Raw genomic sequence first — 57,671 nt, forward strand, 5'->3', positions numbered from 1 at the left:
CTGAGCACCGACGACCTCAATGCGCTGACGGCCACACAGTTCAAGGCCATCAGTTCGGGCCAGATTGCCGCGCTGACGACCGAGCAGGTCAAGTCGCTTTCGACCGATGACTTCGCGGCCATCGGCACCGGCGGCCTGAAGGGTCTGACCGGCACCCAAGCCGCTGCCCTGACGACCGACCAAATCGTGGCACTGACCACGGCGCAAGCCGCCTCGCTGGGCAGCGCCCAAGTGACAGGCCTGCTGACCGATCAGATCGCAGCCTTGGTGTCCGATGACCTGCGCGCCCTCAACACCGGTGCCCTGCGTGGGCTGAGCACCGAGCAAATCGGTGCCTTCACCTCCGACCAAATCGGTAATTTGACGACGGTGCAAGTTAACGCTTTGACCGCCACGCAGATCCAGAACCTGAGCACGGACGACCTCAATGCGCTGACGGCCACACAGTTCAAGGCCATCAGTTCGGGCCAGATTGCCGCGCTGACGACCGAGCAGGTCAAGTCCTTGTCGACCGATGACTTCGCCGCCATCGGCACCGGCGGCCTGAAAGGGCTGACCGGCGCTCAAGCCGCCGCCCTCACGACCGATCAGATCGTGGCGATGACCACGGCGCAAGCCGGCTCGCTGGGGAGCGCTCAAGTGTCGGGTCTGCTGACAGATCAGATCGCCGCCTTGGCCACCGATGACTTGAGAGCCTTCAATACTTCGGCCTTGAGGAATCTGAGCACCGAACAATTCGGCGCTTTGACGACCGATCAAATCAATGTGCTCTCGACCTCACAACTGCAGTCACTCACGACCGGGCACTTGTCGACCTTCGGAACGGATGAAATTGCGTCGCTGGGTTCAAGGCAGATCGCTGCTTTCAGCTCGGTACAAGTGGGCAGCTTGAGCACTGAGCAATTCAGCGCCTTCGACTCGCAGGACATCAAAGCTTTTGTGACATCTCAGATGGCTGGGTTCACGACAGAGCAACTGCACAGCATCACCTCTGATCAAGTCAAGGGCTTTGACACCGAGGATCTTGCCAAGTTGAACATGAACCAGGTCGTTTCCTTCACGACCGAAGCCTTGAGCGCGATGACCGCCACCCAGCTTGACGGGCTCTACCTCGCAACGCCCATCATGTTGGATTTGAATGGCAATGGCATCCAGACCCTGTCCGCGGCGGATGGTGTCAATTTCGATCTGAACGGTACCGGAAAGACTCACAAATATGGATGGGCAAGCGGCGGCGACGGCTTGTTGGCGATAGACCGCAATGGCGACGGTGTGATCAATAACGGCTCTGAATTGTTCGGCACCGGGACGATACTGGCCTCGGGCAAACACGCAGCCAATGGCTATTTGGCCATGGCCGCGGAGGACAGCAACCACGACGGCAAACTCGATGCGCATGACGTCAATTTCAATAAGCTCAGGGTCTGGGTTGACGGAAACCACGACGGCAAGACGGACGCTGGCGAGCTGAAGACGCTCGCGGATCTGGGCATTACCGAACTGGATCTGCATGCCAAGTCAGGTACAGCCGTTGACAACGGCAACTTGGTGGGCTTGGTTTCTGGCTATAAAACGAGTGACGGGGCAACGCATCAAATGGCTGATGTCTGGTTTGCCAAAGACGTCAAGCCAGGTGAAAAGTCCGGCGAATCTTCACCCGCCTTGAATGATTTGCTGGCGGCCCCGAGCGAAAACCTGCTGGTTCACGAGGCAATCAACCAGACAGGCGCGTCAATGGGTGGCAAGCAGAGCGAGCTGCACCACGCCTTGCTGGAACGCAAGCTGATCGAAGATGAAGAGCACAACCGCTTGAACGGACCGTTGATCTAAGCAAAGAGGGCGCCTGCGAGCGCCCTCTTCTCCTCATTTTTTCAAAAAAATAATGGTGCTGCGGTCAAGCCCTTAACCAGGTAAGCGGGTTGAAGCGCCAAGCGACAGCTGTCGGTGCTTCTTGAAGCAAATGCCACGACAACACGATTCTTGTCGGTCGTTTAAAGGTTGCGAACAATTCTTGAGTGAATCGCAGTAAATCTATATGAGCTGGACTTCTGAAACTTCAAACACTGCTACGGCAAATATGGCGGCATGTCTGCCCCAAATTTGACGATTCATTCTCAGCCGAAGTTTCGGCGTTAAGCAAACAACTCACTGAGCGAGCTAAAAATGGCTTCATTCATCTCAAGTCTAAACACAGCACAGATAACCTTGCTGTCCTCAACCACCTTGGCAGGGTTAAGCTCCTCAGACTGGGCTGCGTTCTCAAGCGCACAAATACAGGCGCTGACGACCCAACAGGCCGCATCGCTTGGCCCAACTTCGGTGAACCTCATCAACACCGCACAGTTCTCGGTGTTCGAGACCCAGGACCTGTCGTCCCTTTCAACGCGTGCGATCGTCGCCTTGAAGACAGATCAACTCGCCGCCCTGGGCTCCGCGCAGATCGGTGCCTTGAGCAGCAACCAGGTGATCAGCCTGACCACGGGCCAGGTGGCCGGTCTGGGCAGTGATGATTTGAACGCCTTGACCAGCAGCCAGATCGGCGTGCTGACCGCTGCCCAAGTGGGCGCGATCGCCACCGCGTAGATCGCCAACATGACCAGCGAAGATGTGGTGGCGCTGGGCACACCGGGCATCCGGGCGGTTTCTGCGGCCCAACTGGGCGCGCTGAGCTCGGCCAATGTGCAGGCCCTGACCGCGGCCCAGGCCGGCGCGCTGAGTGCGACCCAGGTGACGGGTCTGGGCACGGCGCAGATGGCGGTGCTGGAGACGGCCGACCTTACGGCTTTTTCTACCTCTGCACTGGGAGCCTTAAGTTCCGGACAATTCTCTGCAATGACCTCACTGCAGATTGGCGCGATGACCAATGTTCAGTTTGGTGTGATCAGCAGTTCGCAAGTTGTGGGTATCGACACTGCTGACTTTGGTGGCATCGGCACCGAGGATTTCCGTGCACTGAGCATCTCAACCTTGCGGGCGCTCAGCAGTGATCAGATCCAAGCCATGAGCGCAAGCCAAGTGGGTGCTTTGAGTACCCAGCAGTTTGGCGCCTTGACGACGGTTCAGATGAAGGGACTTCAGACTGATGACATTGTGATTCTCAGCACAGGCCAGGTAGCGGCCATGACTACGGCGCAGTTGGGCGCGATATCGACGGCAAACTTCGTGCATCTGGGTTCGGCCGACATCACAGCCTTCACGACTTCACAAATTGCAGGTTTGACAACGGATCAACTGACCGCACTGACGACTGAACAGGTCGCGGGTTTTGAAGTGGCGGATATCGCTAAGCTGAATATGACTCAGTCCACTGCTTTGGTGGCCAACACCGCTGCGATGGGCGTGATGTCAGGTACGCAGCTTGACGCGCTGTTCCTGACTACTCCGATCATGTTGGATTTGAACGGCAATGGCATCCAGACCTTGTCCGCGGCCGAAGGTGTCAATTTCGACCTGAATGCCACCGGCATAGCGCACAAGTACGGTTGGGCAAGCGGCGGCGACGGCATGCTGGCGATGGACCGCAATGGCGATGGCGTGATCAATAGCGGCGCCGAGTTGTTCGGCTCCGGTACGCAACTGGGCCTGGGTAAACACGCGGCCAACGGCTACTTGGCGATGGCCGCCGAGGACAGCAACCATGACGGCAAGCTTGACGCGCATGACGCCAACTTCAACAAGCTCAGGGTCTGGGTTGACGCCAACCATGACGGCAAGACGGACGCTGGCGAGTTGAAGACGCTCGCGGATCTGGGCATTACCGAGTTGGATCTGCAGGCCAAGTCGAGTACGGCTGTTGACCACGGCAACCTGATCGGCTTGGTCTCAGGCTACAAGACGAGTGATGGGGCAACACATCAAATGGCCGACGTCTGGTTCGCCAAGGACGTCAAGCCAGGTGAAAAATCCGGTGAGCCTACACCTGCCTTGAATGACTTGCTGGCGGCTCCAAGCGAGCACTTGCTGGTTCAGAACGAGGCCAGCAAGACGGACACATCGGTGGTTGGAAAGCCGAGCGAGTTGCATCACGCCTTGCTCGAGCGCAAGCTGATCGAAGATGAGGAGAACAATCGGGCCAACGGTCCGCTGCTCTAAGCTGGTGTCGAGCAGCCAAAGCGGTGGTGAACCACTTTGGCTGCAAGACGGCCGAACGGCGAGAATCTGTCCCCGGACCTGGCCAAAAAGAAAGCCAGCCTGTTTAACACCAGGCTGGCTTTTTATTGCTCGAAATTTGGGAGTCAGTGCCTGAGGGGGCCTCAGCTGAAAAAATCAGTGATGACGGTCCTGATATCGCGACGCTTGATCAGCTCATAGCCTTGCAAGGCATAGGCAGCGCGCTTGGCGTCGTCCTCGACCAGGGCTTGGCATGCGGCTTGAATGTCAGCCGTCTTGACGAAGTTGAGTCCGCCTGCACGCAAATCGGGTTCTATTTCCAGCTCGTCGTTGTAATCACAGACGACCGCCTTTCGGTTGGCCATCAAGTAGGACACCCGGACAATCTCGAAAATATTGCCGCGTGAGAAATTGACCACAACTTTGGCCCGGGCAATGAATTCGTCACGTTGCTTGCCCCAGACATTGCACAGGGTCATCACTGACAAGCCGGTCAAATCTGGCCGTAGCCCGGCGATATTGTGCAAAGCATCAAAGCGGTCCGGCGTGATGTTGCCGTAGTAGAGCACGTCGATGTCTTGCTCTACTTCGCGCGGCAGCTTCTCCAGGTTGGGGGCATAGGCGGTCTTGGCGTAGTAAGCCGGAAACTTGGGGTTCAGCAAATTCCATGCATCCACATTCGCTTGGCTGTAGTCCCAAATTTGGAACTTGTTCGCCACATGATGGGCGCCGGTGCCGAACAAGGACTTGCCGGCGTAGCGCTCCATATTGAAGAAGATGGTGTTTTCAGGGAAGGTGTCGATCAGGCCGAGTTGCAAAGGAATTTGGAAGCCGAAGACGATATTCAAGGCCTCGGGATCGAAATGATTGACGCGCCGATCAACGCTGTGCCCCAGCGCCGCAAAGCCCCAGTGATAGGACTCCACCACCTCGTTATAGGCATCCAAGATACCGATCTTGGGGTAGAAGGGGTTGTATTGAACCAGGCAAATTTTCATGAATTGAAATCCTTGGGATCTGCGCCATCTCAGGCCGGGTTGGTCCAGGCTTAGGCCGGAGCAAGGTCTTGCGGATGCGGCCGAATCAGGTAGCGTTCGGCGCTTTGTACCAGGACCAATTGCGCGTTGACGTTTTTGCAGTATTGGAAATCCACCATCGTGTTCCAGACGAAGTGGACTTGGCCAAAATAGGCCGCCAGCAGGTCGGAGAAGCCCACGTCAAAGGAGTAGCTGTCCCCGAAAATCACCACCGAGGTCTGATATGGCGCATGCTCGTTTTGGAGCACATAGTGATTGCCGACATGGGCGCCTGTGGTGGCCATCAAGCGGTTGTCATAGACCACGCGGGCACGCCGAGCGATGCTGATGACGCTCTCGAAACAGGGCTCGTCGGTGTATTTCAACAGCAGGTCATGGCGCCACCAGCTGCGCGCCAGGGGCACATGCTCGAAGTCAAAGGCCAGTTCGGGGCAGACCGCCCGCATCAGCTCGCAAAAGCCGAACCAGGCGCCACTGGCACACCAATGGCTGTTGCCCCGCCAACACAACTCGGCGCGCCACGATTCGGACTGCAGGCGTTCCACCGGATAGACCAAGCCCGAAGGTATTTGCTCAAGCAACTGCAGCGCCGGCCGGGTCTGTGCCACCGTTTGGCTGCCCTGAGGCCAGCGTGCATGAGGAAGGATGGCCTGTTTCTCGGGCACGATCAAATGGGCGAAACGGGCATTGATGGATGCGCTGGCGGCTTGGCGACGCTCAACCGTCTGTTGCCAGGCCTGCAGCGTTTCTGCGCTCAGCAGTACCTGACCCAAATACTGTTGCTCCCACGCGTTATTGCCATTGGCAATGAATTGCCAGCCATCCAGCCCCGCAATGGCCACCTGATCCAGCGACAGTGTCTCAAATGCTTGGTCGTAATGCCGGGCCAGTCGGGCTCGATTGATGTGCGCGAGCTCACGCTCGACGGCCAAGAATTCGCTCAATCTACTCATGGCCTAACCGATCGCCAAACAGGCTGCGGCGGGCATTTCTTGCCGAGCTGAAGCGCCGCTGTACACCTGCCAAATCGGCATGAATTGCTCTTCCGCGCCGGCCTGCCCCGCCGCCAAGGCCGGCATCAACGCGCAAAGTTCGGCCATATCCGACTCATGGCCGTAGCGCTGCGCAATGATGGGGCAAAGACTTGCCAAGTTTGCTGCAGCCTGAGTGGCTTGCAGTTTGCCAAGCCTTCGTCCAGCCAGCGTCAAAGCGATATAGGCCAGATGCGCCAGCTTCATGGGCCGTCCCATCGGGTTGGCTGAGTGCTGTTCGGCGCTGGTACGGAAATAGCCGAGATGTTCGTTGATAAAGCCCAGTTTCGAGCTCAAGGAGGCCTTTAAAAAAGCGCCCAAATCTTCCAAACCGGTGAAGCAAATTCCGTCCATGCTGGGGTCATCCAACTCTGACGCCATGGCCGATGAAAAGGTGGCATTGGAAAATTCTCCCAACCAATTGCTGCTGACTCCGGCCGTCTGCGCGAACAAAAGTTCACTGCCCAGAACCAACATGCGTTGGGCATGTTGGGCAATTGCCGGGGGCACCGGTAGGTCACGCATGGGCTGGCCCGACTCCAGCGCCGTCCAGCGCCGACTCACCACGCAGTTCAAAGCGCCCTGCCCATGGGCGTGCAAATGACGTTCGTAGAAGCTTGGGTAGGGGATATCGTCATCCAGCAGCAAATGGAACAACTCGGTCGGACCACCGCTTTGATCTCGAAACAAGCGCAGGAGCTGGCGGAAGTTGTTGTAGGCCCCGCTGCGCGGGCCGGCCACCACCTCGATATTGAGATCCGCCACCGCACTCTTGATCGGCTCGGAGTTCAGCAGGTTCACAAAAGCCTGATCGGGACTGTCATCCGAAAAGATGACCTTGGCGGGCTTGACGGTCTGATGCCGTAACGCTGTCAAGAGCTCGACCAAGTACTTGGGCTTGTAGGCAGGGACAAGCGTCGTAATTTGCATAGTTGACATTTCAACGCAAGGCAGTTTTGACGACATCAGCAATGCGGCTGACCTCTTGCTCAGTCATATAGGGAGCGATAGGCAGGCTCAACAATTGCCCCTGTAGGCGCTCGGCAATGGGCAAGTCCGGCCAGGTTTGGTGGGCATAGGCCTGCTGGGCGTGGCAGGCGATCGGGTAATGCACCATGTGCCCGATTTCAGCTCGACTCAAAGCGGCTTGCAAATCAGCGCGCCTGTCGGTGCGCACAACCATCAAATGCCAAACCGATTCCGCACCTGCGACAGCTTTGGGTAGAAGCACAGGCGCGTCTTGCAGCGCTTCGAAATAAGCTGCGGCGAGGCGGCGGCGTGCGGCGTTTTCAGCATCCAGGGCGGGCAGCTTGGCACGCAAAACGGCCGCCTGAATTTCATCCAAGCGCGAATTCACGCCGGCCACCTCGTGGTGATACTTGATGCTGGAGCCGTAATTGCGCAGCATGCGCAGGCGCGCCGCCAGCGCATCGTCATTGGTGGTGATGGCGCCGCCATCTCCCAGCGCGCCAAGATTCTTGCCAGGATAGAAACTGAATCCTGCTGCGTCACCCAAACCGCCGGTGCGCCGGCCCAGGTATCTGGCGCCATGCGCTTGTGCGGCATCCTCGATCACCTTCAGGCCATGTCGGCGGGCGATCTCCAGAATCGGCGCCATGTCGGCCGGCTGACCGTATAAATGCACCGGCATGATGGCCTTGGTACGTGCCGTGATCGCTGCTTCAATGCAGGCAGGATCAAGGTTATGCGTCGCCTCATCGGGTTCGACCGGCACCGGCTGGGCGCCGGCTTGGCTGACCGCCAACCAGGTCGCGATGAAGGTGTTCGAAGGCACAATCACTTCGTCGCCATCACCGATACCGTAGGCGCGCAGGATCAGATGCAAAGCGTCCAGACCGTCGGCGACACCAATGCAATGCTTGACCTCGCAATAGGCGGCGAACTCTTGCTCGAAGCAGCTGACCTCGTTTCCCAAGATGTACCAACCGGAGTCAAGTACGCGCGAGATCGCGGCGCGAATGCTCGCGTCATGTGCGGCATTGACCCGCTTCAGGTCCAGGAAAGGAATCGCTTGTTGCGTCGTCACCATATCGCTCACTTGACCCACCTCGCGCGCATGAACTCCGCGTAGTCTCGGTGGTAGTCGTCTTCAGCGAACTTGGTCGAAGCCAGCACCATGCAGACGGCGCCGGATGAGAAGTTGTCCAACTCACGCCACATCATGGGGCAGACATACAGCCCTTGATAGGAACGGTTGAGGTGAACCCGCTTCTTGTCCTTGCCATCATCCAATATCACGTCAAAGCTGCCCGACATGGCGACGATGAACTGGTGCAATTGTTTGTGGGCATGCCCACCCCGCTCGGAACCGCCGGGTACGTCGTACAGGTAATAGACACGCTGGATGTCGAAGGGGACATGAACCCCACCCTCGATAAACGTTAGGTTTCCGCGTGGATCGTGAATTTTTGGTAGATCAAGGATCTGGCAGCGATCAATGGACATGGACACACCCTGTAGCTTGTGCTGAGGATTGTGCATCCAGCCACGAGCGTGTCGGCGCGAAAAAGGGCCAGGAAAAAGGTCAGATCAACGCCGCATCTTCTTGAAGCGGGCGGAGTAGATCTCCTGATCCAACAACTCGACCTTGGCCGGAACCTTGAACGCCGCCAGCTTGGCCAAACAGGCCTTGCGTACGCGCAGCCTAAGCTCTGCCAGCGGCTCGGCTTCATGCAATGCCACCTTGGCCACAACGATCTGGCCGAGCAAGGCGTGCTTTTCACCGACGACGACGACATCGTCCACATTGTTCAAAGCAAGGATGACGTCCTCGACCTCGGCCGGATAGACTTTTTGCCCGCCGACATTGATCAGGTCGGTGACGCGCCCCAGTATGCGGAAATAGTCGCCATCAACTTCAACCCGGTCCTGTGTATTGAACCATCCCTCGGCGTCGAAGCCTGAAGGTGCGTTCAAGTAACCCAGCATTCGATAGTCCGAGCGGATCCAGAGAATGCCGTCCCGGACCTCCGTTTCGAAACCCGACCCGCCAATACGCACCCACAGCGAGCCGTCCGGGCGCGACTGTGAGCGCAGCACACCGACCTCGGAGAGCCCATAGGTCTGCTGCAACTCAACGCCCGCAAACTTGGCCCGGATGCGGTCCAGCGTTGACTGCGGCATGGTCTCGGTGCCATAGGTGATGCGCTTGAGGGAGCTCAAGTCATAACGCTGCGCCAGATCGGTGGCGGCCAGCAGGGTCAGGAAGGACGGCGTGGTCGGCAGCAATTCGACCTTGTGATCTTGTATCGCTTCACAAATTGTGGCGATGGCGCGATTCTCGGCAGTCACCACCGTACCCAAGCTGGCCGTGATCGCCAAAATTGTGTTGATGCCGCCGAAGTGATCCAGCATCAAGAACGGAATCGCCACCACCGGTGCTCGGGCGACGCGAAACTTGTCCATGACCCGCTCAAAATCATGCAGCATGCCCTTGGGCTTGCCGGTGGAGCCGGAGGAAAACAAGACCAAACCCGAACGGCCGGTGGCGCGAAACTCGTCCAACAAACTATTGGAAACCGACACCTCATGGGGCTTGATCGTCCAACTCAGCCCATCTTGCGCAAATTCAATCGCGTGGTCACAACCCGAAATCGCCAGAGCTTCAGTCTCCTCGATGACAGACCCCCGCGTCATCGGCACCACCATCGCCTTCAACGACGCCAAAGCCAAAATGACGCAAAAGACGTCCGGCGCATAGTCGGCCAACACCACCACGGTCTGCCCGGCTCGCACGCCCTGAGCGCTCAACTGTTGGGTGTACTTGGCAATGTCAGCCGAGACTTGCCCGTAGTTGCAAACCTGCCCCTTGTGGATAAAGGCGGCCAGGCTCGGCTCGGCATTGGCAAAACGGTCGAGCAGCCACTGCATGGTCAGGCCGCGAGTTGTTCGTTCAGCACGAGGGCAATCAATTTGTAGGACGTGGCGTTGGCGGCGTCCTCATCCGGAATCGAGACGCCAAAACTCTCTTCCAAGGCCAAGATCAGGTTCATCTGGCGCAAAGAATCCCAGCCAGGAACGTTGTCCATGCTGGAGTCCATATCTAGCGTGACGGCATCAACTTCCAAGACTGAGGCCATGACGTTTTTCAACAAAACTTGATCAAGCATTGCGTAACTCCACCCATTCACTGTCGGCCAGTTGCGCACCGGCCAAATCTATCTCATAGGAGCGACTACCGTCACTCGCCTGTGCCAGCTGGGTCAAACCCAGGCGGTCATAGAAGTCTGCCACTTGGGCATTCTTGGCGGTCGGATGATAAGCGGCCCGCAGACGGCGTTTTCCCCGCGCCAGTGCGTCCGCGCAGACCGCGCGCCAGACCGCGAACTCGATGCCCCGCCCGATCACCCGGCAACTCATCAAAAAACTGTGCACGACGACATCCTCGCCTTCGTCCTCGGTGATCAGAACACCCGTCAGGCCATGATCGGCCAGGCGGTCGCTGACCGCCAAGGAGTACACGGTCACGTCGGCGCGCTGCATCAGCCCAAGTACTTCGCCGGCCAGCAATCGGCGGGTGCTCAAATTGAACTGATTGGACTTGCCCATCAGCTCGGTAATCCGCGCCACTTGATCCAGGCAATCACGCTTCAGATCGACCTTCAACTCGAGTGAGCGCAGATAGTCTTGCTGAGTGCCGAAACCGGCTTGCAATTCATTCGCTTGCGCCAATGCCCGGTACTGCTGTGTCTTGGCTCGGCTCTGTGCATTGACGCCGCCGGCGATGAACAGCGGAGCGATCTCGCGGCGAACCAGGGCCGGGTAGTCTTGCAAGGCCTTGGGCACTTGAAACACGCGCACTTGGGGCAATTGTTCCCGCACGGCCTCGATTTCGAAGGCCGAGTCATCGACAAAAACAAAGCTCTCCAGACCGAGATTCAACTGCTCGGCCAAGGCACGCAGATTGCTCGGTTTGTCCATCCAGTTGACTTTCTTGACCAAGACCTGCGCATCGCGCAAGACCATGTCAGGATGGGAGTTCAAGACCTCATCAACATCCGCGGGGTTGTTCTTGCTGTTCAGGCACAGCAGAACGCCTTGTTGCTCAAGCGCTTTGAATTGCTGTTGAACGGTCCAAAATACGTTGCCGGGGAAGCTGTAGCGGTCCAACTTGAGGCCGGCCATGCCATCTTCGCCGACGATGCCGCCCCACAAGGTGTTGTCACAGTCGAGCACCAAAACCTTGTAGAAATGGCTGCCAAAGCTGCGCGTGGCTTGCGCGACTTTGCCGGCCAGCAGATCGATGAAGCCCGCGCTATAGGGTGCCTTGCCACGAAAATAGAAACGCGCATCGAAGGCATGCCGCGCGCCAAACTCAGCCAGGGCTCCGGCGGTCTCGATCAGCTTGACTTGGGCATGCTGAGCGGCCAAGGTAGCCAAGCCTTGATTGAAGGCATAGAGTGCCAACTGCTGCGGGCTGTCGGCCGACGCCTGCGGATCGAGCAAATGCGCGCCGAAGAGCAAGACCTGACCGATCGACTGAGTGCCCTGCAAGGCCAAGCCCAGACGGTTCAAATAGTCGGCCTGCGCGGGGGCCCAAGCCCCCTCCTCCAAGCCGCCCAGTTGCGCCTCCCACGAAGCTTGCAGATTGTCAAAGAACGGCAAAATCAACAGCAAGTCCACGCCGGCGTGAACTTGTACGTCGCCGAGAAGATCGTCGTAACTACCCTTGGCCACCTGCAGCCGTACACCAGCCAAATAAGCATGCCGACGCAAGTAGGTGGCCAGCAAATCAACGGTGATGTTGGCCGCAATTCCCAGCTTCAGGCTACGAAATTCAGCATCGCTTTGGTCGAGCAACTTGAGCGCCGCCATCACCTCAAACTGCGCGGCATCGGCGCGCTGCAGCACGGCCAGGGCGGATTGCTCCTCGGCCCTCACGATTGTCACCATGCCATGGACCCGCCGCCATTGACGCGCAGGTTCTGCCCGGTGATGTAGGCCGCCTGCTCCGAAGCCAAGAAGGCCACCGCTGCGGCCGCATCTTCGGGCTCGGCCAGGCGGCGCAAGGGCGTTTGCCGCGCCACCATCAACTGCTGCTTCTCCGAAACCCCGGAAATAAAGCCGGTGTTGGTCATGCCAGGTGACACCAAATTGGCGGTGATGCCAAGCGGGCCCAACTCCGCAGCCAAATAGCGCGTCAAGGTGGAGAGGGCTCCTTTGGCGATCGCGTAAGCGGTCCAACCGGCTACCGGCACACCGTCCCAGGACTGTGAGCCCAGGGAAATGACGCGCCCTCCGCCGGCCGCCTGCATCGAGGGCTTGCAAGCCTGAACCATCAGCAAAGCGCTCTTCAGCTGCACGTCGAGATGTTGCTGCACTTCATCCCAAGCCAGCTCTTCAATTTGACGCGCCACGATGCGCGGCGAGGCCGCGTTGACCAAGACCGTGACACCGCCGAAATGATCAATGGCCGCCTTCACCAACTTGGCCGCGCCCGTCTGCGTTGACACATCGGCTTGCACCGCCACCGCTGCGGCGCCACCGTCCTTCAACTTGGCCACCAACTTGAGGGCCTTGTCTTGACTGGCGCTGTAATTGACCACGACAGCGAAGCCTTCGGCCGCCAGCTTTTCACAGATAGCCCGGCCGATGCCGCCAGCACCTCCGGTCACGATGGCAACCTTGAGTCTTGCCACGGCGGCAGCCAGCTTGGGGCGCGGCGGCTCCAACAACTTGACCTTGCCGCCGCCACTGAGCACCACCTGTCCATGCTGATTGCAGATGCGGGTGTCGAGCTCCAACAGGCGCTCGCGTGGGTGTTTCTTGAGCACCGTGCATGTCACGGTCAGGGTGTCACCCAGACGCACCGGCAAATTGAATTCCATGGACTGCGACACCCATAGAGCACCGGGTCCGGGCAGCTTGGTTCCGATCACGGTGGAGATGAAGGATGCACCCAGCATGCCGTGGACGACGATCTCCTTGAAAGAAGTCTCGCTGGCGTATTCCGGGTCTACGTGCAGAGGATTGTCGTCGCCGGTCAACTCGACAAAGCGGCGGATATCGGCTTCGGTGATCGGTTTGACCAGCGACTGCTGATCGCCCACATTGACCGCTTCGAAGTCTGCAAAAATGCTCATCGTGCAGCCCCCAGCGACCAGCGCCAGACACTGGCCGCAAAATTGAAACCGGCACCGACGCCCGCCAAGGCCACCATGTCGCCGTTCTTGATATGGCCACCACGGACAGCCTCGCTCAAGGCAATCGCCAGCGACGCAGAGCCGCTATTGCCGATTTGCGCGACATTGGTATAGGTCTTTTCCATGCTCAATCCCATCTTGCGCACCAAATACTCGATCAAGCGCAGATTGGCTTGGTGAAAGACCATGAAATCCAGTGCCTTCACATCCACTTCGGCCTTGGCACAAGCGCGTCGTATGGTCGGTGGTAAATGGGTAATGGCCTGCTTCCAGGTGGCGATGCCGTTCATTTCCATCAAATCCACGGCAGCCTCAAACGGTCGGCCGTTGTTGGCGAAAGAGGCACCTCCGCCGCGCAAACGCACGGCCTCGTAGTTCGAGGCATCGGTGTGAAAGGCCGAGGCCTGAATACCCTCGCCGGCAAGGGCCGGGCCGAGCACGGCGGCGCCGGCGCCGTCGCTCAGATAGATCGCGGTGTTGGCGTCCTTGCGGTCGATATAGCGGCTGCACATCTCCACCCCGATGACCAGCGCGTAGCCGACGCTGGGGTCAACCCGCATCCGGTCACTGGCGCTGGTCAAGCCCGCCACGAAACCCGAACAGTTGGCTTGCAGGTCGAAAATTTGTGCTTGCGCGGCACCGAGTTGCTGAGCCACCTTGGCCGACAGGGGCGGAAACTGGTAGTCGCCCGAGAAGGTGCAACAGATAATCATGCCGAGTTGAGTCGGCGTTATGCCCGCCATTTCCAAGGCCTGCGTAGCTGCGGCCACCGAATAGCCCCAGGCGGTGTCTTCGGTGGCGGCGATATAGCGGCGCTCAATGCCGGTCTTCTCGATGATCCAGTCCGGCGTCACGTCCAGATGCTGGCACAGCGTCTCGTTATCCTCAAACTGAGCGGGCAGATGGTGGCCTACGCCGATGATGGAAACCGCAGGAAGATGAGAATTCAAAACTGTCATTGGAGGCTGTGTCAAGCAGGATGGGTGGCGGACATAAAGGCTCGCAGCTCTTCGTTGTGCGCATGAATTTCATCGATGGTGGCGCTGCCGCCATGGCCGGGCAGCACCAAGACGTCGCCGGCGATCCAAGCGAACAGATCCCGCAGCGAGCGACGCAGTTGTTCATGGTCCTCGCCCGGCAATTTGGATAGCGCGGTGCGGCGCGCATAGAGCGAGTCCCCTGAGAACATCAGGCCGTCGACCAGAATGGCCGCGCTGCCCGGCGTATGGCCCGGCAGCGGATGAAAACTGAAGTGCCGCCCAATCAGCGCAAGCGCGGCATCCCCGTCTTGCACCAGACTGAACTCTGGCAAGGCGATGCGGGCCTTGAGCTTGAAGGCGGCCATCAAGAAGTTGGACAGCTTGGCTTGTTTGAGGTCGGCTGCGCTCAAGTAAACCGGCAGACCATAGGCTTGTTGCAGCCAGGCGGTGCCGCCGACATGGTCAAAATGCCCATGCGTGCAAAGCACCGCAACCGGCCGCCAGCCGCTGGCCGCGATGGCCGCTTCGAGGCCGGCGCGGTCCAAACCCGGATCAACGATTACACAGTCAAGGCCCTGGCCAGGCGGTACATGGGCACTGGCGAGCAAATAGGTGTTGGAATGAAAGTCCGCATTGGTGATGCGCAGCAAGGCACCATTCAACAAGGTTTCAAGCGCAGCGGCCATGTCAGTTGACTCCGCCGAGATAAACCGTTTGGGCGGTGATATAGGCACTGCGTTCGGATGCGAAAAAGTCCACGACATTGAAGATGTCGTCCGGCGATGCATAGCGCGGCAGTGGCAGGCCGGCCACCACTTGGTCGATCTTGTCTTTGGGCAGCTGTGCCAGCATATCCGTGTCTATGGCCGTGATGGCCAGCGTGTTGCAGGTCACGTTGAAGGCGGCGAACTCGCGTGCCATGACATTCGCCAAGGTCGAGATCGCGGCCTTGCTGGCAGCGTAGACCGAGTCACCCATGGGCTCTAGGCTGCTGGCCATGGAACCGATATTGATGATGCGGCCCCATTTGGGCTTGCGCATCAGCTTGGCCGCCTCGCGTGAGACCAAGAAGGTACCGAGCACATTGACCTCCAACATGGTCTTGGCCGCAGCAGCCGGCATGATCATCGCGTATTGCGAAACCAGTTGAGCGGCGTTGTTGATGACGATATCAAGCTGGCCGAATTCCTGGCGTATGCGCGCAAAACCCTGCGCCACAGAGTCAGGATCGGCGATGTCCACAGCCATCCCGGTGTAGCCGGGCAGCAATTCTTCGTCCGCGTGCCGATTGAAGCCGATCACCCTTGCCTGGCCGGCCAGAAAATGCTCGGTCAACAAGCGACCCACGCCACGCCGGGCGCCGGTGATCAACACAATCTTGCCGGCATAGCTCATCATTCAGGCCAGCAATTCGAGGATGTAAGCCTGCAGTGCCGACACATCGCTGAAGGGGACCGGGTCGCGGCTCATGGCCTTGTCGTCGGTCAAACTGATGGCGCGGCCGAATTTGTCGCTGACCAAGGTCTCCAGGTCGACGATGACCGAGACCAGGGAGAGTGAGTCCAACTCGGAGCCCTCGCCGAACAGGCTGGTTGCGGCGCCAATCTCGATCTGCTCATCGGCCGCGCGTTCCTCGTTCAAGGCACGCAGAGCTTGGTAAATCAGATCCAAAACCTGTGTTGCGGTGTCATTCGTTGCCATCTGCGTCACTCCATTCATTGATTCTAAAAATTCAGCTCGGGCTGTTGGATCTGCTGCGACCCGCCATGATCAAGGCATTCATGCGCGGCAGCGCGGCGGCCCGGTATTCGGCCTCCAGCATGCCGAAGCACAAGGCGTCCTGGAAATGTCCATTGATGAAGTAATGGCGGCGCAAACGGCCCTCTTCTTTCATGCCCAGAAACTTTTGCCATTTGACCATCAGCAAATTGTCGGACGCGATCGTACCGAAGACGCGTTCCAACTGGAGTTGCTCAAAAACCAATTGATAGATCAGCTTCATCGCCTCAACAGCTGCCGGTATGCCGCGCACCGCATCCGGCTCGCCGATCAGAAATCGACCTGGCTCGGCGTGCCGGTTCACGGTGTCTATCGCGCTGATAGCGACCATGCCAACCGGCCGGCCGTCTTTCAGGCAAATCAGGAAGTTGTACTCTGTTGCGGGCCGAGCGCCAATCCAAGCCGCTTGTTGCTCCACCGTGGCCGCGCCCCGATTCAGATTGGTGGCTCGCTCGCTTTGACGCCAAGCGAATGTCAGCGCTGCGTGGGAAGGCGTGAGCGGAATGAGGTCGACGAATTCGCCTTGCAAAGTCACTGCTGGCATGGCTCAGACCTTGGGGCTCAGTACCATCGCCAAGGCGCTGGGAACCGGCAAGCCGGGCTTGGCGGGGGCGTAGGCATTGGCAAAAAAACAATGCTCCATGTGCAGCCCGGCCGCTTCAACCTGCGCCCAAACCTCTTGGGGCTGTCGATAGAGAAAAATGTGATCGGCATGCGCAGCATTGAGCGCAGCCGTGACAAAAAGCTTGCCGTCGCTGGTACAGAGTTGCTTGAGCCCCTTCAGCAAAGCAACGGGGTCCTCGAGGTGCTCAAGCACTTCGACGCAAAGCACCGCGCGAAACCGCTGTTCACTGGGCTGCTCGATGATGTTCTGTTGACGGGTCTGATACCGCGCGGCAAAGCCGAAACTCCCCACATGGGCAGCGGTGAACTCCAATGAGAGCGGGCTGATATCAAAACCGACGCCTCGCAAGTCACTCCGGTGCTGCAGAGCCAGACGCGAATAGATGCCTGTGCCTACGCCAACTTCGGCGAACTCTGTCACCTGTTGGGCCTGCATCCAAGGCAGGAAATAGCTCTTGAAATATTCGATTTGCTGGTAATGATGGGGCCACAGATAGTGCGAGAGCAAGAGCCCGGGCAAGTATTGGCGCCGCATATAGTCATCGTTGTAATAGACCTCCGCTGCGGCCTCGGCATAGGTTTTGGCTGGATAACACAGCTCTTGCTCGAAACGCTTTTGGCGCCGCATCGAGTCCATGACAAAGGCGGCGTAGCCCTTCACCGCATCGAGCAGCGCGGCATCACTGGGGTAAAAATTCCCGAGCATGGCCGAAAAGTCCGCACCCCAAGTCGACCCGAATTCTGCGGAGGCACGGTGCACGCTCTCCCGGGCAAAGCGAGCGGAACCTTCCATCAGGCTCAGGAGCTTGGCGATCGGCGCTGTTTCGGGGCGGGTGCTGTTAGCAATCGTGGGCATGCGCTTGTCTCAAAAATGTTGGTGAACCGCGGTTGAAGTAGACCGCAATGGGGCTCAGCACAAACGGCCGAGCACAGGCCGCGCGACAGTCTACTTCTTCGCTAGCCCGGAGAAGTAGTTCGTCAGCGCAGCGGTGTCATAACGCCACGCCCCATCGACCACATCAGTGCCACCAGTTGCTGCGCGTCGAATAAGGCATTCACATGGGCGACTCGCATCGAATAGTAGTCACCCTCGGCAGCCATCACATCGAACAACGAGCGGCGGCCCAGTTGCTGCCATTGCTGCAGCGTGGAGGCCCGCACTCTGTCGCTATTGCGCAGAATTTCCACCACACGCCGCGCCCGGTCCAAGGCAGAGGTGGCGGTCTCAAAGGTCTCCAATAGGCGGTATTGTTTGACTTCAACTGTTTCATCACGCTGCAAGTTGGCCGCTTGATAGCGGTTCTTGGCGGCCTCCAAAGTGGCATCGGCCCCGGGTTGTAGCAAAGGAATATTGACCGTCACGCCGCCAATCCAGTCGTTTGAACGGCCCACCCCGGCCACCGTCGATCCGTTCACTAGAAGACTGACGCTGGGACGTTGGCCGGCCAACACCGACTCGGCATAACTGCGCTGGGCACGGGCTTGCGCCGAAGCCTGCGCCACATCCGGGGCTTGCAAGATGTCGGCTTGCATCTCGACCAAGTCGGGCAGTTGCGCCAACACCGAGCTCAGGCTGGCACTGACGGGCAGTTGATCACCAACCAGGCGGCGCATCCTGATCTCGGTCTGACGCATCGCAGACAAGGTCTGCTCATATTGCAGATCGGCCTGCTGCAGACTCTTTTGCGCCTGCACCAGCTCGCTGGCCCTGCCTTTGTCGGCCTTGGTGATGACCTCCAGCGAGTCCACCAGACAGGCCATCTTGCGTACATATTGGCTGTAGACCTGCGCTTGCAAGGTGTAGCGCCCACGGTCCAAGGCCAAGCTGACGGTCTGCAAGGCCAATTGTTCCTCGGCGCTGCTTTGACCATACTTGGCCGCACTGGCCAGTTGCGTGCGCCATTCCGTCAACTTGGTGATGCGCCCGGCGTCATACAGAGGTGCAGTGACACTGAGGGTGGCACTGCTTTGCGAGCCCGTGAGCGTGTTGGCTCCGGGCACTGCATGGCCTATGTAGCCGGCTCTGCCGAGCAAGTTCACCTGGGGGATGCGAGAGGCCTTGGTTTCGGCCACATCTGCCTCGGCGGCTTGGCTCAATAATTTCAAGGCGCCAATCGAGCGGCTGCGCTGCAAGGCCAAGCCGACCAGTTCCTGCAATTGAGCGCGGGGGTCCGTGGCACTGGTTTCGACCATGGTGGCGTCGCGCCCTGCCCGTGACGGGCCTGCTTCGTCCTCGCCGCAACGACTCTGACTCTGACTCTGACTCTGACTTTGACTTTGACTCTTGGCCTGAGCTGGCGCAGGCGCGGCCCTAGCGCATAGGCTCAGAGCCATTAGCAAAGACAGCACAAGTGGTTTGGACATGATGAAAAAGTCACGACAAAGAGGGTGATCCCCGATACCGCTACTACATCACGTTTGGACTCGCACCGAAGTCTCGATTAGGGGCCCTTGCCGCCCCTTTATGAGGGCGTGGACGAATTTTGCTAGCGCTCGCGCAAGGCTTCTTGCGACTTCATCATTGGGCGCACCAGGTAGCTCAAGACGCTGCGCTCACCGGTTCTGATCTCGACCGTTGCGGTCATGCCGGGAATCACAGGCAGGGTCTTGCCTTTGAAACGCAGATTGTTGCGCTCGGCGGCAACAGTGGCGCGGTAGTAGCCGCCTTCAGCGCTCTTTTCGGTCTCGCCCATGGCATCGGGGCTGATGTACTCGATGCGGCCGGTGAGGCCGCCGTAGACGTTGTAGTCATAGCCCGAGAGTTTGACCTGGGCAAGCTGGCCGACACGCACGAAGCCAATATCGCGAGGCTTGACACGCGCCTCGATCAGCACTCGCGGGCCTATGGGCGAAATCTCCATGATGGGCGCCCCGGCAGTGACAATTCCACCCACCGTGCTGACGCGAATATTCTTGACCACACCGTGCACAGGTGACTTGAACGTCGTGCGGCTCATCGCATCCTCCCGCACCACCATCTGCTCATCGAGCTGGGAAAGCTCGTTTTGTACCCGCACCAACTCACCGCTGGCCTCTTGCCTGAAGCGGCTGATGCGTTCAGCACGTTGCTGCTGAAGCTCATTGACTTGACGGCTCAGGCGCATCACCTCGACGTCGGACATCAGCCCTTTGGCGGCCATGTCCTGCGCCATCTTCTGTTCGCGCGCCAGCAAGCCGCTGCTGCGTGCAATGCTGCTGACTGCCTCGTCCATCACGCGTCGCCGGGCTTCATAGGCCTCCATTTCGGCCTCGGCGATGCGCGGCACGGCCAGCACCTCGCGTGGAAACACGAGCGGTTTGGCGCTGGCCTCAGCGCTCAGCCGGGCCGCTTGAGCCTTCAGCGCAATGCGTTTGGCCTGGCCCTCGTTTTGCTGCGCCTCGACCCTGGTCGGGTCAAGTCGCGCCAACTCCTGACCTAGCGCGACTTCCTCGCCCTCGCGAACAAATAACTCGCGCAGGATGCCACTTTCCAGACTGGCGATGACTTGCTCGCGCCCGTCGGGCACGATGCGTCCATCACTGCGGGTGACTTCGTCCACGGTGGCCAGTGCTGACCATGTGAGAGCGACCACGACGGCGATCAACATCAGGTAGATCGCCCACATGGCATGGGGCAATGGTTCCTCGATCTGAGCATGATTCAAGCCGGTGACGAACATGCCCTCTTCACGGCTCAGGGCCATGCCGCCGGCCTTGCTTTTGATACTCATGGCTTATACCGAGGCTGAGCGTTGCACCGGCTGGGCCGATGGGTGCATATGCAAATTGGCGCCAGCTCCGTTGGCCGCGGCTTCTGCAGTTGCCGCGCTGGGCCGCACGCCCGACAAGGCGGCCAAGACCTGGTCACGCGGACCATCCAGCACCACGCGGCCGTTGTCCACCACCACGATGCGGGCCACCAACTCCAGCACCGCCGGTCGGTGGGTCACGACCACCAGGGTGCAGGTACCGGCGGCATCGCGCAATTGGCGCAAGAAAGCCATTTCGGACTGTGCATCCATGGAGCTCGTTGGTTCATCCATCAGCAATATTTGCGGCTTGGTGACCAAGCTGCGAGCCAGCGCCACCAGTTGACGCTGGCCACCCGACAGCAGCCCGCCCATTTCGCCCACGGGCAGGTCCCAGCCCTTGGGGTGGCCGGCGACCACGCGGTCCAAGCCTGTCAGCCGGGCGACCTCGACCAGTCGCCCCGCGTCCAAATGGGCGCGACCCATCAAGACGTTGTCCCGCAGCGTGCCATGGAAGAGCCGCGGCTCTTGGGACACAAAGCCCACCTTGGCGCGGAACTCGGCCGGGTCAACCTGGCGCAAATCAATACCATCCACATCCACCATGCCTTCGGTGGGCTGATACAGGCCGGCCAGCAGGCGCAAAATTGTCGACTTGCCGCTGCCGATACGGCCCAGCACGGCGACTCGCTCGCCTGCCTGCAGGCGCAGATTGACGGCTTTCAAGATCTTTGGCGCTTCGCCCTGACCCACCATGGGGTAGGAGAACCCCACATCGTGAAGCCCGAGCTTGCCACTGACCTGGGTCAAAGGTACATAGTTGCGACTGCCGTCGCGCTCGGTCGGCGAGTTCATCATCCGGTCCAGCGACAGCATCGCAGCGCGTGCGCCTTGATAGCGCGTCGCCAAACTCACGAGACTGCCCAGCGGCATGATGGCGCGCCCTGCAAACATCACGGCGCCGATCAATGCGCCGGCCGTAATCAAGCCATCTTGGATCAGATAAACGCCCCAGACCAGCATGATCAAATTGATGGACTGCTGCAGCGTCATGGTGATGTTGCTGCTCCAACTCGACATATTTCGCGCCCGCAGCGAGGACTCGGCGGCGATAGAGGTGCTGGTTTCATAGCGGCGCAAAAACCTGCCTTCGGCACCCGAAGTCTTGAGATCCTCCAGGCCCTCAATGGCTTCGACCAGCGTGCCTTGCAGATCGGCTGTCTCGGCCATATTGGTCCGCATGGCCTTGCGCAAATGGCCTTGAATCGCATAGGTCAAAGCAAGAATCAAGGGAATCGTGAGCACCAGCACCCAGCCCAGCGGGCCGCCGATCACAAAGGTCATGCCGACGAACAGCACAATGAAGGGCAAATCGGTCAAGGCCGACATCGTCGCCGAGGTGAAAAACTCGCGCACGACCTCAATCTGAGCCAAGTAATGCGCATAGGAGCCGGCCGACTCGGGCTTGTGCTCCATGCGCACGCCCAGGGTCTGGCGGAACAACTTGGCACCGATGATCATGTCGGCCTTGCGGCCAGCCAGATCAATCAAATGACTGCGCAACTGGCGCGCGAACATATCGAATATCAAGGCCACGCCCGCGCCCACCGCCAGCGTCCAAAGTGTCACCAGCGCTTGATTCGGAATCACCTTGTCGTAGATCACCGAAGTAACCAAGCCCGAAACCAGCATCAAGACGTTGCTCAGCAGCGCTGCCAACATGGCCGAGCGGTAGTAGGGAATGAAGCGCTTCAAAGTGCCCCAGAGCCAATGCTCGCCGGCCACCTTCAGCAGCGGCTCATCGCGGGTGTTGCGGGTGTGAGCTTGGGACTGCTCTTGCGGCGACGAGACCAGCACAAAGCCACTGTACTCGGGCTCCAGTTCCGAAGTGAAGGCGGTACAACTGGCCGCTTCCGGCCCTGGGAACACCACTTCATAGCGGCCGCCGGTCGCTTCTGTGCCGTCGTCCAGGCGCTTGACCAACACGCAGGCGTCGCCCTCGTTGAGCAACAGCACCGCCGGCATCAGCAAGGGATTGATGTCGTCGATCGATTTGCGCAGCAGGCCGGCGTTATAGCCCGCCTCACGCATCACTCGCAAGGCCTGATCAGGCGCCAGCGGCCCTTCAACCGGAGCGCCGGCGCGCAGTGACTCGGCCGAGCGTGGCCGGCCATGATGACGGGTCACCCAAGCGAGCGCGCTCAGCAGTGGGTCACCAATGGGCTGCTCCGCCAAACCTTGCAGCGGATCGGGCATCACAGGCTCGCTGGCAACCGAGCTATCGGCGGCCAGGCGCAAGCCCTTAGCCGCCTTGGAGACGCTGCCATCAAAGAAGGAATCGTGACGCTGCGACACACTAAGCCTTGGTCTGAAAGGTGTAAAAGGTGTGAGAGCTGAAAAAACCGACCGAATTCAGCTTCCTCATGCGCCTGCTTGATCGCCCCGTCGTTGCGCCAAGGCCATGCGCTCGAATTCATGCTCAAGATCGCGCACAACAGCGGGAATGTCAAACAGTGCCGAGCTGCGCCCCTGCTCGCGCAGATAACGTTTATAGGATTCAATTCTTGCCGGGTTTTGCCCCAACTGCACCGCCCTGCCCTCGTATTCGGCCAAGCTGAAAGTAATTAAGTCAGGTAAACCAACGGCGCTCAGCAAACTGCCCGCCATGCGCGAGATATAGCTGCGGCCCGAGCGGGTCAGGATAGGCGTGCCCATCCACAAACAGTCACTCGCGGTGGTGCCGGCGTTATAGGGGAAGGTATCCAAGAAGAGGTCCGCCAAGGCAAAGCGCGCCAGGTAGTCCGGCGGCGCCGCGCGCGGGGCAAAGATAAGCCGCTCTTCAAGCACGTTATGCTCGGCCGCCACACGCAGCATATTGGCCTTGGCCCATTCGTTATCAGCCAATAGCCACATCACGCTGCCGGGCACTTGCTCCAGGATGCGCATCCAACTGCTGAACACCTCTTCATTGAATTTGTGGTTATTGTTGAACGAGCAATAGACGAAGGCGTTCTCGGGCAGCCCGTACTGCTCGCGGCAAGGTGCCGGGCCCACTTCGCGCTGGCGGTCGCTGACTTGGTAGCAATTGGGCAGGTAGATCGGACGCTCGGTGCAATAAGGCAGGTACTCGGGCGGCATCACGAAGCGGTCGGCAATGATCCAGTCCACGCCCGGCAAAGCGGATGTGCCGGGCAGGCCCAGATAGCTGACCTGGATCGGCGCCGGGCGATAGGCCAGAATGTTTGGCCGAGCGCCGCTGGTCAAGCCCTGCAAGTCGACCAGGATGTCAATGCCTGCTTCGGCGATCAAGCGCGCGGCCGTCAGGTCATCCACACCTGCGAGGCGCACATGGTGGTCCATCGCCTTCAAGATGCGTGCACGCTGCGCGGTTCCGTCCTCTCGGCTCCAGCAAAAGGCATACACCTCAAAGCGGTCACGGTCATGTAATTCGAACAATTCGGGCGTCAACAGTCCGACCGCATGCATGCACAAGTCGCCGGACAAATAGCCAATCTTGATGCGCCCTTTGCGAGGCTGGCGTGCCGTGGCCAGTTCGTGCAAAGGCCTGTCTTTGTAAACCAGCACTTTCTCATGCACAAATCGCTGCGCCGCCATCAGCTGAAGGGCGGGATCATCACTGGCGCTCAACATGGCCAGCAGCGATGTGCCCACCAGCAATTGGTTGTGTGTCACGTCGCCGACGGCTTGGTAAACCGGCCAATCGCACTGTTTCTGACGGATGTGCACATAGTGCTGAATGACATCGCCCTGGCGGGCCTTGAGCGTCAGGCTTTGTCGCATCAAGGCCTGCGATTCTGCCAAGCGGCGCTGCGTCTCCAGCAGCCGAGCCGAATTGTTCAGGGCATGCAAAACCAGCTCCAACACCGCAGGGTTGGCGCGGTCCAAAGACGGGTCTTCGAACACCGTTCTCCACTCGCCGAGGGCTTCTTCGATTCGACCCAAATGTTCCAACTGATGGCCCAAATTCAAGCGGGCCTGGGTAAAGGTAGGGCTCAAAGCCAAGGCCGTCGCGTAAATTTGCTCGGCTTCGGCGTGTCTGTTCCTCGACCCCAGCAGCGTGCCTAAGTTGTAGCAAGCCACATGCAAGAGGACAGATTTGGTATGGGTCGTCCAATTTTGATAAAGCACGATCGCGGCATCGACCAAACCCTCCCGCTGCAGCTTGTCGGCCTTTTCCATCAACACGCTGAGCTCCATCGCACCGGAGCGCGCCAGATCTAGCATTTGCTCAAGCTCCGGGTTGCTGGCGAGCGAGTCTTTAGTAGCAGGAGTGGTTTTATCCATGGCGATAGGTCCGCAAATACGGCTCGTGAAGGCTTAAGCGATGTTAGACGGCGACCCCAGTTTGGGCGCGCCGATTAGGACTGGAAATTGAGCGCAGTTCCCATCCAAGGCGAGCGCAATCGCTTGGTAGATACCCTTGACAGAGGCGAACAAGGCTGTCATGGCGGCCCTATTTGTGGCTTTAGTTTGCGGCCGCGCTGACGAAAATTCAGGCAAGCCCTCTGGAGGGGGAAACGGCCGATCCCGGTCGCTACAAATAGAGCTAAAAATGCTGAATGCAATTCTGACTCGATGGGCCAGGACTCGCGGAGCGTCCTCGCCTTCAAGGTCTGCGGGCTCATCGCGGTTCTCCACCCTGGGCCGTAGCACCCAAAGCCCACCTGGCCGGCAATCTGGCCAATCGGCTGACTCCATATGGCAATCGCTGCTGCGTTTGATGCCCAGCGAGGCTGATCCTTGGGGCGCAACTTTGCCCTGTCAAAGTGTCTTGCTGCACAACGTGCCGAACGCACGCGCTGCTTTCGAGGCCTGCTTGAATGGTTTGCACAGCAGCGATATTGAAGAGTTGCAGCGCAGCATTCAACGCAGCCGCAGCCTGCGAGATTTGTGGCATCTGCGGACTTGGCTCTATACCGAAGTGGCGCGAGCCTTTTCTCAGGCCGAGGCGGAATTACGGCTGAGTCGGCTGAACGCGCATTTCCAATTTGGCGCCAGTTTTGGCTTCAGCGGCCAGACGCAAAGTGCTCCCGTCCAATCTCGCCTGGCCAAGCACTGATGAATTTGCATTTGACCTTGCGCGATATTCCGCGCTTTCCACCACCGTGGTCCTATGCCTGCGCGGGTCGCCCCGATGAGCGGCGTGGTCGCATCGCGCTGCGCCGGGCCTTTGTCGAACTCAAGCTGAGCTTCTTGCGCGCTGCGGCCGACGTGCCCGGAGAAATAGGCAGCCATTTGCAAACGCTGGTTCGCCAGGCCAGCGAGCCGATCGAATTGTGGTTGCTGCACACCAGCCTGCTCGCAGCCATGCCCTGTGAGCTCGACCATGAACTGGGCCGAGCACAGCAGCACCGACATTCATTGTCGACCGCCTTGGCAGTCAACTGCCCTGACAGCAAGCCCCTTGACAGCCCAAGCGCTCGCCGCTGAGGGCGCGCAAGTCAGCGGGTTCTAGCCTCATTTTGTGACACTTGCTGCGGGCAAGGCAGAATGCGGCTCAAGTATGAATATCATCATCCTCGACGACTACCAAGACGCGGTGCGCAAACTTCGTTGCGCGGCCAAGCTGGAGCACCTCAATGCCAAGGTCTTCACCAATACGGTCAAGGGCATTGGCCAGTTATCGGTACGCCTGCGTGATGCCGAAGTGCTGGTGTTGATACGCGAGCGAACGCAGTTCAACCGGCAACTGCTGGAGAAGCTGCCCAAGCTCAAGCTGATCGCTCAGACCGGCCGTGTCGGGGCCCATATCGACGTTGAGGCCTGCACCAAGCTTGGCATTGCGGTCAGTGAGGGCGTCGGCGCGCCGACCGCTCCGGCCGAGTTGACCTGGGCCTTGATCATGGCGGCGATGCGTCGGCTGCCCCAGTACATCGGCAATTTGAAGCATGGCGTCTGGCAGCAATCGGGCTTGAAAGCGGCCTCGATGCCGCCGAATTTTGGTCTGGGTATGGTCTTGCGTGGCAAGACCCTGGGGATTTGGGGTTACGGCAATATCGGTCAGATCGTCGCCGGCTATGGGCGCGCTTTCGGTATGCAGGTACAGGTTTGGGGCAGCGAGGCTGCGCGTTTGCGCGCCGAAGCGGACGGGTATGTCGCGGTGACCAGTCGCGCGGCCTTGTTCGAGACCAGTGATGTGCTGACGGTGCATCTGCGGCTGAGCGAGCAAACCCGGGGTTTGATTGGCCCCGAGGATCTGGCGCGTATGCAGCCAACGGCCTTGTTCGTCAACACATCAAGAGCGGAGTTGCTGACCGAAGGCGCGTTGGTCTCGGCCTTGAATCGTGGCCGGCCCGGCATGGCCGCGATCGATGTGTTCGAGAGTGAGCCGATTTTGCAGGGCCATCCCTTGCTGCGCCTGGAAAACGCTGTTTGCACGCCGCATATTGGCTATGTTGAACAAGACAGCTACGAGCTCTACTTGAACGCGGCCTTCGACAATGTGTTGAATTTCATCAAGTCCGAGCCGACGAACATCGTCAACCCGGAGGCCTTGCGGGTCTTGCGATGAATGCACGCGCCGCACCGGCATCACTCAGCGAGCTGTTTTGGGCCTTCAATAGGCTCGCTTTGCAAGGCTTTGGCGGCGTGCTGGCGGTCACCCAAAGAGAGCTCGTGGAGCGACTGGGCTGGCTCAGCCGCGAAGAGTTTTTGGATGCCTTCGCGATTGCGCAGGTTTTGCCCGGGCCAAATATCGTCAACCTGGCTTTGATGTTGGGGGACCGTTTCTTTGGCAGCCGCGGCGCCTTTGCAGCGCTGGCCGGCATGCTCTTGTTCCCATCCTTGATTGTCATCGGTATGGCGGCCTTGTACGGTCAGTTTGCCGTGCTGCCCATCGTCAGCAATGCCTTGCGTGGGATGGGCGCCGTCGCGGCCGGCTTGATCATGGCTACCGGCCTGAAGCTGCTGCCTTCGCTGAAGAAGAGCCCTTTGGGCCGTACAGCGGCCATGATTTTGACGCTCGCGACCGTTGCGGCGGCCGTCTATTGGCGGCTGCCCCTGCCGCAGTTGCTGCTCAGCCTGGGCAGCATAGGGGTAGCACTTGCCTGGTGGGGTTTGCGGCGCCAAGCCCGGAGTTCGCAAGCATGAGTGGCGCGCCGCCCGATCTCTGGGCCTTGTTCTTGCATTTCTTGACCCTGTCTTTGTTGTCGATTGGCGGCGCGATCACCACGGCGCCTGAAATGCACCGTTACTTGGTCGGAGAGCAGCATTGGCTCAGCGACACGCAGTTCACCACCTCGATTGCTCTTGCGCAGGCCGCCCCTGGCCCAAACGTCTTGTTCGTGGCGGTGTTGGGCTGGAACGTGGCTGGCCTGTCGGGCGCCGTGGCCGCAATGGCTGGCATCCTGCTGCCTTCCACGACCTTGGTGCTGGCGGCCACCCGCTGGGCGCGCAATAACCGCGACAGCATTGGCGTACGCGCCTTCACCGCAGGCATGGCGCCGATCACCTTGGGTTTGCTGCTGGCGACCGGCTGGCTCTTGGCTCAGCCTTTCTTGACGGCGCCCGAGCATAGAGCCGGCACTCTGGCACTGATCGCCACCACCTTGGTCTTGACCCTCAGAACCAAGCTGAGCCTGGTCTGGCTGGTACTGGGCGGCGGCGTGCTGGGGGCGCTGGGCTGGGTCTAGCCCTCTTTTGTTCCAAATATTTTGTCGCCTGCATCCCCCAAGCCCGGGATGATGTAGCCCTGCTCATTCAGATGGCTGTCGATCGCAGCTGTCCAGCAGCGCACATCGGGGTGCGCTGCGGTCAGCGCAGCAACGCCTTCGGGGGCCGCCACCAGCACCAAGGCGCGAATATCCTTGCAGCCGCGTTTTTTGAGCAGGTCGATGGTCGCGATCATCGAGCCGCCGGTCGCCAGCATCGGGTCCACGATCAGCGCCGTGCGCTCCTCCAACTGGCCGACAAAACGCTCGAAATAATGCACCGGTTGCAGGGTCTCATGGTCGCGAGCGAGGCCGACGACGCTGATCTTGGCGTTGGGGATCATGTCCAGCACACCGTCCATCATGCCTAAGCCAGCGCGCAGGATGGGCACCACGGTGACTTTGCGGCCCGCGATTTGGTCGACCTCGGTCGGGCCGCTCCAGCATTCAATCGTGGTTTTCTCGAGCGGGAAGTCAGCCGTCGCCTCGTAGGCGAGCAAGCGCCCGACTTCGCCGGTCAACTCACGAAACTTCTTGGTCGAGATATCGGCCTCGCGCATCAGGCCGATCTTGTGTTTGACCAGGGGGTGTTGAACTTCGATGACGGTCATGGTTTTGACTCTTGGTTTGTGATGGGATGCGCTCAGGCAGGCTTGACGGTTCGCTGACGCAAGGCCTCGAACAGACACACGCCTGCCGCCACCGACACGTTCAAGCTCTCTACCGAACCTTGCATCGGGATGCGCACCAACTCGTCACAGGTCTTGGCGGTCAGCTGACGCAGACCGTCTCCTTCGGCGCCCAGCACAAAAGCGATCGGGCGATTCAGGTCCAAGTCATAGATCGACTTCTCGGCCTGATCCGAGGTGCCGACGACCCAAATGTCGTACTCTTTCAGCTCCTTCAGTGAGCGCGCCAGATTGGTCACCATCAAATACGGCACGGTCTCGGCCGCACCGCTGGCCACCTTGGCCACCGTGGCGTTGAGGCCGACTGCGTGGTCTTTGGGTGCCAGCACCGCGTGCGCACCGGCGCCATCGGCCACCCGCAGGCAGGCACCAAGATTGTGTGGGTCAGTGACGCCGTCCAAGACCAGCACCAAGGGCATGCCCTCGATGGTCTCGATCACATCGTCCAGGAACTGTGGCATCGCCAGCGCCTGCACCTTGGCCACCACGCCCTGGTGGCGGGTGGTACCGGCAATCTTGGCCAGGCGTTCGTCATCGCTTTCGATCAGCTTGGCGCCACCGTCGCGGGCGCGGTCGACAAAAGCACGCATGCGCTGGTCGCGCCGCGTGGTGTCGTAGTGGATTTCGCTGATCGAAGTGGGGTGCGTTTTCAGGCGCACCGTGACGGCATGGAAGCCGAAAAGAATTTTGTTGGAGCTCATCCTCGCATCGTAGCGGCAAGGCTGAGCATTCCGATCAAAAACGGCTGGTGCAGCATATAGAAAGTCAGTGACCAACGCCCCAGCAAGGCCAGCGGTGACAGGATTCTGGGCAATTCAGCACTCAATATGTCGGCGCGACTCGCCAACAGCCAGCGCCCCAGCGCAAAGCCCCACAACATGACCCCCAGCCAAGGCAAGATCGGCACATAGTCTTCCGCGATGGGCTTGTGGGTGACGAGGCCCAACCAATTGCTCCAGCGCGAGTCAAAGAAGGGATGCGAGCAAACCTGGGGTGCCAGCCAAGCGGCCAGCCCGAGCGGCCAACAAGCCCAGACCGGCAAGCGGGGCGCGGCAAAGCGCAGGAGCAAGAGCATCACGGCCATGCCGTGCAGCACGCCAAAGCTGATGAAGCTGCGCGGGTACATCAGGTAGGAGCCGATAGACACCGCCACCGCACAAGCCGCCACCTGAACCCAGCGCCGCCAAAAACGCGGCCAGCTCAGGCCTTGCTGCAGCGCCAAGGCCTGCCCAATGCCAGCGCAGAGCAAGAACAGGCTGACGATCAACGTTCGTTGAACGGTCCAAACGGGGTCGCGGTAGAAGTCTTGGCTGATCCAGCCAAAATGGTTCAAATCAAAGGCGAAATGAAAGCCGGCCATCCAGACGATGGCGGCGCCACGCAACGCGTCAAGCCGGAGGTAGCGCAGATTTCCAGCGACTGATGGTGGCAATGAAGATGGAGACGAATGCACGAGCGGAAGAGTTCTAGGTGGCGAGCAAGTGCAAAGTCTAAGCGGCACGGGTCGCCGAGCTCAGCAAGAATTTCGCAGTTATGCATTCAAGCCAGGGCCGCAGACCCTGTGTTACCGTCAGCAGTGCACTAACTCTGAATGGGCAAACAGGCGCAAAGCATGAGCCAAAGCCAAGTTTCAACGCAAGCCAGCCAGATGGAAGCATTCAGATATGCGCGGCTTCGGCACTGGCTGGCCTATTGGCCGGCCATATTGACTGCCTTGGGCGCTATCTGCTTGTCATTTGTGTTGCTGTGGGCGCGCGAGTCACAAAATTTGGCCAGTGAGCAGGCCCAGATCAATCATGAATTGAGTGCCATTCGCACCCGGCTGGAAGCAGTAGCTCAGGCCACCTTCAGCCCCACGGTCGGCCTTGAGGCCATGATCCAACTGGACGGTGGCATCTCCAGCGCTCGTTTCGATGCTCTCAGCCGGCGCGTCGTCAATTTGCTGCCTCAAGTGCGCAGCATCGTCGCTGCGCCCGATGACATAGCTCGTTATGTCTTCCCACTCGAGGGCAACGAGGCGGTTCAGAACTTGCGCTATGTCGACATCCCGGCCCAGTACGCCCAAGTTCAGCGAGCCCGCGCGCTGGGCCAGCCTGTGCTTGTCGGCCCGGTCAAATTGGTGCAAGGCGGGCAAGGCATCATCCAGCGCACGCCGGTGTTCTTGCCGGCAACGTCCGCTCCGGCAATTGGCTCCGCCGGCAAGGCCCAAACCGGTGGTCGCTATTGGGGCGTGATCTCGGTCGTGGCCGATATGGAACTGTTCATGCGAGCGGCTGGCTTGACTGACCATCCGAGCATGCGGCTGGCCGTCTTTCAATTGCAGGCAGATCGGCAAACGATTCACGCGCCGATCTGGGGCGATCCGGCTCTAGCGACACTGGCGACAGCCGTGCATCAATCGGTTCAATTGCCTGGCGCCACTTGGTCTATCGCTGCGGCGCCTGGCGCCGCACAGGCTTGGCGCAGCAATGCCTATGGCGCCGAGTTCTTTGCCAGCCTGATGGGCAGCGCCGCATTGGGCGGCCTGGCCGCCCTGGCGGTATACCGACGTCGCCTGTTGCTGCACAAAAATCGCCTGCTGGCGCAGCAAATCGAACAAAGCCTGCGCACACAAGCCGATTTGGAAGCCGCTCAGTCGCGCTTCAAAAGCCTGACCGAGCTGTCGGCGGACTGGGTTTGGGAGCAGGACGAGAACTTTCTTTTCACCTTCACCTCGCGCTCCACAGAGGAAGCAACTCAAGTCAGCGGCCCTCAGTTGCTCGGGTTCAAGCGCTGGGAGTCGCCGGCCCTGGCGCCCGGCACCGACTGGGCCGCGCATATTGCCTCGGTTGAACGCCATCAGCCGTTTCGGAACTTCGAATATGCCCAGTACGCGGAGGACGGCTCGCTGCGCTATGTGAGCATCTCGGGCCGGGCGTTTTTCGATGCACAGGGGCATTTCAAAGGCTACCGTGGCACCGGGCGCAATATCACCGAAAGCAAAATGGCGGAGCGTGATTTGCGTGAATCCAAGGCCGCGCTAACGCTGGCACTCGACCGTCTGCAAGCCGTGCTGGACGCCGCACAGGAGTTCTCCATCATTGCCACCGATTTGGCAGGCCGGGTCAGTTTGTTCAACCGTGGCGCAGAGCAGATGCTGGGCTACGCGCAAGCCGAGATGGTGGGGCAATCACCGGCGTTTTTGCATCTCGCCAGCGAGGTCGAGGCGCGCAGCGCCGAACTCAGCGAAAGCTATGGGCGGCCGATCAAGGGTTTTGACGTCTTTGTCGAAGTCCCGCGCGCCAGCGGCAGCGAAACGCGCGTATGGACCTATGTGAGGCGCGATGGCAGTCATCTGGAAGTGTCCTTGACGGTGAGCCTGGTGCGTTCTCAAAGTGGCGAGCCGAGCGGCTATCTGGGCATCGCACGCGACATCACCGCGCAAAGGCTGGCCCAGCGCCAATTGGCCGATCTGAATGCGGATTTGGAGTCCCGGGTGGAAAGCCGCACGGCCGAGCTCAAGCAAGCCCAGTCCGTGCTCAGTCAAGCAAAAGAGGAATTGCTGCGCTCGGAAAAGATGGCGGCTTTAGGCTCCTTGGTCGCCGGCATTGCGCACGAGCTGAACACACCGTTGGGCAATTGTTTGACCACGGCGTCCACGCTGGAAGAATTGACGCTGCAAATACGGCGCAGCTTCGAAGGCGGGCAGATGCGCCGCTCGGTGCTTGAGGCCTATTTGAACGATGCCCACACGGCCAGCAGCATCATGCTGCGCAGCATGGCCACGGCCAATGAATTGGTCGCGCATTTCAAGCAAATTTCTGTGGATCAGACCTCGGCGCAACGGCGCAGCTTCGCCTTGCAATCGGTCATAGACGATGTGTTGAGCCTGCTGCGCAACCAATTGCGCAAGGCCAGCATCGAAGTCAGGGTCGAGGTAACCATGGCGCAGGACCTCGACAGTTTCCCCGGTCCGCTGGGTCAGGTCTTGACCAATCTGATCCTCAACGCCAGCCTGCATGCATTCGAGGCCAAGCCAGCGGATGCGCGCATCTCCATCCATGCAAGGGCGGAGGATGAACGCTTTTTCAGCTTGACCGTAGAAGACAACGGCTGCGGCATGAAGGCCGAAGTGCGCCGGCGCGCCTTCGACCCCTTTTTCACCACCAAGATGGGCGCAGGCGGCACCGGCTTGGGCCTGAACATCGTCTACAACATCGTCACCGGCATTCTGGGCGGTCAGATCGAGCTGCACAGCGAGCCAGGAATGGGCAGCCACTTTGTGATGCGGCTGCCTTTTGTGGCGCCGCTTGTGGTGCCCTGACCCTGCAGCCTTTAGCCGACCCAGCGGCGCGCATTGCGGAACATGCGCATCCAGGGGCTCAGCTCATTGACGTCGCCGGAAGTCCAGCTCATCTGCACATTGCGGAACACCCGCTCCGGGTGCGGCATCAAGACGGTGAATCGTCCGTCGGCGGTAGTTACCGAAGTAAGCCCGTCCGGGCTGCCATTGGGGTTGAGCGGATAGGTCTCGGTGGGCTGGCCATGGTGGTCCACATAGCGCATGGCGCGTGCGACCTTGTTTGTGTCGCCTCGCTGCGAGAAGTCGGCAAAACCTTCGCCATGCGCCACGGCGATCGGCAGGCGCGAGCCTTCCATGCCCTTGAAGAACAGGCTGGGGCTGTCCAGAACCTCAACCATGGCCAAGCGGGCCTCGAACTGCTCGCTCTTGTTGCGCGTGAACTTGGGCCAATCTTGCGCGCCGGGGATGATGGGCGACAAGGCCGCCATCATCTGGCAGCCATTGCAAACGCCCAGTGCAAAGCTGTCCCCGCGGGCAAAGAAGGCCTTGAACTGCTCGGCCAAAATCGGATTGAACATGACCGAGCGGGCCCAGCCTTCGCCGGCGCCCAAGGTGTCACCGTAGCTGAAGCCGCCGCAGGCAACAAAGCCCTTAAACTGCTCCAAGGTTACGGCGCCAGACTGCAGATCACTCATGTGAACGTCGTAGGTGTCAAAGCCGGCCTTGGCCATCGCATAACTCATCTCGACATGCGAATTGACGCCCTGCTCCCGCAAGATGGCCATTTTGGGCTTGGTGCCGATGTTGATGAATGGCGCTGCCACGTCGTCTTGCGGATCAAAGCTCAGATGCACGTGGCGGCCGGGGTCGCCAGCCACACCGGTCTGACCATGTTCGCTGTCGGCGCAAGCCGGGTTGTCGCGCAGCTGGGCAATCCGCCAGGAGACTTGATCCCATTCCTTGTGCAATGTTTCGAGCGGCGCGCTGAAGACCTTTTTGGCGTCGCGCCAAACTTCCATGCAGGCATTGCCATTGGGCTTGCCGATCACATGGCTGAGCTTGGACAGGCCATGTGCGCGCAAGACCTGCAAAGCTGAGTCACGGTCCGCTGTGCGCACCTGCAAGACGACGCCCAACTCCTCATTGAAAAGGGCCTTGAGCGTCAATTCCTCGCGGCGAGCACCGACCTGCCCCGCCCAGTTCTTGGCGTCGCCGGTATCGGCGCGGCTGTCGCTGACGCCGTCACCCTCGGTGATCAGCATGTCCACGTTCAGGCTGACGCCGACATGGCCGGCGAATGCCATCTCGCAGGCGATCGCCCACAGGCCGCCGTCGCCACGGTCGTGATAGGCCAGCAATTTATCGGCAGCACGCAACTCATTGACAGCGCTGACCAAACTCTTCAACTGCGCAGCGTCATCGAGATCGGGCACTGGACCGCCGAACTGATTCAGCGCCTGCGCCAGGATCGAGCCGCCCATGCGGTGCTGTCCGTCGCCCAGATCGACCAGAATCAGGCTGGTGTCACCAGCATCGGTGCGCAATTGCGGGGTCAGCGTGCCGCGCACATCGGCGATGGTCGCAAACGATGAAATGATCAAGGACACCGGCGCGGTGACCTGCTGGACTGCACCGTTAGCACCCGTCCAGCGCGTGCGCATCGACAGCGAATCCTTGCCGACCGGGATCGAGATGCCCAACTCCGGGCACAGCTCCATGCCAACCGCCTTGACGGTGTCGAACAGCGCGGCGTCTTCGCCGGGCTCGCCGCAAGCAGCCATCCAGTTGGCCGACAGCTTGACGCGCGGCAACTCAATCGGCGCGGCGAGCAGATTGGTGATGCTCTCGGCCACCGCCATGCGGCCCGATGCGGCGGCATTGATCGCCGCCAACGGTGTGCGCTCGCCCATCGCGAACGCTTCGCCGGCAAAGCCCTTGAAGTCGGCCAGCGTGACGGCGCAATCCGCCACCGGCACCTGCCAAGGGCCGACCATCTGGTCGCGTGAATTCAGGCCACCGACGGTGCGGTCACCGATGGTGATCAAGAAACGTTTTGATGCAACGGTCGGGTGACGCAGCACGTCCAGAGCCACCGTCGCCAGATCCACGCCGGTCAGCGCCAACACGCCGCAGTCGCGCTCGACGCGGGTGACATCGCGGTGCACCTTGGGCGGCTTGCCCAAGAGCACTTCCATCGGCATATCGATGGCGCGCTCGCCACCCTCGCCGTCTTCCAGAATCAGCTCGCGCGCCTCGGTCGTCACGCCAACCACGCCAAACGGGCAGCGCTCGCGCTCGCACATGCTGCGGAACAGCTCCAGGCTGCCGGGCGCAATCGCCAGCACATAGCGTTCCTGGCTCTCGTTGCACCAGATTTCCTTCGGCGCCAGGCCGGATTCTTCCAACGGAACTTTGCTCAAGTCGAAGCGTGCGCCACGGGCCGCGTCGTTGACCAGTTCCGGAAAGGCGTTCGAGATACCGCCGGCGCCGACGTCGTGGATCGCCAGAATCGGGTTCTTTTCGGCCAGACCCCAGCAATGGTTGATGACCTCTTGCACACGCCGCTCGATCTCGGGGTTACCGCGCTGGACCGAATCGAAGTCCAGGTCGGCCATGTTGGTACCGGCCGCCATCGAGCTGGCCGCGCTGCCGCCCATGCCGATGCGCATGCCGGGGCCGCCGAGCTGAATCAACAGCGAGCCGGCCGGGAATTCGATCTTGTGGGTCTGGTCGCTGCGAATCGCGCCCAGGCCACCGGCAATCATGATGGGCTTGTGATAGCCGCGCTGCACGCCGTCGACTTCCTGCTCATAGACGCGGAAGTAGCCAGCCAGAGCCGGGCGGCCGAACTCGTTATTGAAGGCGGCGCCACCGAGCGGCCCTTCGATCATGATTTGCAAGGCGCTGGCGATATGCGCCGGCTTGCCGACATTGGCCTGCTCCCAGGGCTCATTCAAGCCCGGAAGGCGCAAATTCGAGACCGAGAAGCCGGTCAGGCCGGCCTTGGGCTTGGCGCCGCGGCCGGTCGCACCTTCGTCGCGGATTTCGCCACCGGCGCCGGTCGAGGCGCCCGGGAACGGCGAAATGGCGGTCGGGTGGTTGTGCGTCTCGACCTTCATCAAGACATGGGCGGTTTCTTCACGCGCTTGGTACTGCGGCGCGCGCGCGTCACCGGCCGGCATCCAGCGCTCGATCACATGGCCTTCCATGATGGACGAGTTGTCGGAATAAGCAACGACAGTGTGCTGCGGGCTCAGCTTCTCGGTATTGCGGATCATGCCGAACAGGCTGAGAGGCTGATCGACGCCGTCAACGGTGAACTTGGCGTTGAAAATCTTGTGGCGGCAATGCTCGGAATTGGCCTGCGCAAACATCATCAGCTCGACATCGCTGGGGTTGCGCCCCAAAGTCTTGAAGGCCGCTTCCAGATAGTCGATCTCGTCCACCGACAGCGCCAGGCCAAAAGTGGTGTTGGCCGACTCCAATGCCGCCCTGCCCTGGCCCAGCACGTCCACATGTTCGAGTGGCTGCGCTTGGCGTTCATCAAACAGATGCGCCGCGTCTTCGCGGGCCAAGAGCACGCTCTCGGTCATGCGGTCGTGCAGCAATTCGGCGCAGGCCTGCAACTCGGCCGCCGTCAGCGTTTTGACGCCGCCGAGCAATCCGGATTTCAGAGTGATGCGGAACTCGGTCACGCGCTCGACCCGGTGCAGTTGCAAGCCGCAGTTGTGCGCGATATCGGTGGCCTTGGAGGCCCAGGGACTGACGGTACCCAGGCGAGGTGCCACCAGCACCAACTGACCCTCATTGCCCCCCACATAAGCATCGCCATAGTTCAACAGCGCGGCCAGCTTGACTTGATCGTCGGCACTCAGCGCAGCATCACTCCAAACCCAATGCACATGGCGGGCATACACAGCGTTGATGCGCTCGTTGACGTTTTGCAGCTGCGGCAACAAGGCCTGGGCACGGAATGCTGAGAGTGCGTTGCCGCCTTCAAAAGAAAGCAGTTGCTTGGAGGTGGCCATGGAGTCCCGGAGCGTCGGCGCGCTGCGCGCGGCGTCGGCCGCTTACAGCGCTGGATTTGCGAATTGCTGGCGCGAACCGACAAGGTCCCGCCAAGAAAGCCGGCATTTTACCGATCTACAGAGCTCGACCGACGATGCGCCCAAAACTACCGTTCAGTCAATTGCCCGTCCGATCGTGACAAAGCGCACAGCATGACCAGGGCCGCAGCAACATCTCGAAACAGTTTGCCGACACAACGCGAGGTGGACTGCCTACAGTCGCCCCATGGCAAGAGCCATGCCTCAAAGCAGTTTCCTGTCCTTCCCCGCAGTAAAAAGGTCCCCCTCATGAACAAGCACTCAATCGCAAGTTGGCAGCAAGGCCTAGGCCTAGGGCTTTGCATCCTCAGCGCCGCAGCCCTGATAGCCTGTGGTGGTGGTGGTGGCGGTGGCGCCGCCACCCCGGACGTCACGCCGGCCGCGCCGCCCCCAACGGCACCCAATTCGTCCACGCTGACCCTGATTGAAGGCACGATTACCGGCTTCGGCAGCGTGGTGATCGACGGCGTTCGCTACTCGGATGCGGGCACCAAGGTCGAAATCGGCGACAACCCGGAACTGAAGAAATTGGCCACCCTGGGTGACTTGCGCACTGGCATGCGGGTGCAGGGCGAGATCAACAAGGACGGCGTGCTGCAAAACCTGCTGGTCAACTTCGCTTTGGTCGGCACCGTGTCGGCCATCGACCTTGATGGCGGCAGCATCACGGTCTTCGGCCAAACCATCAAGATCACCAGTGGTGGGCAATTGCCGACCGTGTTGGACGGGTTCAACAGCCTGAGTCAATTGCAGGTCGGCGACTTGCTCAAGGTGGCCGGCTCGGTCGCGGCCGACGGCGGCATCACGGCCACCCGCATCGAGCGCAAGCTCAAGGAAGGTGGTGAGCTCTATCGCTTGAGTGGCCCTGTACAGACTTTGGACGCGAGCGCCAAGCGCTTTGCGCTCGGCGGCAATAGCAGTGTGACCGTTGATTACGCCAAGGCCAAGGTTCTGCCTGACGGTGCGGTGATCGAAAACGGCAAGCTGGTCAGCGTGGTCGCCACCGCCGCCCCGGTAACAAGCGGCGGCCAGACGGTGCTGACGGCCAGTGCGGTCGAGGTCAAGTCGCGTCAAACGCCCGATGCCAAGGAACTCAGCATTGGCGGGCAGATCAATGATTTCAAGAGCCTGGCTTCGCTGCGCATCGGCGATGTGCTGGTGGACGCCAGCAGTGCGGAGTTGAAGGAAGGCACCGTGCTCGCCGACCTCGTCAACGGTGCCCAGGCCTATGCCAAGGGCAGTTTGACGGCCGGCGTTTTGAAGGCTGCGAGCCTGAAGGTCTTCAAGCCCGAAACCGCCTTGAAGGCCATGCTGATCGGCCAGGTAACGGACTTTGTGTCGATCGCCAACTTCAAGCTGCGCGGCACCGATGTGGACGCCTCACAGGCGACCTTTAGCAAGGGCAAGGCGGCCGACTTGGCCACCGGCGCCTGGGTCAGCATCAGTGGCCAGTTGACGGCCAGCGGCGTGCTGGCCAAAACGGTCGAGATCCAGCCTCCACCGGCCGACAAGCCCGCAAGGCTGGAAGGCGCCATCAGCGGCGTTGATTTGGCAAGCAAACGTTTCAGCCTGCTGGGCACCACGGTGCAATGGAGCGACACCACCAAGCTCAACCCCAGCAATAGTTCGCTGGCCAACCTGGCCAATGGCGTGGTGCTGGTGGCCGAGGGAAGCTACTCAGACGCAAGTGGTGTGTTCACGGCGACCAGTATCAAGGTCAACAGCAGCACCGGCGTGGTCAAGACGGTGGGCTTCTCGGGCATTGCTTTTGATGTGACGGACACCGGCTTCAAGGTCGGCAGCAATAGCGTCGTGTTGGGTCAAAACATCAAGTTCGAGCCGACGGGCACCACCGTGGCCGACCTGAAGAACGGCGCCAAGATCAGCGTGCAAGCGACACTGACCAATGTGGACGGCAAGGCCACGCTGACCGCGACCAAGATTGAGGTGCAAAAGCCCGAGAAGGACAGCGAGGGTGTCGAGTATGTCTACCTGAGCGGATTGATCGCGGACTTCGTCAGCAGCGCCGACTTCAAGATCGGCAGCCAGAAAGTCAATGCCAGCGGCAGCGGCGTGGAATTCATTGACGGCGATGCCGCCAAGTTGGCAAGCGGCCTGAAGGTCGAGATCAAGGGTAGCGTCGGCAAGGACGGCACTTTGATCGCCAAACGCGTTCATTTCATGCCAGGCTGATCGGCTAGGCTCTGAACAAAAAGGGCCATGCCGCGAGGCATGGCCCTTTTCTATTTCAAGGCGGGCAGCTTTACAGGCCGGCCTTCATCTGCCCCACGATATGTTCGATGCGGTCCAACAGGGCGGTTTGATCAAGCGTGGTCAAGACCCGACCCTTGAGCACTTGGCGGCCCCCAACCCAGACATCGGACACATGCTCGCGCCCGGCTACGTAAACCAGTTGCGCCTCGGGGTTGTAGACCGGCCGGCACTCCAAGGCGTCCAGCGACACCGCCACCACGTCGGCCAGCTTGCCCACTTCGAGCGAGCCCAGATCGGCAGCGCGGCCCATCGCCTTGGCTGCCCTGATCGTCGCCATCTCCAGCGCGGTGCGGGCCGACACGGTGGTCGAGTTGCAGGTCGAGCCCTTGGCCAACAAGGCGGCAGCGCGAATCTCGCCGAACATGTCCTGGCGGTTGTTCGAGGCCGCACCATCGGTGCCCAGAATCACGTTGACGCCGGCGGCCTCCAGGGCCGTGACCGGGCACACACCCGAGGCCAGCTTCATATTCGAGTTCGGGTTGTGAACCAGATGCACTTTTTGCGCGGCCAGCATGGCGATCTCGGCCTCGTTCAGATGCACCATGTGCACGGCCATCATCTTCTCGTTCAAGACGCCCAGCTTGTTCAGGCGCTCGAGCGGGCGCATGCCATGCTGCTGCACGCTGGAATCGACCTCGAACTGGGTTTCGTGGATATGGCAATGCATCTGCATGTCATATTTCTCGGACAACTCGCGCAAGGCGACAAAGGTCTCGTCCGACACCGTGTAGGGCGCGTGCGGGGCCGAGGTCCAGTCCAGCGAAGCCTCGCCCTTGAACTGCTCATAAGCGGCCAGACCGTTGGCAATGTATTCGGCCGCGTTGGCCGCATAGCCGGTCGGGAAGTCGATCACATTGATGGAAACACCGGCGCGGATGCCGCTGTCCAGCGCCGCCCGCGCCATCGCGGCGGGGAAGAAATACATATCGTTCAGATAGGTGACGCCGCCGCGCAGCGCCTCGGCAGCAGACAGCATCGAACCCTGGTAGGTCCAGTCGTCGCTGACCCATTTTTTCTCCAGCGGCCAGATATGGTTTTGCAACCAATCCATCAAGGGCACATCATCGGCGACGCCGCGCAGCAGCGACATTGCCGAATGGGTGTGGCCGTTGATCAGCCCGGGGATCAGCACATGCTGACCCAGTTCGACCCGCTCGGCATCCGGGTACTGCGCCTCGGCCTGGTCCCAAGGCAGGATAGCGGCAATGCGCTCGCCGCTGATAACCAAGGCGTGGTCGTTCAATACCCCACTGCCGGGTGCCATGCTCAGCAGCCAACGGGCCTTCAAAATGGTGGTCTTGGTGGTCATCGAATTCTCCAAATGGGGTGGCCCTTGCGGCCCTGACTTTAGCTGTGACTATAGTTTTACGGCGTGTCGAATGCTTGGTCGAACAGTGCCAGCACGCGCTCGGCCTGTACCCCGATGCAAACCTGCTGCGCAGGGCAGCCGCTCCAAGGCGTCTGTGCGCCGCTGGGTTTGCGGAAATCCTGGATCGTTTGGCCGCGCGCGATGCCCTCGGTCACCACACGCACCGGCCCGCCGCGCAGCGTGAAGGCCTCGGGCTCGATCGCATAAACAATGGCACTGGCGTCATGTGCGTAGACGCCCTTGATGCCGTCGACTGAATTGTAGAAATCCTGATAGTGGCGCGTGGCTTGCCAGAGGAAATCCCCTACCAGACCCCCTCGCCCTTGCAGGCTGGACAAATAGTCCTCGCTCATGACCGTCTCGTGCGTAACGTCCAAGCCCACGATGACGACCGGCCAGTCGGCACTGAAAACCAGGTCCGCCGCCTCGGGGTCATTGATGATATTGGCCTCGGCCACCGGTGTCACATTGCCGCAGCGCGCTTGTGTGCCAAAGGCCCCACCCATCACAATCACGCGGTGCACCTTGGCCGCAATGCCGGGATCGTGGCGCAAGGCCAGCGCCAGATTGGTCAGTGGACCGACGGCTATCAAGGTGATGGCGCCGGGCTCAGCATTGACCATATCGCAAATCAGCTGGAAAGCGGGCCGTGCATCCAGCGGGCTAACTTCGACATTGATCATGCCGGCCATGCCGCCCAGACCATCGTCGCCATGTACATGGACCGAAAATTCACGTTCAGCATCCACATGCAAGGGTCCCGCCGCACCCTTGGCGACCGGCACAGCTTGCTCAAACAGCGCAGCCAACAGCTGACCGTTGCGGCTGGTCACCTCGACCGAGGCGTTACCAAACACGGTCGTAATGGCTCGCAAATCCAGCGCCGGATGGCGCGCCAGCAGATAAAGCGCCATCGCATCATCGATGCCTGGGTCGGTGTCGAAGATCACCGGCATGGGGGAGGATGTTTTCATTGAAGAGCCCTGCAAAAACTCAAAGGAAAATTTCGTTGCGCAGCGGCATGGCCGATTGCACGCCGCTGCGACTGACGGCAATCGAGGCGGCCGCTTGGCCCAAACGCACTGCGTCGGCTGCCGACATGCCCTCGGCCAAGCCAGTGACCAGCCCACCCACAAAAGTATCTCCGGCACCGACCGTGTCAATTGCCTTGACGGCTTGCGCAGGAAAATGCTCGATCGCTCCGGCGGTACAAAGCAAGGCACCGTCGGCACCCAAGGTTAACAAGACTTGCTTGACGCCGAATTTCAGCAATTGCTGCGCTGCAAGCGTGGCTTGCACAAGCACATCGCCCGGCTCAGAAATGCTCAGTCCGGCAAGCTGATTGGCTTCGGTTTCATTCAGCACCAACCAATCGGTCATGCTCAGCAAAGTGGCAGGCAATGCCTGTGCAGGCGCGGCGTTCAGTACCGTGACTGAATTGGCTCTGCGAGCCAACTCGAACGCGGTTTCAATCGCGGCAAGCGGCACTTCCAATTGCGCCACAACCACGGCCGCTCTTTGCACGGTCGCCGCCGCTGCGCACACATCGGCAGCGCTCAAGTCGGCGTTGCTGCCTGGCACATAGACGATGGAATTTTCGCCGTTGTCGCTGCCCACCATGATCACGGCGATACCTGGCAAGGCTGCAGCATCGCGCACCACGGCCGCGCAAGCCACACCCTCGGATTCCAAGGCTTGCAGCAAATCGGACCCATATTGGCGCATGCCCAATCGAGCCACAAAATCCACCGCCGCGCCCAAGCGCGCCGCCGCCACGGCTTGATTGCCGCCCTTGCCGCCCGGTGCCATCACAAAGGCTTCGCCGGCCAAGGTCTCGCCCGGCGCTGGTAGGCGCGAAGCATGCGCCACCATATCCATATTGATGCTACCGACCACGACCACGCGGCCGGCTTCGTCTTTTGTCATAAGTTCTGTCATCCCTGAAAACTTGCCGGCGGTGGCGCCGTACTCTCGCGCACCACCAGACGCGGTGTCAGCAGCACATTCTTCAATTCCGCAGTGCGATTCTCGATTCTCTCGATCAGCACCCGCCCCGCTTCCGCGCCTAAGCGTTTGACGCCGCAGCCGACGGTGGTCAAAGCCGGAAACACATAACGGCTCAGTTCGATGTCATCAAAGCCAACGACAGAGAGCTGTTGCGGCAGCTTCAAACCCATCTCTGCGCCGGCTCTCAGTGCGCCAATCGCCATCATGTCATTGCTGGCAAAAATGGCCGTGACCGGATGTGAACTTGCCGCACCTGCTTGGGTTCGCAAGATGCGCCGGGCCGCCTCATAGCCGCCGGGGCTGCTGAAATCGCTTGTCGTGACCAAGGTCTCGTCAACTTCAATACCTGCTTCACGCAGGGCGTGCCGCCACCCTTCAATTCGTTCGCGAGCGACCTCGAATTCGGCCGGCCCGCTGATGCATGCAATGCGCCGGTGGCCGAGATCGATCAAGTGCTTGACCGCGTTGTAAGCACCTTGTTGGTTGTCCACACTGACCCGGTCGGCACGGGCGCCGGCGACCAGTCGGTCAACCGTCAGCGAGGGAACGCTGGCCAGTTTGAAGATGCGCGCTAGCGCCTCGTCATCACCGGCCGAGGACAGCAGCAGGCCGTCAACGCGTTTCTCCAGCAAGGTGCGCATGTATTGCTGCTGGCGCTTGGGATCGTTGTCCGAGTTGCACAGAAAAACCGAGTAGCCGGCCAAGCGGCAACATTCCTCGACGCCGCAGACCAGTTCGGCAAAAAACGGGTTTTGCACATTGGGCACCAAGACGCCGATGATCTTGGTCTCGCTCTTGCGCAGGGAGCGGGCCACGGCGCTGGGGAGATAACCAATCTCTTCCACCGCTGCCAAGACACGCCGGCGCGCATCGATGCTGACGGGTCGGGTGTCATTCAAAACATGGGACACCGTGGTGAAGGACACACCGGCCAAGGCGGCTACGTCTTTGATAGTGCTCAAGATTGAAAACTCGGGATGGGTTCGTTTTGAATGAAAAGCAAACGTTTGCCAATTTGCGCAAGCATAGCCCAAGCTAAGTGGGCTTTGGCCAAACTACAGAAGAAAATCGCCAATCGCACGAGACTTTCAATCGCTGAGCTGCCCAGAGTGCTTGTTGGTCGAAAAAAAACCTCGCGTCCTTGGAGGACGCGAGGTTTGCATGGCCAGTACTGGCCAGCCCAGAGGCTGGCCCTGGTTTGCCGCTCAGCGCTTGTCGATGCTTTGCACGTCGCGTGCTGTAGCGCCGACGAAAAGCTGGCGCGGGCGACCAATCTTGTACTCTGGGTCGCCGATCATTTCGTTCAGCTGCGCGATCCAGCCAACCGTGCGGGCCAGAGCGAAGATCGCCGTGAACAAGCTGACCGGGATACCGATAGCGCGCTGCACGATGCCGGAGTAGAAGTCGACGTTCGGATACAGCTTGCGCGACACGAAATAGTCGTCTTCCAGAGCGATTTTCTCCAAGGCCATGGCAAGCTTGAACAGCGGATCGTCATGCAGACCCAGGGCCGTCAAGACCTCGTGGCAGGTTTCACGCATCAGCTTGGCGCGCGGGTCATAGTTCTTGTAGACCCGGTGACCGAAGCCCATCAGCTTGACGCCGGAGTTCTTGTCCTTGACCTGCTTGATGAATTCACCGATCTTCTCGACGCCACCATTGCGCTGGATTTCTTCCAGCATGGTCAGTGCCGCTTCGTTGGCTCCGCCGTGAGCCGGGCCCCACAAGCAGGCCACGCCGGCGGCGATGGCCGCAAACGGGTTGGTGCCGCTGGAGCCGCACAGGCGCACGGTCGAGGTCGACGCGTTTTGCTCATGGTCAGCGTGCAAGATGAAGATGCGCTCCATGGCACGCACCAGCACTTCGTTCGGCTCGTACTTCTCACAAGGTGTCGCGAACATCATGTGCATGAAATTGGCGGTGTAGCCCAAATCATTGCGCGGATAGATGAAGGGCTGGCCGATCGAGTACTTGTAAGCCATCGCGACCAGGGTCGGCATCTTGGCAATCAGGCGGATCGCGGCGATTTCGCGGTGCTCCGGATTGTTGATGTCGGTACTGTCGTGATAGAAGGCCGACATCGCCCCGACCAGTCCAGTCATCACCGCCATCGGGTGCGCGTCACGGCGGAAGCCACGCAGGAAGAACTGCATCTGCTCATTGACCATGGTGTGATGCGTCACACGGTGATCAAAGTCGGCTTTTTGAGCCGCGTTTGGCAGCTCACCGTACAGCAGCAAGTGGCAGGTTTCCAGGAAATCGCAGTTGGTGGCCAACTGCTCGATCGGATAGCCGCGGTACAGCAGTTCGCCCTTGTCACCGTCGATGTAGGTGATGGTGGAATTGCAAGATGCGGTCGACAAGAAGCCGGGGTCGTAGGTGAACTTACCCGTTTGCGCATAGAGCTTGCGGATATCGATCACATCCGGGCCGACCGAGCCTTTGTAGATCGGCAGATCCATTGGGGGGCTGCCGTCGGAGAACGACAGGGTGGCTTTGACGTCTGACGGGGTCATGAGCTTGTCCTTTTGACTTCTGAAAACACTTAAAAACTCTTTTAAGCAGTGGTGGTTCTAAGCATGCCCAGAACCTCTTGAACTTCGGGCCTATCTAAATCGCCCTCGACTTCCTTGGCTTCCTTGCGGCGCAGCAACAGGTCCAGCAAATCGTTATCGGCCAGATCCATCAACAACAGCAGGCCGGTCTGCTGGCCCTGGGTCAAGCTGTCAGCGTATCGATTGAAAAAACGCTCGATAAACAAGTCGTTCTCCAGCAGACCGCGCCGGCAGCGCCAACGCAGTTTGGAGAGCGCCCGCTCGTCAATCAACTCGTTCTCGGGCTGGCTCATCATTTCAACAGCAACACTCATTGCAGACTTTGACCTTTGGGCACAGCGAGATCAGACCGCGCGCCGAACCATCATTTCCTTGATCTTGCCGATGGCCTTGGTCGGGTTCAAACCCTTGGGGCAGACATCGACGCAATTCATGATGGTGTGGCAGCGGAACAAACGGTACGGGTCTTCGAGGTTGTCCAACCGCTCGGCGGTCGCTTCATCGCGGCTATCGGCAATGAAACGATAGGCCTGCAGCAGGCCAGCCGGGCCGACAAACTTGTCGGGGTTCCACCAGAAGCTCGGGCAGGAAGTCGAGCAACTGGCGCACAAGATGCACTCGTACAGGCCGTTGAGCTCATCGCGCTCTTCGGGGTACTGCAGCCGCTCCTTGTCGGGCAGCGGCGTGTCGTTGATCAGATACGGCTTGATCGAGTTGTACTGCTTGAAGAACTGCGTCATGTCGACGATCAGGTCGCGCACCACCGGCAGGCCCGGCAGCGGCTTCAAGACAATCACGCCAGGCAGCGTGCGCATATTGGTCAGACAGGCCAAGCCGTTCTTGCCGTTGATATTCATCGCGTCCGAACCGCACACGCCTTCGCGGCAGCTGCGGCGGAAGCTCAGAGTCGGGTCCAACGCCTTCAACTTGCCCAGGGCATCCAGCAACATGCGCTCGGTGCCGTCAAGTTCGACCTCCAAGGTCTGCATATAAGGCTTGGCATCCTTGTCCGGGTCGTAGCGGTAAATCTGAAAGGTACGCTTGGTCATTTTTTGTCCTTGGCTGTTCTTAGAAGGTGCGAACCTTGGGCGGAATCGATTCCACCGTCAGCGGCTTCAGGTTCACTGGCTTGTAATCCAGGCGATTGCCTTCCGAGTACCACAGCGTGTGCTTCATCCACTCGGCGTCATTGCGGCCGTTTGGATGCTCAGGTGTATCCGCATAGTCGTCAACAGTGTGCGCGCCACGGCTTTCGCGGCGTGCAGCTGCCGAGATCATGGTGGCCTTGGCCACTTCCATCAGGTTCTCGACTTCCAGCGCTTCGATGCGCGCGGTGTTGAAGACCTTGGACTTATCCTTCAGCGTGATGGACTTGGCACGCTCGGCGATCTCGATGATCTTGCCCACGCCTTCGTCCAGCGTCGCTTGAGTGCGGAACACACCGGCATACAGCTGCATCGCGTTGCGCAGGTCATTGGCAACGTCCTGCGCATATTCGCCGGAAGTGCTGTCGTCCAATCTAGCCACACGAGCGGCCGAGTCGGCACCTGCGTCCGCAGGCAGCGGCTTGTGCGTCTTGCCCTTTAGGCCCGACTCGACGATATGGTTGCCGGCCGCACGGCCAAACACCAGCAGGTCGAGCAGGGAGTTGGTGCCCAGACGATTGGCGCCATGTACGCTGACGCAGGCGCATTCGCCCACCGCGTACAGGCCGTTCACGACTGCGTTCGGGTTGCCATCCTTGGGTACCACGACCTGACCATAGATATTGGTCGGGATGCCGCCCATCTGGTAATGGATGGTCGGCACGACCGGAATCGATTCCTTGGTGATGTCGACGTTGGCAAAGTTATGGCCGATCTCGAACACCGAAGGCAGGCGCTTCATGATGGTGTCGCCGCCCAAATGGGTCATATCGAGCTCGATGTAATCCTTGTTCGGACCGCAGCCGCGACCTTCCTTGATTTCCTGGTCCATGCAGCGCGAGACAAAGTCACGTGGCGCCAAGTCCTTCAGCGTCGGCGCATAGCGCTCCATGAAACGCTCACCATTGCAATTGCGCAAAATCGCGCCTTCGCCACGGCAGCCTTCGGTCAGCAGCACGCCCGCGCCGGCCACGCCGGTCGGGTGGAATTGCCAGAACTCCATGTCTTCCAGTGGAATGCCGGCGCGCGCCGCCATGCCCAGACCGTCACCGGTGTTGATGAAGGCATTGGTCGAGGCCGCGAAGATGCGCCCTGCTCCGCCGGTGGCCAGCAGCACGGTCTTGGCTTCCATGATGTGCATCTCACCAGTTTCCATCTCCAGCGCGGTCACGCCGACCACGTCGCCGGCCTCGTCCTTGATCAGGTCCAGCGCCATCCACTCGACGAAGAACTGGGTCTTGGCCTTGACGTTTTGCTGATACAGCGTATGCAGCATCGCGTGGCCAGTACGGTCGGCGGCGGCGCAGGCGCGCTGCACCGGCTTTTCACCGTAGTTGGCGGTGTGGCCGCCGAACGGACGCTGGTAAATCGTGCCGTCCGCATTGCGGTCAAAGGGCATGCCGAAATGCTCAAGCTCGTAGACGACCTTGGGTGCTTCGCGGCACATGAATTCGATCGCGTCTTGGTCACCCAGCCAGTCCGAACCCTTGACGGTGTCGAAGAAGTGATAGTGCCAGTTATCCTCTGACATATTGCCCAAGGAGGCGCTGACGCCGCCCTGTGCGGCGACCGTGTGCGAGCGGGTCGGGAAGACCTTGGACAGCACCGCTACATTCAGACCTGCCAGTGACAGTTGCAAGGACGCACGCATGCCCGAGCCACCGGCTCCGACGATGACCACATCGAACTTGCGTTTAGGAATCGACTTATTTGCCACCGTCATCACAGTCTCCAAATCACTTGGATCGCCCAACCGGCGCATCCCACCAACCAAACCAAGGAACACACCTGCAAGAACAGGCGCACGCCGACCGGCTTCACATAGTCCATCCAGATATCACGCACGCCGACCCAGGCGTGAAACGCCAAGGACAGAATCGTCACGAAGGTCAGCGTCTTCATCCACTGCTGCGAAAAGATTGCCGCCCAATGGTCATAGCCGAGCTCTCCCGGCATCAAAAACTGCACCAGCACGACAATGGTGAACAGCGCCATCAAAACCGCCGTTATGCGTTGGGCCAACCAATCACGCAATCCGTAATGCGCACCGACGACGATGCGTTTGGAGCCAAAAGTACTCATTCTTGTGTTCTCCGAATCAATTCAATACAAGCCGAACAGCTTGGCGCCCAACAAAACCGTCAACAGCACACTGCTGACCAATGTGAAAACCGCCGAGTTGTGGCCCTGCTCTTTGCTGACGCTGTGGGTCGCGTCCATCCAAAGGTGGCGGACACCGGCGATGAAGTGGTGCAAATAGCCCCACAGCAGGCCCAAGACCACCAGCTTGATGAACCAGGCCGGCACAAAGCCGATGCCGGCCACGAAGGCGTTGGTGAAGCTGTCATAGGAGATTTCTGAAGTCAGACTGTTGTCAAACATCCAGATCACGAAGGGCAAAAGCAAAAACATCAACAAGCCGCTGACCCGGTGCAGGATCGACACGATGCCCGCCGGCGGCAGGCGATACGAGACGATCTGCGTCACATGAATATTGGTGAATACCGGCCGCTTGGGCCTTGATCCGTTGGTGGTGTCTGTCATACCCAGCCTTTTGTTGTAATCAAATGAAACTCGCGCAGTTTATTGCAATGCAGCACGAAGCCTTGGCAGGACGTACCCGCCACGCAACGCGCAAGGTCTAGTTAAGCTCATTGCGATAGAAGTGTGAGGCGGTGCTATACAAGCCGCGGCGCAACTCTACAGCCTTATCGCCATAGGTAAAGGACAGTCGCTCAACGCTGAGCAATGGCGCACCGACCGGCACTTGCAGCAAGGCAGCCGACTCGGCATCGGCAGCGACCGCCCGGATTTTTTCTTCCGCGCGAATCATATGCACGCCGAACTCTGTTTCGAACAAACCGTAAAACGGCCCACGATGCAAATTCAATCGTTCGGCTGAGAGCCCCTTGAACAAATCACCTGGCAGCCAGATGTCATCCAGCACCACCGGGGCTCCCTTGCTGCTCAAGAGCCGGCGTACTTCCACCATCGGGTCGCCGGTGCGCATCTGCAATGCCCGGGCTATCGCGGCCGGCGCACGCTGCCGGCGGCAGTCCAGCAGTTGCCGCTCAAGCGCCTCCGAGCCTTGATCGGGCATCAGGCGCAGAAAACGATACTGCACTTTCTGCTCGGCATGGGTTGCGACAAAAGTGCCACGGCCCTGACGACGCACCAGCATGTTTTCGGCGGCCATCTCGTCCACCGCCTTGCGAACCGTGCCTTGGCTGACGCCAAAGCGCTTGGCCAGATCAAGCTCGCTGGGGATCAACTCGCCGGCCTTCCATTCACCCGACTGCAGCTTGGCAATGATCAAAGCCTTGATCTGAGCATACAAGGGGCTGAACGACGGTGAAGTTGCTGCTTCGGGGCGACCGACTTCGGGAGCATTTAACAGGGTGGTTGCGGGTGCAGCGGGCATGGGCGACATTGCAGCACAAGCGAAACGCGCCGTCCAGTGCTCGCATCAAGATGACGAATGATGTCTTATATAAGACATAAGACGAAAATTTTCTTTGAAAATTTGACGATAATCGCACGCACAGCAAACGCAGCCGTAGCGGCCAAACTAGGGGATAGCCCTGAGTCTGGCCTACACTTGCTGCGCGCCCCTGGGCACCGCTCAAGGGCAGACCGAATTTGTCCCCTTATTCAACACTCTCGGAGCATCACACATGAGCAAGAAACCCGTTCGCGTTGCCGTCACCGGCGCTGCTGGCCAAATTGGCTACGCCCTGCTGTTCCGCATTGCCTCCGGCGAAATGCTGGGCAAAGACCAGCCCGTCATCCTGCAATTGCTGGAAGTGCCGGTCGAAGGCCCGCAAAAAGCGCTCAAGGGCGTGATGATGGAGTTGGAAGACTGCGCTTTCCCGCTGCTGGTGGGCATGGAAGCGCACAGCGACCCAATGACCGCCTTCAAGGACACGGACTACGCCCTGCTGGTCGGCTCAATGCCCCGCAAGGCCGGCATGGAGCGCGCCGAGTTGCTGGCCATCAACGGCCAGATCTTCACCGCACAAGGCAAGGCACTGAATGCTGTGGCTTCGCGCAACGTCAAGGTCTTGGTTGTCGGCAACCCCGCCAACACCAATGCCTATATCGCCATGAAGTCGGCGCCGGATCTGCCAGCCAAGAACTTCACCGCCATGCTGCGCCTGGACCACAACCGCGCTGCTTCGCAAATCGCGGCCAAGACAGGCAAGCCAGTGGCGTCCATCGAGAAGCTGGCCGTGTGGGGCAACCACTCGCCGACCATGTACGCTGACTACCGCTTTGCCACCATTGACGGCGCTTCGGTAGCCGCCATGATCAACGACCAAGTCTGGAACAAAGACACCTTCTTGCCGACCGTTGGCAAGCGCGGCGCAGCCATCATCGAAGCGCGCGGCCTGTCCTCGGCCGCCTCGGCTGCCAATGCTGCCATCGACCACATGCGCGACTGGGCCTTGGGCACCAATGGCAAGTGGGTCACGATGGGCATCCCGTCGAATGGTGAGTACGGCATCCCCAAGGAAATCATGTTTGGCTACCCCGTGACTTGTGAAGGCGGCGAATACAAAATCGTCGAAGGCCTGGAGATCGATGCTTTCTCGCAAGAGTGCATCAACAAGACCCTGGCCGAATTGCAAGGCGAGCAAGACGGCGTCAAGCACTTGCTGTGATGCCCGGGCCTTAACCTGAGGTTGAGGCCTGCAAGAAAAAATCGGTAAGCTCAGGGTTGGCATGAAGACATGCCAACCCTTTTTTTCTGAATGAGCCATTCCGCTATCCTTTTGTTAGCCAATTCGTGAGCCACGTCGTGAGTCAAGCCCTGCACCCCAAATTGGCGCTGTTCGAGGACGGCGAAGTCGCCACGGCACTGCCGGTGGTCGATCATTACTGCGGCGTTGAAGTCCGCATGCGAAAAAGCCTGGAAATGCAGGCGCAAATGGGCCCGGTGTTCGACATCACGCTGGACTGCGAGGACGGTGCGCCGATCGGCGGCGAGGCCGAGCATGTAGCCCTGGTGGCCGAGATGCTCAACAGTGCCAACAACGCCCATGGCCGCGTCGGTGCACGTGTCCATCCCTTGGGCACCGCAAGCTTCGAGGCCGATGTCGATGGCCTGATCGCGAAAGCCGGTGAGAGCCTCGCCTATCTGATGTTGCCCAAGCCGCGCAGCGCTGCCGAGGTGGAAGCGGCTTGTCTGTTCATCGACGCCAGCTTGCAGCGCCATGGCATTGCCAAGCCTTTGCCTGTTCATGTCTTGATCGAGACCCATGGCGCACTGCGCGATGTGCAGCAGATTGCCGCTCACCCACGCATCGAGTCACTGTCTTTTGGCTTGATGGATTTCGTCTCTGCGCATCGCGGCGCCATACCGCGCCATGCGCTGAGTGCAGAAGGCCAGTTCAGCCATCCCTTGGTGATGCGCGCCAAGCTTGAGATTGCCGCAGCCGCGCATGCCTTCGCCAAGACGCCGTCGCACTGCGTCGTGACCGAGTTCAAACATGCGGCCGCTATCGAGGCCTCGGCGGCTCGGGCGGCGCGCGAATTCGGCTACACCCGCATGTGGAGCATTCACCCCAGCCAGATTCAACCCATCATCGACGCCTTCGCGCCCAGTGTGGCCGAAATCGATGAAGCGATTGACATCATTCACGCCGCCATGGATGCGGACTGGGCGCCCATTCAGCACCGGGACACCTTGCATGACCGTGCCAGCTATCGCTATTTCTGGCAGGTCTTGGAGCGCGCCCACAGAACCGGACAGGCCCTGCCGATTGAGGTCGAATTGGCATTTTTCGGCGCGCCTTGACTGCACTTGCTTACACAGTTGCATCAAGGATGAGGCAAATACACAGCGTCTTCAGGCTGAAAACCTGCGCTCTGGCGCGACAATCTATTGATCTAGTACTCGGAAGCCTTTTTCCATGCAAAACCTAAGTCCCCTGCTCAAATCCAGCCTTGCTATTTGCACCTTGGCGCTCGCGAGCGCCAATGCTTGGTCGGCCGTTGCCGATAACAGCAAGGTCAAGAGCCGCCCGGTCAGCAAGGCCGCCCCGGCCGCGAAAGTGGTTGCGCCTGAGCCGGTGGACAACACACCACTGAACGAAGAGCAAATTGCTGTTGCGCCCTATGTGCACGCAGGTGACGCCAATTGCGAATTCAAGAACAAGGTCACCATCACGCCCGATGCGGACAATCCAGGCCGATTCCGGCTTCAATTTGGCAAGATGGTCTTCAATATGGCGCCCGAACCCACGACCACCGGCGCGGTGCGCTTGGAAGACAAGAAGGCCGGGGTCGTGTGGCTGCAGATCCCCACCAAATCCATGTTGATGAACACCAAGGTTGGTCAGCGCATGGTGGACTTTTGCATGCATTCGGCACAGGTTTCCGAAGCTCAGTCGGCCGCCCTGTCGAACGCGCAAGACGAGAGCAATGGCAAGTCAGCTGGCGCCAGCGCACTCGCACCTGGGGTCGCAGACAAGCGTTGAAGTCGGTTGACGGGCAAGCTCAGCGTTGCGCAAGCCCGGGTTGCGCCGAACGTGGGAGTAGTGGCTGACGTAGAGATGAAAGTTTCCCGGCAGTACGCTGTATTAAGTACGTATAATCAATGCATACTTTCCCCTCAGGAGGTTCTGCATGGAAGCTACCGTAGCCGAACGCGGCCAAATCACCCTGCCCAAGGCCGTGCGTGATGCATTGGGCTTGAGCAAGGGCTCGACACTCAAGGTTGAGCTTGACGGTGCCCGCATCATCCTGCGCAAGAACGTCGATGACGCCATCTCTCGGGCGCGTGGACGCTTCAAGCTGCCCGAGGGCACCAGCTCCGACGACGTGATGCGCGATCTGCGCGGCCGCGCTCCCGGCGATCCGATCTCGGAATGACGCGCACAAAGCTCAACCATGATCGCCGTTGACACCTCCGTTTTGATCGATCTGCTGGGCGACGATGCCCGCGCCGACGCAGCCGAAGCTTGCCTTCGACTGGCACTGAGCTCCGGTCCGGTGGTGGTGTGTGACGTGGTGGTGAGCGAAGTCACTGCCGGCCTCGGACATGGCTCCGAAGTGATGGATGTGCTGGAGGAAATGGGCCTACGCTTTTTGGCTCTGGACCAACGCGCCGCCATCCGCGCCGGCGAGATGCAACGCAAGTATAAGCAGCGGGCGCTCGCGGGGCCAAGCTCTGCCGCGTCTCAGCGCACGATTCCTGATTTCTTGGTGGGCGCACATGCCATGCTGCAGTGCGACGCCCTGCTCACCCGCGACGAAGGTTTTTTTCGCGACTATTTCAAGGGGCTGAAGGTCATCACGCCGACCCTGCCCTGATTTTTTCCTGTCCCTTATCCAACCTCATAGCAAGCTCTGGAGAGAACGACCATGCTGCAAGCCTACCGCCAACATGTTGCCGAACGCGCCGCCCTCGGCATCCCGCCGCTGGCCCTCGACGCCAAGCAGACCGCCGAACTGATCGAGTTGATCAAGACCCCGCCTGCTGGCGAGGGCGAGTTCTTGATGGATCTGCTGACGCACCGCATTCCGCCCGGTGTCGATGATGCCGCCAAGGTCAAGGCCAGCTTCCTGGCGGCCGTGGCGCACGGTGACTTCGCCGTTAGCTTGATCTCCAAGACTCGCGCGACCGAATTGCTCGGCACCATGGTCGGCGGCTATAACGTCAAACCTTTGATCGATCTGCTGGACGACGCGGAAGTAGCCGCCACGGCCGCAGCCGCGCTGAAGAAGACGCTGCTGATGTTCGACTTCTTCCATGACGTCGCTGAAAAAGCCAAAGCCGGCAATGTGCAGGCCAAGGACGTGATGCAGAGTTGGGCCAATGCCGAGTGGTTCACCACCCGCCCTGAAGTGGCGAAGAAAATCACCGTGACCGTCTTCAAGGTCACCGGCGAGACCAATACCGACGATCTGTCCCCTGCCCCGGACGCTTGGAGCCGCCCGGACATCCCGCTGCACTATCTGGCGATGTTGAAAAATGCCCGCCCCGGCATCACGCCGGAAGAAGACGGCAAACGCGGCCCGATGAAGTTCATTGAGGACCTCAAGTCCAAGGGCCATCTGGTTGCCTATGTCGGCGATGTGGTCGGCACCGGATCGAGCCGCAAGTCGGCCACCAACAGCGTCATCTGGGCCACCGGCGAAGACATTCCTTTTGTACCTAACAAGCGATTTGGCGGCGTCACGCTGGGCGGCAAGATCGCGCCGATCTTCTTCAATACGCAAGAAGATTCGGGCGCGCTGCCGATCGAGGTCGATGTGTCGGCCTTCAATATGGGCGATGTGATCGACATCTACCCCTATGAGGGCAAGATCGAGAAGGACGGCAAGTTGGCCGCTTCCTTCAAGCTCAAGAGCGATGTTTTGTTCGATGAAGTGCGTGCCGGCGGCCGCATCAACTTGATCATCGGCCGCTCACTGACCGCCAAGGCACGTGACTTCCTGGGTCTGCCTGCCGCCACCACCTTCCGTCTGCCGACTGCCCCGATCGCAACCAAAGCCGGCTTCACGCTGGCACAAAAGATGGTCGGCCGCGCCGTTGGCCTGCCCGAAGGTCAAGGCGTGCGTCCAGGCACGTACTGCGAGCCACGCATGACGACGGTTGGCAGCCAGGACACCACCGGCCCGATGACCCGTGACGAGTTGAAGGATCTGGCTTGCCTGGGCTTCAGCGCCGATCTGGTGATGCAGTCCTTCTGCCACACCGCGGCCTATCCGAAGCCAGTCGACGTCAAGACCCACCGCGAACTGCCTGCCTTCATCAGCAGCCGTGGCGGAGTGGCCCTGCGTCCGGGTGACGGCGTGATCCACAGCTGGTTGAACCGTCTACTGCTGCCCGACACCGTCGGCACCGGCGGCGACAGCCACACCCGTTTCCCGATCGGCATTTCCTTCCCCGCCGGCTCCGGTCTGGTCGCCTTCGGCGCCGCTACCGGCGTGATGCCGCTGGACATGCCCGAATCGGTACTGGTGCGCTTCAAGGGCCAGATGCAGCCCGGCATCACGCTGCGCGACCTGGTGCACGCCATCCCCTTGTATGCGATCAAGGCCGGTTTGCTGACCGTCGCCAAGGCCGGCAAGATCAATGAGTTCTCAGGTCGTATCCTCGAGATCGAAGGTCTGCCAGATCTGAAGGTCGAGCAAGCATTCGAGTTGAGTGACGCCTCCGCCGAGCGCAGCGCTGCAGGCTGCACCGTGCACCTGAACCCCGCCCCGATCAAGGAATATCTAACCAGCAATATCGTGCTGATGAAGAACATGATCGCCGACGGCTATCAGGACAAGCGCACGCTGGAGCGCCGCATCGCTGCGGTCGAGGCCTGGTTGGCCAATCCTCAGTTGATGGCAGCCGACAAGGACGCCGAATACGCCCATGTGATCGAGATCGACCTGGCCGACATCAAGGAACCTATCCTGTGCTGCCCGAACGACCCGGACGATGCCAAGTTCTTGAGCGAAGTGGCGGGCACCAAGATCGACGAGGTCTTCATCGGTTCTTGCATGACCAATATTGGTCACTTCCGTGCCGCCTCCAAGCTGCTCGAAGGCCGCCGCGATATCCCCGTCAAGCTGTGGGTCGCCCCGCCGACCAAGATGGATGCGTCCGAGTTGACCAAGGAAGGCCATTACGGCACCTTTGGCGCGGCCGGCGCGCGCATGGAAATGCCGGGCTGCAGCCTGTGCATGGGCAACCAAGCGCAAGTGCGTGAAGGTGCCACGGTGGTCTCCACCAGCACCCGCAACTTCCCGAACCGCCTGGGCAAGAACTCCAATGTCTACCTGGCTTCGGCCGAGTTGTCGGCGATCGCGTCCAAGCTGGGTCGTATCCCCACCGTGGCCGAGTACCACGCCGACATGGGCGTCATCAACAAGGACAGCAGCCAGATTTACAAGTATCTGAACTTTGACCAAATCGAGGAATACTCGGAAACGGCCAAGGGCGTGCAGGGTTGATAGTCTGACTTTGAGAGTTGATCGTTGCTTCGATCAACTCTGCTTGGCTCAAGTAAAGAGGCCCGCCGGAAAACCGGCGGGCCTCTTGTTTTCTTGGCTACGCTTTACTTTAAGCCGGACTTCAGCGAGGGCGGCGGCGTAAAGCCAAGCTCACGCGCGCGAGACTCATAACGCGCGGCCAGGTCGGGTTGATCTTGCTTTCGATAGTGCAGCGCCAAGTCATAGCTGGCAATACCGTTGCCCAGCCAAGACGCATATTGCAACCAACCTTCATAACGCCCCATTTCCTGGCCAGTTGAGCCGTCTTTGTAGATGACGCCGACTCGTTTAGCTGCATCTTTGTCGCCTCTGGCCGCGCGCGCAATATCACGCGTGACGGCCTGATCCATGGCGGCAGAAGCCTGGAAAGAACTTCGGTAGAGCTTGATGTCATTGCGCTGCAAAATCTTGGCGGAATCTTGGGCGCCTTCAAGTGCAACTTCAACCGATTGCCTGCGCCGTCCCTGCGGATGCTGCTCCAGATAGCGCGCGCAAAGTTTCACGATTTCTGGCGGCCAAACGCTGGCTTGAATCTGTTCCCACAAGCCGTCTTCGTCGATTTGCTGTGCGGTCAATTCTTTACCCGCACTGGTGTTCAAGCGTCGCTGAAGGGGCACCGTAATCCGTGTGTTGTCCGCAATGAACGGGTCTTGCGCGACCAAGCGAATTTCTTTGACTGGGTGGTTCAGCATGGTGTCGCGCACATCGCGCCTGACCATCCTGAACAGATCGACAAAACTGGTGTCATCGCTGGCGGCGTTCAGCACCTTGACCAAGGACGCGGTGTAGAAGGTATTTTCGGTGGCCAGCGACGAAGAGATGGCCGGCTTACCGGCTGCCGTGGAGAACGCAATCAAGCACCCTACCGGTGCTTCCACCTGATTCAAACCGTCTTTGTCCCGCAGTGCGCTGCGGATGGACACTCGACAGGAGTCGATCACTGCAAAGGTCGCACCTGCAGTGCGCGGCGACAGAGGACCGACCACATCCAAATTCAACTCCAGACTGCCACTCTGGACTTCACCCAATTTGCCCGGATTCACACCGGCCGAAATCAACAAATTGCGCGCTTCGTCTTGAACACCATGCCCGGTGAAGTAGAAAAAGATGGTGGCGTCAGCAGGCGCTGCCG

At 60.0% G+C, this 57,671-nt stretch carries 51 protein-coding genes (1 of these 51 running past the window's edge); 16 read left to right on the top strand and 35 right to left on the bottom strand.

The features are described 5' to 3' along the window. The 3 genes from LNV09_RS24015 to LNV09_RS24025 form a co-directional block, all read left to right on the top strand. Nucleotides 1–1,830, top strand: a 1,830-nt coding sequence (locus LNV09_RS24015; protein ID WP_505191002.1) for an SPM autocatalytic domain-containing protein, incomplete at its 5' end; no start/stop codon positions are given. Between the two features lie 489 nt (nt 1,831–2,319). Continuing rightward, nucleotides 2,320–2,583: a hypothetical protein gene (locus LNV09_RS24020; RefSeq protein ID WP_263559598.1), complete on the top strand. Its 264-nt coding sequence runs from the start codon at nt 2,320–2,322 to the stop codon at nt 2,581–2,583. Nucleotides 2,584–2,592: 9 nt separating this feature from the next. Beyond that, the gene (locus LNV09_RS24025; protein WP_263559599.1) at nt 2,593–4,092 is read left to right on the top strand and encodes an SPM autocatalytic domain-containing protein; all 1,500 of its coding nucleotides are present in this window, start codon (nt 2,593–2,595) and stop codon (nt 4,090–4,092) included. A 161-nt stretch (nt 4,093–4,253) separates the two neighbouring features. Here LNV09_RS24025 and LNV09_RS24030 read toward each other — a convergent pair whose 3' ends face one another. From LNV09_RS24030 to LNV09_RS24120, 19 genes are all read right to left on the bottom strand, one after another. Then, nucleotides 4,254–5,108 (bottom strand): hypothetical protein, encoded by an 855-nt coding sequence (locus LNV09_RS24030; RefSeq protein ID WP_263559600.1) that lies wholly within the window; start codon nt 5,106–5,108, stop codon nt 4,254–4,256. A 50-nt stretch (nt 5,109–5,158) separates the two neighbouring features. Next, a complete protein-coding gene (locus LNV09_RS24035) occupies nt 5,159–6,100 on the bottom strand; it encodes an alginate O-acetyltransferase AlgX-related protein (RefSeq protein WP_263559601.1) in 942 nt (313 codons plus the stop codon). Between the two features lie 3 nt (nt 6,101–6,103). Beyond that, the gene (locus LNV09_RS24040) at nt 6,104–7,108 is read right to left on the bottom strand and encodes a glycosyltransferase family protein (RefSeq protein ID WP_263559602.1); all 1,005 of its coding nucleotides are present in this window, start codon (nt 7,106–7,108) and stop codon (nt 6,104–6,106) included. Between the two features lie 10 nt (nt 7,109–7,118). Beyond that, nucleotides 7,119–8,228, bottom strand: a complete 1,110-nt coding sequence (locus LNV09_RS24045; RefSeq protein WP_263559603.1) for a DegT/DnrJ/EryC1/StrS family aminotransferase — start codon at nt 8,226–8,228, stop codon at nt 7,119–7,121. A gap of 5 nt (nt 8,229–8,233) precedes the next feature. Next, the gene (locus LNV09_RS24050) at nt 8,234–8,644 is read right to left on the bottom strand and encodes a sugar 3,4-ketoisomerase (protein ID WP_263559604.1); all 411 of its coding nucleotides are present in this window, start codon (nt 8,642–8,644) and stop codon (nt 8,234–8,236) included. Nucleotides 8,645–8,728: 84 nt separating this feature from the next. After that, nucleotides 8,729–10,069, bottom strand: coding sequence for a long-chain fatty acid--CoA ligase (locus LNV09_RS24055; protein ID WP_263559605.1), 1,341 nt, complete (start codon nt 10,067–10,069; stop codon nt 8,729–8,731). Between the two features lie 2 nt (nt 10,070–10,071). Then, on the bottom strand, nt 10,072–10,308 hold the full coding sequence (locus LNV09_RS24060) for an acyl carrier protein (protein ID WP_263559606.1): 237 nt from the start codon (nt 10,306–10,308) through the stop codon (nt 10,072–10,074). After that, entirely contained in the window at nt 10,301–12,091 is a 1,791-nt protein-coding gene (locus LNV09_RS24065; protein WP_263559607.1) for an HAD-IIIC family phosphatase, read from the bottom strand. Before LNV09_RS24065 ends, LNV09_RS24060 begins: the two co-directional genes overlap by 8 nt. After that, nucleotides 12,085–13,281, bottom strand: coding sequence for an SDR family oxidoreductase (locus LNV09_RS24070; protein WP_263559608.1), 1,197 nt, complete (start codon nt 13,279–13,281; stop codon nt 12,085–12,087). Before LNV09_RS24070 ends, LNV09_RS24065 begins: the two co-directional genes overlap by 7 nt. After that, entirely contained in the window at nt 13,278–14,300 is a 1,023-nt protein-coding gene (locus tag LNV09_RS24075) for a 3-oxoacyl-ACP synthase III family protein (RefSeq protein ID WP_411969346.1), read from the bottom strand. The genes LNV09_RS24070 and LNV09_RS24075 overlap by 4 nt, the downstream gene beginning before the upstream one ends. Nucleotides 14,301–14,311: 11 nt before the next feature. Next, nucleotides 14,312–15,007 (bottom strand): MBL fold metallo-hydrolase, encoded by a 696-nt coding sequence (locus LNV09_RS24080; RefSeq protein ID WP_263559610.1) that lies wholly within the window; start codon nt 15,005–15,007, stop codon nt 14,312–14,314. A 1-nt stretch (nt 15,008) separates the two neighbouring features. Then, complete coding sequence (locus tag LNV09_RS24085; RefSeq protein WP_263559611.1) at nt 15,009–15,719, bottom strand: SDR family NAD(P)-dependent oxidoreductase; 711 nt, start codon at nt 15,717–15,719, stop codon at nt 15,009–15,011. Further along, entirely contained in the window at nt 15,720–16,022 is a 303-nt protein-coding gene (locus tag LNV09_RS24090; RefSeq protein ID WP_263559612.1) for a hypothetical protein, read from the bottom strand. A 31-nt stretch (nt 16,023–16,053) separates the two neighbouring features. After that, the gene (locus LNV09_RS24095; protein ID WP_263559613.1) at nt 16,054–16,644 is read right to left on the bottom strand and encodes a GNAT family N-acetyltransferase; all 591 of its coding nucleotides are present in this window, start codon (nt 16,642–16,644) and stop codon (nt 16,054–16,056) included. Nucleotides 16,645–16,647: 3 nt separating this feature from the next. Further along, nucleotides 16,648–17,580: a class I SAM-dependent methyltransferase gene (locus LNV09_RS24100; RefSeq protein WP_263559614.1), complete on the bottom strand. Its 933-nt coding sequence runs from the start codon at nt 17,578–17,580 to the stop codon at nt 16,648–16,650. Nucleotides 17,581–17,702: 122 nt separating this feature from the next. After that, the gene (locus tag LNV09_RS24105) at nt 17,703–18,917 is read right to left on the bottom strand and encodes a TolC family protein (RefSeq protein ID WP_263559615.1); all 1,215 of its coding nucleotides are present in this window, start codon (nt 18,915–18,917) and stop codon (nt 17,703–17,705) included. Between the two features lie 293 nt (nt 18,918–19,210). Beyond that, nucleotides 19,211–20,434, bottom strand: coding sequence for an HlyD family type I secretion periplasmic adaptor subunit (locus tag LNV09_RS24110; RefSeq protein WP_263559616.1), 1,224 nt, complete (start codon nt 20,432–20,434; stop codon nt 19,211–19,213). Nucleotides 20,435–20,437: 3 nt separating this feature from the next. After that, entirely contained in the window at nt 20,438–22,807 is a 2,370-nt protein-coding gene (locus LNV09_RS24115) for a type I secretion system permease/ATPase (RefSeq protein ID WP_263559617.1), read from the bottom strand. A 66-nt stretch (nt 22,808–22,873) separates the two neighbouring features. Further along, the gene (locus tag LNV09_RS24120; protein ID WP_263559618.1) at nt 22,874–24,757 is read right to left on the bottom strand and encodes an O-linked N-acetylglucosamine transferase, SPINDLY family protein; all 1,884 of its coding nucleotides are present in this window, start codon (nt 24,755–24,757) and stop codon (nt 22,874–22,876) included. A 469-nt stretch (nt 24,758–25,226) separates the two neighbouring features. On the opposite strand from LNV09_RS24120, the gene LNV09_RS24125 reads away from it, so the two are divergent. From LNV09_RS24125 to LNV09_RS24145, 5 genes are all read left to right on the top strand, one after another. Further along, nucleotides 25,227–25,532, top strand: a complete 306-nt coding sequence (locus LNV09_RS24125; RefSeq protein ID WP_263559619.1) for a hypothetical protein — start codon at nt 25,227–25,229, stop codon at nt 25,530–25,532. Continuing rightward, a complete protein-coding gene (locus tag LNV09_RS24130) occupies nt 25,532–25,903 on the top strand; it encodes a hypothetical protein (RefSeq protein ID WP_263559620.1) in 372 nt (123 codons plus the stop codon). Before LNV09_RS24125 ends, LNV09_RS24130 begins: the two co-directional genes overlap by 1 nt. Before the next feature lie 73 nt (nt 25,904–25,976). Further along, entirely contained in the window at nt 25,977–26,984 is a 1,008-nt protein-coding gene (locus LNV09_RS24135) for a D-2-hydroxyacid dehydrogenase family protein (RefSeq protein WP_263559621.1), read from the top strand. Beyond that, nucleotides 26,981–27,562: a chromate transporter gene (locus tag LNV09_RS24140; RefSeq protein WP_263559622.1), complete on the top strand. Its 582-nt coding sequence runs from the start codon at nt 26,981–26,983 to the stop codon at nt 27,560–27,562. Before LNV09_RS24135 ends, LNV09_RS24140 begins: the two co-directional genes overlap by 4 nt. Then, nucleotides 27,559–28,104 carry a chromate transporter gene (locus LNV09_RS24145; RefSeq protein ID WP_263559623.1) on the top strand — a complete coding sequence of 182 codons (546 nt, stop codon included), beginning with the start codon at nt 27,559–27,561 and terminating at the stop codon, nt 28,102–28,104. The genes LNV09_RS24140 and LNV09_RS24145 overlap by 4 nt, the downstream gene beginning before the upstream one ends. Here LNV09_RS24145 and upp read toward each other — a convergent pair. The 3 genes from upp to LNV09_RS24160 are packed head-to-tail and all read right to left on the bottom strand — an operon-like array spanning nt 28,101 to nt 30,243. After that, complete coding sequence (gene upp, locus LNV09_RS24150; RefSeq protein ID WP_263559624.1) at nt 28,101–28,733, bottom strand: uracil phosphoribosyltransferase; 633 nt, start codon at nt 28,731–28,733, stop codon at nt 28,101–28,103. The two genes, LNV09_RS24145 and upp, sit on opposite strands and share 4 nt — an antisense overlap. A gap of 32 nt (nt 28,734–28,765) precedes the next feature. Continuing rightward, a complete protein-coding gene (gene rlmB / locus LNV09_RS24155) occupies nt 28,766–29,512 on the bottom strand; it encodes a 23S rRNA (guanosine(2251)-2'-O)-methyltransferase RlmB (RefSeq protein ID WP_263559625.1) in 747 nt (248 codons plus the stop codon). Then, nucleotides 29,509–30,243 carry an acetyltransferase domain-containing protein gene (locus LNV09_RS24160; protein ID WP_263559626.1) on the bottom strand — a complete coding sequence of 245 codons (735 nt, stop codon included), beginning with the start codon at nt 30,241–30,243 and terminating at the stop codon, nt 29,509–29,511. The genes rlmB and LNV09_RS24160 overlap by 4 nt, the downstream gene beginning before the upstream one ends. A 180-nt stretch (nt 30,244–30,423) precedes the next feature. On the opposite strand from LNV09_RS24160, the gene LNV09_RS24165 reads away from it, so the two are divergent. After that, entirely contained in the window at nt 30,424–33,114 is a 2,691-nt protein-coding gene (locus LNV09_RS24165) for a PAS domain S-box protein (RefSeq protein ID WP_263559627.1), read from the top strand. A gap of 11 nt (nt 33,115–33,125) precedes the next feature. On the opposite strand, the gene purL is transcribed toward LNV09_RS24165, so the two are convergent. After that, nucleotides 33,126–37,121, bottom strand: a complete 3,996-nt coding sequence (gene purL / locus LNV09_RS24170) for a phosphoribosylformylglycinamidine synthase (RefSeq protein WP_263559628.1) — start codon at nt 37,119–37,121, stop codon at nt 33,126–33,128. Nucleotides 37,122–37,448: 327 nt separating this feature from the next. Here purL and LNV09_RS24175 point away from each other — a divergent pair, with 327 nt between their 5' ends. Further along, nucleotides 37,449–39,392: a DUF5666 domain-containing protein gene (locus LNV09_RS24175; protein WP_263559629.1), complete on the top strand. Its 1,944-nt coding sequence runs from the start codon at nt 37,449–37,451 to the stop codon at nt 39,390–39,392. Between the two features lie 70 nt (nt 39,393–39,462). On the opposite strand, the gene LNV09_RS24180 is transcribed toward LNV09_RS24175, so the two are convergent. The 11 genes from LNV09_RS24180 to LNV09_RS24230 form a co-directional block, all read right to left on the bottom strand. Then, nucleotides 39,463–40,782 carry a TRZ/ATZ family hydrolase gene (locus LNV09_RS24180; RefSeq protein WP_263559630.1) on the bottom strand — a complete coding sequence of 440 codons (1,320 nt, stop codon included), beginning with the start codon at nt 40,780–40,782 and terminating at the stop codon, nt 39,463–39,465. A 56-nt stretch (nt 40,783–40,838) separates the two neighbouring features. Further along, complete coding sequence (locus LNV09_RS24185) at nt 40,839–41,816, bottom strand: nucleoside hydrolase (protein WP_263559631.1); 978 nt, start codon at nt 41,814–41,816, stop codon at nt 40,839–40,841. Nucleotides 41,817–41,835: 19 nt separating this feature from the next. Then, nucleotides 41,836–42,768, bottom strand: a complete 933-nt coding sequence (locus tag LNV09_RS24190; RefSeq protein WP_263559632.1) for a ribokinase — start codon at nt 42,766–42,768, stop codon at nt 41,836–41,838. Between the two features lie 8 nt (nt 42,769–42,776). Continuing rightward, nucleotides 42,777–43,811 carry a LacI family DNA-binding transcriptional regulator gene (locus LNV09_RS24195; RefSeq protein WP_263559633.1) on the bottom strand — a complete coding sequence of 345 codons (1,035 nt, stop codon included), beginning with the start codon at nt 43,809–43,811 and terminating at the stop codon, nt 42,777–42,779. Nucleotides 43,812–44,054: 243 nt separating this feature from the next. Beyond that, a complete protein-coding gene (gene gltA / locus LNV09_RS24200) occupies nt 44,055–45,365 on the bottom strand; it encodes a citrate synthase (protein WP_263559634.1) in 1,311 nt (436 codons plus the stop codon). 41 nt (nt 45,366–45,406) lie between these two features. Beyond that, nucleotides 45,407–45,718, bottom strand: a complete 312-nt coding sequence (locus LNV09_RS24205; protein ID WP_263559635.1) for an FAD assembly factor SdhE — start codon at nt 45,716–45,718, stop codon at nt 45,407–45,409. Nucleotides 45,719–45,748: 30 nt separating this feature from the next. Further along, nucleotides 45,749–46,453, bottom strand: coding sequence for a succinate dehydrogenase iron-sulfur subunit (locus LNV09_RS24210; protein WP_263535104.1), 705 nt, complete (start codon nt 46,451–46,453; stop codon nt 45,749–45,751). 19 nt (nt 46,454–46,472) lie between these two features. Beyond that, nucleotides 46,473–48,272 (bottom strand): succinate dehydrogenase flavoprotein subunit, encoded by a 1,800-nt coding sequence (sdhA, locus tag LNV09_RS24215; protein WP_263559636.1) that lies wholly within the window; start codon nt 48,270–48,272, stop codon nt 46,473–46,475. Further along, nucleotides 48,272–48,631, bottom strand: a complete 360-nt coding sequence (sdhD, locus tag LNV09_RS24220; RefSeq protein WP_263559637.1) for a succinate dehydrogenase, hydrophobic membrane anchor protein — start codon at nt 48,629–48,631, stop codon at nt 48,272–48,274. The genes sdhA and sdhD overlap by 1 nt, the downstream gene beginning before the upstream one ends. A 21-nt stretch (nt 48,632–48,652) precedes the next feature. Then, a complete protein-coding gene (sdhC, locus tag LNV09_RS24225; RefSeq protein ID WP_263559638.1) occupies nt 48,653–49,093 on the bottom strand; it encodes a succinate dehydrogenase, cytochrome b556 subunit in 441 nt (146 codons plus the stop codon). A gap of 97 nt (nt 49,094–49,190) precedes the next feature. After that, nucleotides 49,191–49,970 (bottom strand): GntR family transcriptional regulator, encoded by a 780-nt coding sequence (locus LNV09_RS24230; protein ID WP_263559639.1) that lies wholly within the window; start codon nt 49,968–49,970, stop codon nt 49,191–49,193. A 253-nt stretch (nt 49,971–50,223) separates the two neighbouring features. Between LNV09_RS24230 and LNV09_RS24235 the strand changes: the two genes are divergently transcribed. From LNV09_RS24235 to acnB, 6 genes are all read left to right on the top strand, one after another. After that, the gene (locus tag LNV09_RS24235; RefSeq protein WP_263559640.1) at nt 50,224–51,210 is read left to right on the top strand and encodes a malate dehydrogenase; all 987 of its coding nucleotides are present in this window, start codon (nt 50,224–50,226) and stop codon (nt 51,208–51,210) included. Nucleotides 51,211–51,347: 137 nt separating this feature from the next. After that, nucleotides 51,348–52,346, top strand: a complete 999-nt coding sequence (locus tag LNV09_RS24240) for an HpcH/HpaI aldolase/citrate lyase family protein (protein ID WP_263559641.1) — start codon at nt 51,348–51,350, stop codon at nt 52,344–52,346. Between the two features lie 115 nt (nt 52,347–52,461). Further along, nucleotides 52,462–53,028: a hypothetical protein gene (locus tag LNV09_RS24245; RefSeq protein WP_263559642.1), complete on the top strand. Its 567-nt coding sequence runs from the start codon at nt 52,462–52,464 to the stop codon at nt 53,026–53,028. A gap of 148 nt (nt 53,029–53,176) precedes the next feature. Next, complete coding sequence (locus LNV09_RS24250) at nt 53,177–53,422, top strand: AbrB/MazE/SpoVT family DNA-binding domain-containing protein (protein ID WP_263535112.1); 246 nt, start codon at nt 53,177–53,179, stop codon at nt 53,420–53,422. Nucleotides 53,423–53,440: 18 nt separating this feature from the next. Then, nucleotides 53,441–53,863, top strand: coding sequence for a type II toxin-antitoxin system VapC family toxin (locus tag LNV09_RS24255; protein WP_263535113.1), 423 nt, complete (start codon nt 53,441–53,443; stop codon nt 53,861–53,863). 51 nt (nt 53,864–53,914) lie between these two features. Then, nucleotides 53,915–56,500 (top strand): bifunctional aconitate hydratase 2/2-methylisocitrate dehydratase, encoded by a 2,586-nt coding sequence (gene acnB / locus LNV09_RS24260; RefSeq protein WP_263559643.1) that lies wholly within the window; start codon nt 53,915–53,917, stop codon nt 56,498–56,500. Between the two features lie 104 nt (nt 56,501–56,604). On the opposite strand, the gene LNV09_RS24265 is transcribed toward acnB, so the two are convergent. Continuing rightward, nucleotides 56,605–57,671, bottom strand: the 3' portion of a protein-coding gene (locus LNV09_RS24265; protein WP_263559644.1) for a caspase family protein. 325 nt of this gene lie beyond the right edge of the window; 1,067 of the gene's 1,392 nt are visible here — the last part of the coding sequence; its start codon lies off the right edge, out of view — the gene reads right to left on this strand; its stop codon occupies nt 56,605–56,607.

It is taken from the genome of Paucibacter sp. B2R-40 (assembly GCF_025717555.1).
GTDB lineage: Bacteria > Pseudomonadota > Gammaproteobacteria > Burkholderiales > Burkholderiaceae_C > Paucibacter_A.

Bases quoted from the DNA above. Each gene is read 5' to 3' on its own strand.
- LNV09_RS24255 (WP_263535113.1), top strand. From the start codon at position 53,441: ATGATCGCCGTTGACACCTCCGTTTTGATCGATCTGCTGGGCGACGAT.
- LNV09_RS24165 (WP_263559627.1), top strand. From the start codon at position 30,424: ATGAGCCAAAGCCAAGTTTCAACGCAAGCCAGCCAGATGGAAGCATTC.
- gltA (WP_263559634.1), bottom strand. From the start codon at position 45,365: ATGACCCCGTCAGACGTCAAAGCCACCCTGTCGTTCTCCGACGGCAGC.
- LNV09_RS24145 (WP_263559623.1), top strand. From the start codon at position 27,559: ATGAGTGGCGCGCCGCCCGATCTCTGGGCCTTGTTCTTGCATTTCTTG.
- LNV09_RS24120 (WP_263559618.1), bottom strand. From the start codon at position 24,757: ATGGATAAAACCACTCCTGCTACTAAAGACTCGCTCGCCAGCAACCCG.
- LNV09_RS24035 (WP_263559601.1), bottom strand. From the start codon at position 6,100: ATGAGTAGATTGAGCGAATTCTTGGCCGTCGAGCGTGAGCTCGCGCAC.
- LNV09_RS24050 (WP_263559604.1), bottom strand. From the start codon at position 8,644: ATGTCCATTGATCGCTGCCAGATCCTTGATCTACCAAAAATTCACGAT.
- LNV09_RS24100 (WP_263559614.1), bottom strand. From the start codon at position 17,580: ATGCCCACGATTGCTAACAGCACCCGCCCCGAAACAGCGCCGATCGCC.
- LNV09_RS24110 (WP_263559616.1), bottom strand. From the start codon at position 20,434: ATGAGTATCAAAAGCAAGGCCGGCGGCATGGCCCTGAGCCGTGAAGAG.
- LNV09_RS24075 (WP_411969346.1), bottom strand. From the start codon at position 14,300: ATGACAGTTTTGAATTCTCATCTTCCTGCGGTTTCCATCATCGGCGTA.
- LNV09_RS24105 (WP_263559615.1), bottom strand. From the start codon at position 18,917: ATGGTCGAAACCAGTGCCACGGACCCCCGCGCTCAATTGCAGGAACTG.
- purL (WP_263559628.1), bottom strand. From the start codon at position 37,121: ATGGCCACCTCCAAGCAACTGCTTTCTTTTGAAGGCGGCAACGCACTC.
- sdhA (WP_263559636.1), bottom strand. From the start codon at position 48,272: ATGACGGTGGCAAATAAGTCGATTCCTAAACGCAAGTTCGATGTGGTC.
- LNV09_RS24040 (WP_263559602.1), bottom strand. From the start codon at position 7,108: ATGCAAATTACGACGCTTGTCCCTGCCTACAAGCCCAAGTACTTGGTC.
- LNV09_RS24065 (WP_263559607.1), bottom strand. From the start codon at position 12,091: ATGGTGACAATCGTGAGGGCCGAGGAGCAATCCGCCCTGGCCGTGCTG.
- LNV09_RS24140 (WP_263559622.1), top strand. From the start codon at position 26,981: ATGAATGCACGCGCCGCACCGGCATCACTCAGCGAGCTGTTTTGGGCC.
- LNV09_RS24095 (WP_263559613.1), bottom strand. From the start codon at position 16,644: ATGCCAGCAGTGACTTTGCAAGGCGAATTCGTCGACCTCATTCCGCTC.
- LNV09_RS24070 (WP_263559608.1), bottom strand. From the start codon at position 13,281: ATGAGCATTTTTGCAGACTTCGAAGCGGTCAATGTGGGCGATCAGCAG.
- LNV09_RS24175 (WP_263559629.1), top strand. From the start codon at position 37,449: ATGAACAAGCACTCAATCGCAAGTTGGCAGCAAGGCCTAGGCCTAGGG.
- LNV09_RS24090 (WP_263559612.1), bottom strand. From the start codon at position 16,022: ATGGCAACGAATGACACCGCAACACAGGTTTTGGATCTGATTTACCAA.
- LNV09_RS24205 (WP_263559635.1), bottom strand. From the start codon at position 45,718: ATGAGTGTTGCTGTTGAAATGATGAGCCAGCCCGAGAACGAGTTGATT.
- LNV09_RS24130 (WP_263559620.1), top strand. From the start codon at position 25,532: ATGAATTTGCATTTGACCTTGCGCGATATTCCGCGCTTTCCACCACCG.
- LNV09_RS24185 (WP_263559631.1), bottom strand. From the start codon at position 41,816: ATGAAAACATCCTCCCCCATGCCGGTGATCTTCGACACCGACCCAGGC.
- LNV09_RS24250 (WP_263535112.1), top strand. From the start codon at position 53,177: ATGGAAGCTACCGTAGCCGAACGCGGCCAAATCACCCTGCCCAAGGCC.
- LNV09_RS24235 (WP_263559640.1), top strand. From the start codon at position 50,224: ATGAGCAAGAAACCCGTTCGCGTTGCCGTCACCGGCGCTGCTGGCCAA.
- LNV09_RS24210 (WP_263535104.1), bottom strand. From the start codon at position 46,453: ATGACCAAGCGTACCTTTCAGATTTACCGCTACGACCCGGACAAGGAT.
- LNV09_RS24135 (WP_263559621.1), top strand. From the start codon at position 25,977: ATGAATATCATCATCCTCGACGACTACCAAGACGCGGTGCGCAAACTT.
- sdhD (WP_263559637.1), bottom strand. From the start codon at position 48,631: ATGAGTACTTTTGGCTCCAAACGCATCGTCGTCGGTGCGCATTACGGA.
- LNV09_RS24190 (WP_263559632.1), bottom strand. From the start codon at position 42,768: ATGACAAAAGACGAAGCCGGCCGCGTGGTCGTGGTCGGTAGCATCAAT.
- LNV09_RS24045 (WP_263559603.1), bottom strand. From the start codon at position 8,228: ATGGTGACGACGCAACAAGCGATTCCTTTCCTGGACCTGAAGCGGGTC.
- LNV09_RS24055 (WP_263559605.1), bottom strand. From the start codon at position 10,069: ATGCAGTGGCTGCTCGACCGTTTTGCCAATGCCGAGCCGAGCCTGGCC.
- LNV09_RS24030 (WP_263559600.1), bottom strand. From the start codon at position 5,108: ATGAAAATTTGCCTGGTTCAATACAACCCCTTCTACCCCAAGATCGGT.
- sdhC (WP_263559638.1), bottom strand. From the start codon at position 49,093: ATGACAGACACCACCAACGGATCAAGGCCCAAGCGGCCGGTATTCACC.
- LNV09_RS24085 (WP_263559611.1), bottom strand. From the start codon at position 15,719: ATGATGAGCTATGCCGGCAAGATTGTGTTGATCACCGGCGCCCGGCGT.
- upp (WP_263559624.1), bottom strand. From the start codon at position 28,733: ATGACCGTCATCGAAGTTCAACACCCCCTGGTCAAACACAAGATCGGC.
- LNV09_RS24080 (WP_263559610.1), bottom strand. From the start codon at position 15,007: ATGGCCGCTGCGCTTGAAACCTTGTTGAATGGTGCCTTGCTGCGCATC.
- LNV09_RS24025 (WP_263559599.1), top strand. From the start codon at position 2,593: ATGACCAGCGAAGATGTGGTGGCGCTGGGCACACCGGGCATCCGGGCG.
- acnB (WP_263559643.1), top strand. From the start codon at position 53,915: ATGCTGCAAGCCTACCGCCAACATGTTGCCGAACGCGCCGCCCTCGGC.
- LNV09_RS24230 (WP_263559639.1), bottom strand. From the start codon at position 49,970: ATGCCCGCTGCACCCGCAACCACCCTGTTAAATGCTCCCGAAGTCGGT.
- LNV09_RS24180 (WP_263559630.1), bottom strand. From the start codon at position 40,782: ATGACCACCAAGACCACCATTTTGAAGGCCCGTTGGCTGCTGAGCATG.
- rlmB (WP_263559625.1), bottom strand. From the start codon at position 29,512: ATGAGCTCCAACAAAATTCTTTTCGGCTTCCATGCCGTCACGGTGCGC.
- LNV09_RS24245 (WP_263559642.1), top strand. From the start codon at position 52,462: ATGCAAAACCTAAGTCCCCTGCTCAAATCCAGCCTTGCTATTTGCACC.
- LNV09_RS24060 (WP_263559606.1), bottom strand. From the start codon at position 10,308: ATGCTTGATCAAGTTTTGTTGAAAAACGTCATGGCCTCAGTCTTGGAA.